56 protein-coding genes, 2 tRNA genes and 1 pseudogene are annotated in these 53,897 nt (G+C 64.0%); 25 read left to right on the plus strand and 34 right to left on the minus strand.

From position 1 onward, the window contains the following. The first annotated feature begins 156 nt into the window (after positions 1 to 156). Together VK792_RS11310 and VK792_RS11315 are read left to right on the plus strand one after the other, a co-directional pair. Positions 157 to 981, plus strand: coding sequence for a DUF4268 domain-containing protein (locus VK792_RS11310; RefSeq protein ID WP_326297599.1), 825 nt, complete (start codon positions 157 to 159; stop codon positions 979 to 981). Positions 982 to 996: 15 nt separating this feature from the next. Further along, positions 997 to 2,415: a recombinase family protein gene (locus VK792_RS11315; RefSeq protein ID WP_326297600.1), complete on the plus strand. Its 1,419-nt coding sequence runs from the start codon at positions 997 to 999 to the stop codon at positions 2,413 to 2,415. A 143-nt stretch (positions 2,416 to 2,558) separates the two neighbouring features. On the opposite strand, the gene VK792_RS11320 is transcribed toward VK792_RS11315, so the two are convergent. The 7 genes from VK792_RS11320 to VK792_RS11350 all read right to left on the minus strand — a co-directional run bounded on the left by VK792_RS11320 (position 2,559) and on the right by VK792_RS11350 (position 8,839). Beyond that, positions 2,559 to 2,633, minus strand: a tRNA-Gln gene (locus VK792_RS11320). 128 nt (positions 2,634 to 2,761) lie between these two features. Beyond that, positions 2,762 to 3,733 (minus strand): diguanylate cyclase domain-containing protein, encoded by a 972-nt coding sequence (locus VK792_RS11325; RefSeq protein ID WP_326297601.1) that lies wholly within the window; start codon positions 3,731 to 3,733, stop codon positions 2,762 to 2,764. Beyond that, on the minus strand, positions 3,730 to 4,338 hold the full coding sequence (locus tag VK792_RS11330) for a heme NO-binding domain-containing protein (RefSeq protein WP_326297602.1): 609 nt from the start codon (positions 4,336 to 4,338) through the stop codon (positions 3,730 to 3,732). The genes VK792_RS11325 and VK792_RS11330 overlap by 4 nt, the downstream gene beginning before the upstream one ends. Positions 4,339 to 4,400: 62 nt before the next feature. Further along, positions 4,401 to 6,122, minus strand: coding sequence for a hypothetical protein (locus tag VK792_RS11335; RefSeq protein WP_326297603.1), 1,722 nt, complete (start codon positions 6,120 to 6,122; stop codon positions 4,401 to 4,403). 69 nt (positions 6,123 to 6,191) lie between these two features. After that, complete coding sequence (locus tag VK792_RS11340; RefSeq protein ID WP_326297604.1) at positions 6,192 to 7,757, minus strand: trimethylamine methyltransferase family protein; 1,566 nt, start codon at positions 7,755 to 7,757, stop codon at positions 6,192 to 6,194. Positions 7,758 to 7,856: 99 nt separating this feature from the next. Continuing rightward, the gene (locus VK792_RS11345; RefSeq protein WP_326297605.1) at positions 7,857 to 8,558 is read right to left on the minus strand and encodes an HAD family hydrolase; all 702 of its coding nucleotides are present in this window, start codon (positions 8,556 to 8,558) and stop codon (positions 7,857 to 7,859) included. Further along, positions 8,555 to 8,839, minus strand: coding sequence for a DUF3572 domain-containing protein (locus VK792_RS11350; protein ID WP_326297606.1), 285 nt, complete (start codon positions 8,837 to 8,839; stop codon positions 8,555 to 8,557). Before VK792_RS11350 ends, VK792_RS11345 begins: the two co-directional genes overlap by 4 nt. A gap of 84 nt (positions 8,840 to 8,923) precedes the next feature. On the opposite strand from VK792_RS11350, the gene VK792_RS11355 reads away from it, so the two are divergent. Beyond that, entirely contained in the window at positions 8,924 to 10,285 is a 1,362-nt protein-coding gene (locus tag VK792_RS11355; protein WP_326297607.1) for a diguanylate cyclase domain-containing protein, read from the plus strand. Positions 10,286 to 10,293: 8 nt separating this feature from the next. Here the strand turns inward: VK792_RS11355 and VK792_RS11360 are convergent, their stop codons facing one another. The 4 genes from VK792_RS11360 to VK792_RS11375 all read right to left on the minus strand — a co-directional run bounded on the left by VK792_RS11360 (position 10,294) and on the right by VK792_RS11375 (position 12,402). After that, complete coding sequence (locus VK792_RS11360; RefSeq protein ID WP_326297608.1) at positions 10,294 to 10,794, minus strand: periplasmic heavy metal sensor; 501 nt, start codon at positions 10,792 to 10,794, stop codon at positions 10,294 to 10,296. A 3-nt stretch (positions 10,795 to 10,797) separates the two neighbouring features. After that, complete coding sequence (locus tag VK792_RS11365; RefSeq protein WP_326297609.1) at positions 10,798 to 11,151, minus strand: hypothetical protein; 354 nt, start codon at positions 11,149 to 11,151, stop codon at positions 10,798 to 10,800. Next, positions 11,144 to 11,728, minus strand: coding sequence for an RNA polymerase sigma factor (locus tag VK792_RS11370; protein ID WP_326297610.1), 585 nt, complete (start codon positions 11,726 to 11,728; stop codon positions 11,144 to 11,146). The genes VK792_RS11365 and VK792_RS11370 overlap by 8 nt, the downstream gene beginning before the upstream one ends. Before the next feature lie 95 nt (positions 11,729 to 11,823). Continuing rightward, positions 11,824 to 12,402 (minus strand): EF-hand domain-containing protein, encoded by a 579-nt coding sequence (locus VK792_RS11375; RefSeq protein ID WP_326297611.1) that lies wholly within the window; start codon positions 12,400 to 12,402, stop codon positions 11,824 to 11,826. Between the two features lie 226 nt (positions 12,403 to 12,628). On the opposite strand from VK792_RS11375, the gene VK792_RS11380 reads away from it, so the two are divergent. Further along, the gene (locus VK792_RS11380) at positions 12,629 to 13,021 is read left to right on the plus strand and encodes a DUF983 domain-containing protein (RefSeq protein ID WP_326297612.1); all 393 of its coding nucleotides are present in this window, start codon (positions 12,629 to 12,631) and stop codon (positions 13,019 to 13,021) included. A gap of 22 nt (positions 13,022 to 13,043) precedes the next feature. Next, entirely contained in the window at positions 13,044 to 13,745 is a 702-nt protein-coding gene (locus tag VK792_RS11385; RefSeq protein WP_326297613.1) for an NUDIX hydrolase, read from the plus strand. 9 nt (positions 13,746 to 13,754) lie between these two features. Here the strand turns inward: VK792_RS11385 and VK792_RS11390 are convergent, their stop codons facing one another. Genes VK792_RS11390 through VK792_RS11400 form a run of 3 tightly spaced genes read right to left on the minus strand, consistent with a single transcriptional unit; the run spans position 13,755 to position 15,777 of the window. After that, on the minus strand, positions 13,755 to 14,660 hold the full coding sequence (locus VK792_RS11390) for a DMT family transporter (RefSeq protein WP_326297614.1): 906 nt from the start codon (positions 14,658 to 14,660) through the stop codon (positions 13,755 to 13,757). Positions 14,661 to 14,681: 21 nt separating this feature from the next. Next, complete coding sequence (locus VK792_RS11395; protein WP_326297615.1) at positions 14,682 to 15,581, minus strand: fatty acid desaturase; 900 nt, start codon at positions 15,579 to 15,581, stop codon at positions 14,682 to 14,684. Beyond that, entirely contained in the window at positions 15,574 to 15,777 is a 204-nt protein-coding gene (locus VK792_RS11400; RefSeq protein WP_326297617.1) for a DUF2061 domain-containing protein, read from the minus strand. The genes VK792_RS11395 and VK792_RS11400 overlap by 8 nt, the downstream gene beginning before the upstream one ends. A 104-nt stretch (positions 15,778 to 15,881) precedes the next feature. Between VK792_RS11400 and VK792_RS11405 the strand changes: the two genes are divergently transcribed. Then, positions 15,882 to 16,742, plus strand: coding sequence for a helix-turn-helix domain-containing protein (locus VK792_RS11405; RefSeq protein WP_326297618.1), 861 nt, complete (start codon positions 15,882 to 15,884; stop codon positions 16,740 to 16,742). On the opposite strand, the gene VK792_RS11410 is transcribed toward VK792_RS11405, so the two are convergent. Then, a complete protein-coding gene (locus VK792_RS11410; RefSeq protein ID WP_326297619.1) occupies positions 16,736 to 17,776 on the minus strand; it encodes an aldo/keto reductase in 1,041 nt (346 codons plus the stop codon). The genes VK792_RS11405 and VK792_RS11410 overlap by 7 nt on opposite strands. A 114-nt stretch (positions 17,777 to 17,890) precedes the next feature. On the opposite strand from VK792_RS11410, the gene VK792_RS11415 reads away from it, so the two are divergent. From VK792_RS11415 to VK792_RS11425, 3 genes are all read left to right on the plus strand, one after another. Beyond that, positions 17,891 to 17,967: transfer RNA gene (locus tag VK792_RS11415), tRNA-Arg, on the plus strand. A 144-nt stretch (positions 17,968 to 18,111) separates the two neighbouring features. Further along, complete coding sequence (locus VK792_RS11420) at positions 18,112 to 18,438, plus strand: hypothetical protein (RefSeq protein WP_326297620.1); 327 nt, start codon at positions 18,112 to 18,114, stop codon at positions 18,436 to 18,438. Positions 18,439 to 18,499: 61 nt separating this feature from the next. Continuing rightward, complete coding sequence (locus VK792_RS11425) at positions 18,500 to 18,883, plus strand: hypothetical protein (protein ID WP_326297621.1); 384 nt, start codon at positions 18,500 to 18,502, stop codon at positions 18,881 to 18,883. A gap of 51 nt (positions 18,884 to 18,934) precedes the next feature. On the opposite strand, the gene VK792_RS11430 is transcribed toward VK792_RS11425, so the two are convergent. After that, on the minus strand, positions 18,935 to 19,198 hold the full coding sequence (locus VK792_RS11430) for a VapE domain-containing protein (RefSeq protein WP_326297622.1): 264 nt from the start codon (positions 19,196 to 19,198) through the stop codon (positions 18,935 to 18,937). Between the two features lie 550 nt (positions 19,199 to 19,748). Between VK792_RS11430 and VK792_RS11435 the strand changes: the two genes are divergently transcribed. After that, the gene (locus VK792_RS11435; RefSeq protein WP_326297623.1) at positions 19,749 to 20,225 is read left to right on the plus strand and encodes a hypothetical protein; all 477 of its coding nucleotides are present in this window, start codon (positions 19,749 to 19,751) and stop codon (positions 20,223 to 20,225) included. An 8-nt stretch (positions 20,226 to 20,233) separates the two neighbouring features. Here VK792_RS11435 and VK792_RS11440 read toward each other — a convergent pair whose 3' ends face one another. The 6 genes from VK792_RS11440 to VK792_RS11465 form a co-directional block, all read right to left on the minus strand. Next, positions 20,234 to 20,722, minus strand: a complete 489-nt coding sequence (locus VK792_RS11440) for a hypothetical protein (RefSeq protein ID WP_326297624.1) — start codon at positions 20,720 to 20,722, stop codon at positions 20,234 to 20,236. 14 nt (positions 20,723 to 20,736) lie between these two features. Then, entirely contained in the window at positions 20,737 to 22,215 is a 1,479-nt protein-coding gene (gene pntB / locus VK792_RS11445) for a Re/Si-specific NAD(P)(+) transhydrogenase subunit beta (protein WP_326297625.1), read from the minus strand. A 17-nt stretch (positions 22,216 to 22,232) separates the two neighbouring features. Continuing rightward, positions 22,233 to 23,804, minus strand: coding sequence for a Re/Si-specific NAD(P)(+) transhydrogenase subunit alpha (locus VK792_RS11450; protein WP_326297626.1), 1,572 nt, complete (start codon positions 23,802 to 23,804; stop codon positions 22,233 to 22,235). Positions 23,805 to 23,934: 130 nt separating this feature from the next. Beyond that, positions 23,935 to 24,387, minus strand: coding sequence for a methyltransferase family protein (locus tag VK792_RS11455; protein ID WP_326297627.1), 453 nt, complete (start codon positions 24,385 to 24,387; stop codon positions 23,935 to 23,937). Next, positions 24,387 to 24,821, minus strand: a complete 435-nt coding sequence (locus VK792_RS11460) for a rhodanese-like domain-containing protein (RefSeq protein WP_326297628.1) — start codon at positions 24,819 to 24,821, stop codon at positions 24,387 to 24,389. The genes VK792_RS11455 and VK792_RS11460 overlap by 1 nt, the downstream gene beginning before the upstream one ends. Next, positions 24,818 to 25,765 (minus strand): MBL fold metallo-hydrolase, encoded by a 948-nt coding sequence (locus VK792_RS11465; RefSeq protein WP_326297655.1) that lies wholly within the window; start codon positions 25,763 to 25,765, stop codon positions 24,818 to 24,820. Before VK792_RS11465 ends, VK792_RS11460 begins: the two co-directional genes overlap by 4 nt. 133 nt (positions 25,766 to 25,898) lie before the next feature. On the opposite strand from VK792_RS11465, the gene VK792_RS11470 reads away from it, so the two are divergent. Further along, positions 25,899 to 26,654, plus strand: coding sequence for an SDR family NAD(P)-dependent oxidoreductase (locus tag VK792_RS11470; RefSeq protein WP_326297629.1), 756 nt, complete (start codon positions 25,899 to 25,901; stop codon positions 26,652 to 26,654). A gap of 141 nt (positions 26,655 to 26,795) precedes the next feature. Here the strand turns inward: VK792_RS11470 and VK792_RS11475 are convergent, their stop codons facing one another. Next, positions 26,796 to 27,377 (minus strand): TetR/AcrR family transcriptional regulator, encoded by a 582-nt coding sequence (locus VK792_RS11475; protein WP_326297630.1) that lies wholly within the window; start codon positions 27,375 to 27,377, stop codon positions 26,796 to 26,798. A gap of 96 nt (positions 27,378 to 27,473) precedes the next feature. Between VK792_RS11475 and VK792_RS11480 the strand changes: the two genes are divergently transcribed. Together VK792_RS11480 and VK792_RS11485 are read left to right on the plus strand one after the other, a co-directional pair. After that, the gene (locus VK792_RS11480; protein ID WP_326297631.1) at positions 27,474 to 27,932 is read left to right on the plus strand and encodes a (2Fe-2S)-binding protein; all 459 of its coding nucleotides are present in this window, start codon (positions 27,474 to 27,476) and stop codon (positions 27,930 to 27,932) included. Between the two features lie 3 nt (positions 27,933 to 27,935). Beyond that, positions 27,936 to 30,167, plus strand: a pseudogene (locus tag VK792_RS11485) (xanthine dehydrogenase family protein molybdopterin-binding subunit); the annotation flags it as partial. A 51-nt stretch (positions 30,168 to 30,218) separates the two neighbouring features. On the opposite strand, the gene VK792_RS11490 reads toward VK792_RS11485, so the two are convergent. The 5 genes from VK792_RS11490 to VK792_RS11510 all read right to left on the minus strand — a co-directional run bounded on the left by VK792_RS11490 (position 30,219) and on the right by VK792_RS11510 (position 35,765). Next, positions 30,219 to 30,758 (minus strand): flavodoxin domain-containing protein, encoded by a 540-nt coding sequence (locus VK792_RS11490; RefSeq protein ID WP_326297632.1) that lies wholly within the window; start codon positions 30,756 to 30,758, stop codon positions 30,219 to 30,221. Positions 30,759 to 30,826: 68 nt separating this feature from the next. Then, the gene (locus VK792_RS11495; protein ID WP_326297656.1) at positions 30,827 to 31,606 is read right to left on the minus strand and encodes a gamma-glutamyl-gamma-aminobutyrate hydrolase family protein; all 780 of its coding nucleotides are present in this window, start codon (positions 31,604 to 31,606) and stop codon (positions 30,827 to 30,829) included. A gap of 225 nt (positions 31,607 to 31,831) precedes the next feature. Beyond that, on the minus strand, positions 31,832 to 33,970 hold the full coding sequence (locus VK792_RS11500; protein WP_326297633.1) for a malate synthase G: 2,139 nt from the start codon (positions 33,968 to 33,970) through the stop codon (positions 31,832 to 31,834). Between the two features lie 155 nt (positions 33,971 to 34,125). Next, positions 34,126 to 34,266, minus strand: a complete 141-nt coding sequence (locus tag VK792_RS11505; RefSeq protein ID WP_326297634.1) for a DUF2256 domain-containing protein — start codon at positions 34,264 to 34,266, stop codon at positions 34,126 to 34,128. After that, positions 34,263 to 35,765: a deoxyribodipyrimidine photo-lyase gene (locus tag VK792_RS11510; protein WP_326297635.1), complete on the minus strand. Its 1,503-nt coding sequence runs from the start codon at positions 35,763 to 35,765 to the stop codon at positions 34,263 to 34,265. The genes VK792_RS11505 and VK792_RS11510 overlap by 4 nt, the downstream gene beginning before the upstream one ends. A 75-nt stretch (positions 35,766 to 35,840) precedes the next feature. Here VK792_RS11510 and pepN point away from each other — a divergent pair, with 75 nt between their 5' ends. From pepN to VK792_RS11525, 3 genes are read left to right on the plus strand one after another with little or no spacing between them, the layout of a single operon-like run. Then, on the plus strand, positions 35,841 to 38,396 hold the full coding sequence (gene pepN, locus VK792_RS11515) for an aminopeptidase N (protein WP_326297636.1): 2,556 nt from the start codon (positions 35,841 to 35,843) through the stop codon (positions 38,394 to 38,396). Between the two features lie 30 nt (positions 38,397 to 38,426). Beyond that, positions 38,427 to 39,173, plus strand: a complete 747-nt coding sequence (locus tag VK792_RS11520; protein ID WP_326297637.1) for an SDR family oxidoreductase — start codon at positions 38,427 to 38,429, stop codon at positions 39,171 to 39,173. Positions 39,174 to 39,217: 44 nt separating this feature from the next. After that, entirely contained in the window at positions 39,218 to 40,072 is an 855-nt protein-coding gene (locus tag VK792_RS11525; protein ID WP_326297638.1) for a 1-acyl-sn-glycerol-3-phosphate acyltransferase, read from the plus strand. Here the strand turns inward: VK792_RS11525 and VK792_RS11530 are convergent. After that, a complete protein-coding gene (locus tag VK792_RS11530) occupies positions 40,062 to 40,739 on the minus strand; it encodes a transglycosylase SLT domain-containing protein (RefSeq protein ID WP_326297639.1) in 678 nt (225 codons plus the stop codon). The genes VK792_RS11525 and VK792_RS11530 overlap by 11 nt on opposite strands. 236 nt (positions 40,740 to 40,975) lie before the next feature. Between VK792_RS11530 and VK792_RS11535 the strand changes: the two genes are divergently transcribed. The 3 genes from VK792_RS11535 to VK792_RS11545 all read left to right on the plus strand — a co-directional run bounded on the left by VK792_RS11535 (position 40,976) and on the right by VK792_RS11545 (position 44,628). Continuing rightward, positions 40,976 to 42,193: a hypothetical protein gene (locus tag VK792_RS11535; RefSeq protein WP_326297640.1), complete on the plus strand. Its 1,218-nt coding sequence runs from the start codon at positions 40,976 to 40,978 to the stop codon at positions 42,191 to 42,193. 62 nt (positions 42,194 to 42,255) lie between these two features. Then, positions 42,256 to 43,770, plus strand: coding sequence for an Asp-tRNA(Asn)/Glu-tRNA(Gln) amidotransferase subunit GatB (gene gatB, locus VK792_RS11540; RefSeq protein WP_326297641.1), 1,515 nt, complete (start codon positions 42,256 to 42,258; stop codon positions 43,768 to 43,770). Positions 43,771 to 44,184: 414 nt separating this feature from the next. Beyond that, positions 44,185 to 44,628 (plus strand): DUF4177 domain-containing protein, encoded by a 444-nt coding sequence (locus VK792_RS11545; RefSeq protein ID WP_326297642.1) that lies wholly within the window; start codon positions 44,185 to 44,187, stop codon positions 44,626 to 44,628. Between the two features lie 3 nt (positions 44,629 to 44,631). Here VK792_RS11545 and VK792_RS11550 read toward each other — a convergent pair whose 3' ends face one another. Continuing rightward, positions 44,632 to 44,889 carry a BolA family protein gene (locus tag VK792_RS11550; RefSeq protein WP_326297643.1) on the minus strand — a complete coding sequence of 86 codons (258 nt, stop codon included), beginning with the start codon at positions 44,887 to 44,889 and terminating at the stop codon, positions 44,632 to 44,634. 73 nt (positions 44,890 to 44,962) lie between these two features. On the opposite strand from VK792_RS11550, the gene VK792_RS11555 reads away from it, so the two are divergent. From VK792_RS11555 to VK792_RS11565, 3 genes are all read left to right on the plus strand, one after another. Continuing rightward, positions 44,963 to 45,598 carry a J domain-containing protein gene (locus VK792_RS11555; protein ID WP_326297644.1) on the plus strand — a complete coding sequence of 212 codons (636 nt, stop codon included), beginning with the start codon at positions 44,963 to 44,965 and terminating at the stop codon, positions 45,596 to 45,598. Between the two features lie 83 nt (positions 45,599 to 45,681). Continuing rightward, positions 45,682 to 46,071, plus strand: coding sequence for a response regulator (locus VK792_RS11560; RefSeq protein ID WP_326297645.1), 390 nt, complete (start codon positions 45,682 to 45,684; stop codon positions 46,069 to 46,071). Next, complete coding sequence (locus tag VK792_RS11565; RefSeq protein ID WP_326297646.1) at positions 46,071 to 47,774, plus strand: sensor histidine kinase; 1,704 nt, start codon at positions 46,071 to 46,073, stop codon at positions 47,772 to 47,774. Before VK792_RS11560 ends, VK792_RS11565 begins: the two co-directional genes overlap by 1 nt. A 58-nt stretch (positions 47,775 to 47,832) precedes the next feature. On the opposite strand, the gene msrB is transcribed toward VK792_RS11565, so the two are convergent. From msrB to VK792_RS11585, 4 genes are all read right to left on the minus strand, one after another. After that, positions 47,833 to 48,291 (minus strand): peptide-methionine (R)-S-oxide reductase MsrB, encoded by a 459-nt coding sequence (gene msrB / locus VK792_RS11570; protein WP_326297647.1) that lies wholly within the window; start codon positions 48,289 to 48,291, stop codon positions 47,833 to 47,835. 109 nt (positions 48,292 to 48,400) lie between these two features. Next, a complete protein-coding gene (locus tag VK792_RS11575) occupies positions 48,401 to 48,949 on the minus strand; it encodes a fasciclin domain-containing protein (protein ID WP_326297648.1) in 549 nt (182 codons plus the stop codon). Positions 48,950 to 49,064: 115 nt separating this feature from the next. Further along, entirely contained in the window at positions 49,065 to 49,751 is a 687-nt protein-coding gene (locus tag VK792_RS11580; RefSeq protein ID WP_326297649.1) for an anti-sigma factor, read from the minus strand. Then, positions 49,748 to 50,290 carry a sigma-70 family RNA polymerase sigma factor gene (locus VK792_RS11585; RefSeq protein ID WP_326297650.1) on the minus strand — a complete coding sequence of 181 codons (543 nt, stop codon included), beginning with the start codon at positions 50,288 to 50,290 and terminating at the stop codon, positions 49,748 to 49,750. The genes VK792_RS11580 and VK792_RS11585 overlap by 4 nt, the downstream gene beginning before the upstream one ends. A 103-nt stretch (positions 50,291 to 50,393) precedes the next feature. On the opposite strand from VK792_RS11585, the gene VK792_RS11590 reads away from it, so the two are divergent. The 3 genes from VK792_RS11590 to cobT all read left to right on the plus strand — a co-directional run bounded on the left by VK792_RS11590 (position 50,394) and on the right by cobT (position 53,867). Continuing rightward, on the plus strand, positions 50,394 to 51,380 hold the full coding sequence (locus VK792_RS11590; RefSeq protein WP_326297652.1) for an AAA family ATPase: 987 nt from the start codon (positions 50,394 to 50,396) through the stop codon (positions 51,378 to 51,380). A 215-nt stretch (positions 51,381 to 51,595) separates the two neighbouring features. Beyond that, positions 51,596 to 51,937: a hypothetical protein gene (locus VK792_RS11595; RefSeq protein ID WP_326297653.1), complete on the plus strand. Its 342-nt coding sequence runs from the start codon at positions 51,596 to 51,598 to the stop codon at positions 51,935 to 51,937. 52 nt (positions 51,938 to 51,989) lie between these two features. Beyond that, positions 51,990 to 53,867, plus strand: coding sequence for a cobaltochelatase subunit CobT (cobT, locus tag VK792_RS11600; protein ID WP_326297654.1), 1,878 nt, complete (start codon positions 51,990 to 51,992; stop codon positions 53,865 to 53,867). Positions 53,868 to 53,897 lie beyond the last annotated feature (30 nt).

Below are 53,897 nucleotides of genomic sequence, written 5' to 3' on the forward strand. Positions count from 1 at the left end.
GCATCAGCATGACTCGCACGGCCAGCACCAAATGGGAATCCCAATTCGGACTCGTTTGTCGCGATCAATCCACTAGCGGTCCTTGGCGAGACTCTCGGGATCGACCTGGAACTGGAAGCGCAGGAGAAATCCGTCGGGCCGTTTCGCGCCGACATCTTGTGCAAGGACATCGGCACGGGCGCCTGGGTGCTTGTTGAAAACCAACTTGAACGGACCGATCACGGACACCTTGGGCAACTCCTGACCTATGCCTCGGGCCTGGAGGCGGTGACCATCATCTGGATTGCCGCCCGGTTCACGGAGGAGCATCGCTCCACGCTGGACTGGCTGAACAAGATTACCGACGAGAGCTTTCGGTTTTTCGGCTTGGAGGTCGAACTCTGGCGGATCGGCGACTCCCCGGCTGCGCCGAAATTCAACGTCGTCTCGAAGCCGAACGACTGGTCCCGCTCGGTCGCCCAAGCTGCCAGGGCGATCGACGAAGCGGACTTGACCGACACGCGCAAGATGCAACTCGACTACTGGACGGCATTTCATGCGGTTCTGAGCAAGGTTGGTGGTCCGGTCTCGGGCAATCGGAAGGCACAGCCGCAATCCTGGATGAACTATTCGATTGGTCGCACTGATTTTGCGCTGGGCACTGCCATGAACGGTTTCAAGCAGTGGCTACGCGCTGAGCTCTACATCAGCGGTGTTCATGCTGATGCTCATTTCAACCTCTTGCACGATCAGAAGGACGCCATCGAACAGGAGCTCGGGTATACTCTCCAATGGGAGCAGTTGCCGTCGCGTCGGGATTGCCGGATCGCCGCTTATCTGGATGACACTGACGCCCAAGATCAAAACGACTGGCCGCGGCAACACAAATGGCTGGCCGCGAAGCTTAACGACATGCACCGGGCCTTCGTCGAGCGTGTCCGAAAGCTCAACGCGGACGAATGGCAACCTTACCCCCAAGCGTTGCCACCGAATGATGTTTAGCCTATACTAAACATCATGCCAGCCAGAACGCTCACCCCCAAGCTCTCCGTCCTGCCGCCCAGCACCCGCGCGGTGATCTACGCCCGCGTCTCCTCCAAGGAGCAGGAGAAGGAGGGCTACTCGATCCCCGCGCAGTTGAAGCTGCTAAAGGACTACGCCGCGGCCGAGGGCTTCACCGTGGCGAAGGAGTATGTGGACGTCGAGACCGCCAAGCAGACCGGCCGCGGCGCCTTTGGCGAGATGGTGAACTGGCTGCGTGCACATCCGGACATGCGGGTGGTCCTGGTCGAGAAGACCGACCGGCTCTATCGCAACCTCAAGGACTGGGTGACGATCGACGAGCTGGATGCCGAGATCCACTTCCCGAAGGAAGGGGTGGTCCTGTCGCGCGACTCGCGCTCGTCCGAGAAGTTCATGCACGGCATCAAGGTGCTGATGGCGAAGAACTACATCGACAACCTGTCGGAAGAAGCCCGCAAGGGGATGCAGGAGAAGGCCGAGCAGGGCATCTGGCCGACCAAGACACCACTCGGCTACCTGAACGTCACCGGCCCAGACGGGCGCAAGGTGATCGCCGTCGATCAGGAGGTCGCGCCGATGATCACCAAGCTCTTCGAGTGGTATGCGACCGGCGAATACGCGCTGAAGGAGGTTGCCAAGAAGGCCCGCGCCGCCGGTCTGGTCTACAAGAAAAGCGGCGCGCCGGTGCCGACCAGCACCGTGCATTCGATCCTTCGCAACCGTCTCTACACCGGCTGGTTCGAGTGGAACGGCAAGCTCTATCAAGGCAAGCACGACGCGCTGGTGCCGGTCGAGTTGTGGGAGCGGGTGCAGGGTGTCATGGACGGCCGGAACGCCAGCAAGCACCGGCGCATGACGCACGACTTCGCCTTCTCGGGCCTGATCGCCTGTGCGCGATGCGGCTGCTCGGTGGTCGGCGAGATCAAGAAACAGAAATATATCTACTATCACTGCACCGGCTACGCCGACAGATGCCGGGCGAGCCTGCCTCGTGCCGTCGGAAGTATGTGCGCGAGGAGGTGTTGGAGCAGCAGTTCACCGCCATGCTTGGCCGGCTTCGCTTCGATGACGAGGTGCTGGAGTGGGTGCGCGAGGCCCTGCACGCCAGCCACGCCGACGAGCGCCGCGAGCATCAGGAGGCGATTGCGCGGCTCCAAGCCGAGCACGCCCGCCTCGGCGAGCGGATCAGCACGATGTATGTCGACAAGCTCGACGGGAAGATCACCGGCGAGTTTTTCGAGGAGATGTCGGGCAAGTGGCGCGAAGAGCAGCGCCGCCTGCAACGGGACATCGAGCGCCACGAGGAAGCCGAGCAGTCCTACATGGAAGAAGGTTTGCGGATTCTCGAACTGGCTCGGAACGCGCAGGCCCTGTTCGAGCTCCAGCCGGCCCGCGAGAAGCGGCGGCTTCTGAATTTCGTGCTATCGAACTGCACCTGGGAGGATGGGGAGGTGGTCGCCACTTTCCGACAACCCTTTGATCTTTTGGCGGAAACTACTGCTATCGCTGCGAGCGCAGCGGCCGAAGATAAGGCGAAATCCGATAAGAATGATATTTGGCTGGGGTGGTAGGATTCGAACCTACGGTACGCGGTACCAAAAACCGTTGCCTTACCACTTGGCTACACCCCAACGTGGCGCAGGTATTACGACGGGAGACCGGGGGGATCAAGCCCCATTTGGCAGAAAAATCCGCGAAGTTCACAGGAAACGTCCGGCGTGGGAAATTGCCTTGGGGTGCTGGCCGGACTCCCGTCGCCTTATGCCGGCCCGCTGGCGGTGTCTGCAAATTCGAAGCGCGCCCGACCAGCCGCTTTCGCGGCATAAAGTGCGGCATCAGCCTGGGAGATAAGCTCTTCTGGTTGAAGAGTTTTCCCGGCGGGCCGCAGGGCAATTCCGATACTGGCCGAAATCTCGCACGGGGTGCGGTGCCACAGGATCGGCTGCTCCAGCGCGGCGATCAGGCCGCTGGCAATTTGCCCGAGTCGCCGGTGTGACGTCAGCCCGTCAAACAACAGGATGAATTCATCCCCGCCCACGCGCGCCACCGTGTCTCCTCGACGCACTGCACCCAGCATGCGGCGTGCGGCCTCTTGCAGGATGTGATCACCGGCGGCGTGGCCCAAACCGTCGTTCACCGCCTTGAATCGGTCCAGATCAAGGTGCATCAGCGCAAGGTCACCGCCCCCTGCCAGCGCCCGCGCCAGCACGTGATCCAGCGCGCGGCGGTTTTTCAAACCGGTCAGCGTGTCGGTAAAAGCCTGTTCTTCCGCCGCGATTCGGGCAACCTGTAGCCGTCGGTTCAGACGACGTGATGCCTCTATCGCGGCGGATTTGGCTTCGAGCAGATAAAGCATTTCGACCGAAAGATCGGTCGGATCGAAATCGGCATTGGTCAAGGCATAGTCGCGCACGGCTTCGACCAGCGAGATTCCGAACGATAGGTTGATGACCGCGCCCCCCCGCCCATCCGGCACCAGCACCCCCTTGAGCGAGGTGCGCGGCACATCGCGGAACCGCAGGTGCAGGCGCTTGCCAGTTGCCCGCAGCAGATCGTCCATCTGTTGCAGGTCGGGCGGGCGGCGCAGGTCGAAGACATCAAGAAATTGTCGCCCCTCCAAAGCGCTGCGCAGCTTTCGAAGGGTCGGCCCGGCCTGGACGATCCGCCCCTCGGCGTCCAGAACCGCGTGCATCGGGCACAAGACCTTCAGCATGGGCATCTGCACCGTCATGGCGCACCTTTTCGCCGGTCTGCCACGCCCGCGGCCAGATCAAAACTGCGCCCTTCGGCATAAGAGGCATGGAAAACGGTGATCGCGATGGTTTCACAGTCCCCCGTCCGGCCCTTGTGCTCCAGACAGACCAGCGCACCATAGTCGTCGGCCATGGCCCGCAACAACCCCACGAACACATGCCCGAACAAGCCGCCAAAGCCCCGGCAGTTCAACGTGAACTGTTGCGGACCATCATCGGTCAGGGCAAGCGCGGGCATGTCGAGATCGGACAGCGCAAGTCGCACGCGGTCCTGCAAGTCGTCCAGAGAATGCAGGAAATCGATGAAATCCGCCCCGCCAAACCGCAAAAGCCGCCGCACCGACTGTGTGTTGGGATGTGACACCAGATAGGTACCCATATCTTCCAGCAAAGTATCTCGCGACTTGCCCAACACCTTTTCAGCCGCGGCAAGCACCCGATGCGCAAGGGCGGCATCGTAGCCCAGCATGGCTTCGAATTCGGCAAAATCCAGCGCGGCGGCATCGACCACGCCAAGCCAGCAATCTGCCCCGTAGGTGTCGGTCAGGAAGTTCTGGAAGCTGCGAAAGATCAAGCCGTGCATGGTGAGAGTCCGCTGGTCTGCGGACACTCTGCGCGGGGGGGCTTAACGCCCGCTGAACGTTTTCAATTGTTGCTAAAGAGAACCATGTCCCCGATGGTCCATGCCTCGACGGTGACAGGGGCCAGCACGCCTACTCCGTTCAGCGTCCGGGTCAGAACCTCTTCAGGCAGGTTGAACCGCGTCCCGCCGGGCAATATCAACAGTTCTGGTCCCTGCTCCAGCCGGTCATCGGTGAACCGTAACGCCTGCGCCGTGACCCGGTTGCCGGTCTGCCGCAACAAGACGATCGCACGGGCGGGCGGGCCGGGCTGAAGCAGCAGCGCACAGCCGGGCTGGCCATCAAACGTGCGGTCACAAGCCTGCAACCACGGGTCCAGCGTCGTCTTGCCCAGAGCGTCAAACGCACCATCCGGCAGGTCGGCGTCCCGCGGAAAGACCGGCATCCGCTGGCGCAGATCGGCCCGTACCGGGGCGGCGTTCTGCACGTCGGTTTCCCTGCGGAACCGCCAAAGGCTGCTTGCGTCTTTGGCTTTGGCGATATCACCAGAAAGCTGAGGGTAATCGGCCTCCAGCGATTCGAGGCCCCGCTTACCCGCAACGCCCCAATCGTGCACCATTTCGTACAAGGGCAGTTCAACAAACGCCCCGCCGGAATTGCGGTAAAGCCGCAGGTGGTCATTGGTGCTGATCGCTTCGGGGCGGAACAGGGGGGTCAGCCAGGCCACCGCAACCGCGACGGTCACCAGCGCCATGCCGATATTGGCTTGCCGGATCTCGCTCATCCATGTGCGTCCCCACAGCACGGCATAAGTGTAGATCAAACCATAGGCCATAATCACGAAGGCAAAGGTCATTGCCAGCAACCGGTCCGGGGTCCAGCCGTGATCGGCCACGCGGATGAAGATCGCCGTGATCGACAATCCGCCCAGCACAGCGACCAGCACCGCCAGCAGCCGTACCGCATGCTGCATCCAGCGCAGACTGATCGCCTCTTCCGCGTCGCGGTCGACGGAAACGGTCACCAGCAAGATCGCGGCAGAGGCCGCGGACATCAGCGTCAGCGCCGGGGAAAACGACCCGACCAGCCCCGACAGCCCCCGGAACGGCAAGGCGATGACAAAGATGACAATGACCACCAGAACCGGCGGCACCAGAAGGCGCAGCAGGCGCAGCACCAGGAAAGGAGAGATATAGTCGCGCAGTTCATGCACCACGCCCATGGCCAGGCCAAGGACAGACCCGCTGAGGATGTAGGGCACCGCGTCGATGTCCAGAAGATCGTCGATGATCGTTACACCGACGATCTTCAGCAACGCATCCGACAACATTACCAGCGCCCAGAATATCCCCGAGAACAGCGCGGCAGAGATATAGCGCACCATGATCGTCCAGGTCAGGTCGAACAGGGTGCCGTAGTCGCGCCATTTGCCTTGCAGCCCCGCCCCAAGGAAGGGCACGGCTATCAGGATCAGCGTCACAACCGCAAGCGGCCCATAGCCAACGTCCAGAAACTGGCCGACCTTGGCGTGACGCCCGGAAGCCCAGACCAGCAACAGCCCGATCCCCGCCCCAAGCCCTAACGACGGCAACAGAGTCTTTTGCATCGGGCTTGGCCCGCTGAGTGCCAGAACTGCGGTGAAAAAGGAAAACGCCAACGCCGAAAGGAACAGCCACATCCGGCCCCGTTCAAGGACATCCGGCGACAGGTCGAACAACGCCCAGCAAGCCAGCCCGGCGATACCGCCGACCAGCAACATCAAAAGGCGAAACCGTGCATCTGTCATGGTCCGCTCCTCCCTGCTTTCCGTGCGGGCAGCATGGGGTGGTTTCGGGGCCAAGTGCAAGCGCGGCCGTCAGAAATCGGTGGGTGCGCCGCCTTCCTCCTTGCGTTTTGCGACAAAGGCCTGAAGCTCTTCGTGGATCGCGTCGTCCATCGGCGGGGCCTCGAATTCGTTCACGATCGCCTTGTACATGTGATGCGCGCGCTCCACCGTCCAGACGCCGCCCGCCGCCTCCCACGCCTCGTAGTTCTTCCAGTCCGACAGGAACGGTTGATAGAATGCGGTGGTATAGCGATCCTGCGTGTGCTGGCAGCCGAAGAAATGGCCGTTCGGGCCGACCTCGGCAATCGTGTCAATGGCCAGCGCGTCGTCCGAGGTGTCCCAAATGTCGGGGTCCATGTAGCGGATCAACTGGTTCAGAACCTCGCAATCCATGATGAATTTTTCCGGGCTGGCGATCAGCCCGCCCTCAAGCCAGCCGGCGGCATGGTAGACCATGTTGGTGCCCGACTGGATCGCCGCCCACAGGCTGTGCTCGGTTTCCCACATTGCCTGTCCGTCCGGAACGTTGGCGGCACAGACGCCCGAAGACCGCACCGGCAGGCCATAGAACCGCGCCATCTGGCCGGTCATCTGCGTGGCACGCATGTATTCCGGCGTGCCAAAGGCCGGTGCGCCCGACTTCATGTCGACGTTCGACGTGAAGGTACCGATGACGCAGGGCGCGCCCGGATTGATGATCTGCGCCAGCACCACCGCCGCCAAGCCTTCGGCCAGCGACTGCGCCACCGCGCCTGCCATGGTCACCGGGGCCATCGCCCCCGCCAGTGTGAACGGGGTCACCACCAACCCCTGCCCGCGCCGCGCCATCCGCATCCAGCCATCCAGCATCGGCCAATCATGTTTCAGCGGAGAGGTCGAGTTGATGTTGGTGTACATCCGAGGACTGGCGTCGAATTCCTCGTGTGTCAGCCCACTGGCGATGCGCACCATTTCCATCACGTCCTCGACCCGTTCGGGGCCAAGACTGTAGGCGTGCATCACCTTGTCGGTCAGCGTCAGCTTGTCATAAAGCACGTCCAGGTGCCGGACAGAGGCGTGGATATCCACCGGCTCTACCGGATAGCCGCCAGCGAAGTGGATGCAGTTGAAATACTGTGTCAGCTTCAACAGGTTCCGGCACTGTTCGCGCGTGCCCGACACCTTGCGGCCAATCTCCAGGTCCCAGTAGTTCGGGGGCGAGGACACGTTGCCGAACAGGATATGCCCGCCACCGATGGTAATCTGCCGGTCGGGGTTGCGCGGGGTCAGGGTAAACTGATCCGGTGCCTTGGCCACCAGTTCCATCACCATGTCGCGCCCCATGCGGACGTTTTCGCCCGATACGGTACAACCGGCGGCCTTGAGGATGTCCAGCGCCTCGGGGTTGAGGAACTCGATCCCGATCTCTTCGAGGATGCGCATGGCGGCATTGTGCATCCGCGCGACGCCCTCCTCGGACATCGGTTCGGTTGGGCGGTCGCGGTTGATCGGCAAGGTCCAGGGCGCCTGCTCGATCAGGGCACTGCCCCGCCGTCCGGCGTGTCCGGCGCGGCCGCCGCTGCGTTTGCGTTTCTGGGGGGACGACAGTTCGGCCATGGGGCTACTCCGATCGGGTTTGGCCCAGAAAACACCCGGCTCGCCCGGCAATCCTGCCGGTTTCCGACGCAAACTGTCGCTTTCCGCATGCCGCAGGTGTCAGGCAGTGCCCAGCCAGCCTGGCAGATGCCCGATATCGGGCAGGACCACATCGGCCAGCGGCGCCAGATCGGCCTGTGTCGCGGGGCCGGTCAGAACGCCCACCGTGCGCATTCCCGCCGCGCGCCCGGCAATCAGGTCATGGGCGCTGTCGCCAACCATTGCCACACGGGCCGGGTCGCGCCCCACCGCATCGGCAAAGGCCAGCAAAGGCGAAGGCGATGGTTTCGCGCCGTGCCCGCTGTCGAACCCGGCGATGAAATCGAACCGGTCCAGCACCCCCGCAGACCTGAGATGCGCGCGGGCCGCGACCTCGGTGTCATTGGTCATCACGCCCAAGGCCAGCCCAGCCCGCGCCAGCGCATCCAGCAATGGCGCCAGAGGCACGGCCGGGGCCAGTGGCGCGTTGACGGCCAGGTCGATCAGCACCGCCTCGATTTCTTCCACCGTGCGGTCCGGCAATGCCGAGGCGAGCGCTTCTGCCGCTTCGCGGTTGGTGCCTGCGATGACTACGCTGGTGGGATGAAACCGCCGCGCCGCGATGTCATAGTCCGCCGCATCGGCCAGCGCCTGCATCAGCACCGCATCCCCCGACGACAGCCGCTCCAGCGCTGACAAGGCCCAGACATCCCAGGTTGACGAGAAATCGAACAGCGTGCCGTCCTTGTCGAACAGCACCGCGTCCACCCCCGCGCCGGTCATGTCCAGTGTACCTGCTCACCGCCGGGCAATGCCGCGCGCGCCTGCGCCAGATCCTCGTATCGGATCTGCACATGATCGCAGAACGCGGTGACCCAGGCGTCGTCCATCAGCAGGAAATCCAGTACAGCGCCCTGCATCGCCGGATCGGTGACGCCCGCCCTCAAATCGTCCAGTCCGGCACCGGTCGCCCCAAGAAAGACCGGCAACAGGTCGTCATGCGCAACAAGCCACGAAATGGCCTGTAGCCCAAGGGTTTCGGCAGCATCCTGCGACATCGACATGGAGAGAACTTTCGGCAACGCTTTCTTAACCAAGATAACTAAAGACTGACCCTACCGAACATGCAAGCGCCAAGGAGGGGACCCATGGCCGGCAGGGTAATGATCGTGGATGCCATCGCACCGAACCGGATCGTGTTGCGGTCGCTGCTGTCATCTGCACAACACACCGTGGTTCAGGCCACCACCGGCGAAGAGGCGCTGACGCTGGCGCGGCAATTGCCGCCCGACGTCATCATCTCGGCGGTGGACCTGCCCGACATGACGGCGCAGGCTTTGTTTTCCAAGTTGCGCGGCTCGGCCCAGTTCGGGGCGATCCCGATCCTTGCGGTCACGATCGACACGCTTTCGGCGCGGATTTCCGCGTTCGAAGCTGGCGCCGATGACGTGATATCGCGCCCGCTGGATCAGGCGTTGTTGCTGGCACGGGTGCGCGGGCTCTTGCGCCTTGCGCGGCCCGACAATGCCGTGCCCCTGCCCCGCCTTCCCAAAGGCCTGGCCGAACCCGGCGCGGCCTTTGTCCGGCGTCCGCGAATTGCGCTGTTGTCCGACGACGCCGGTCAGGCCCGCGAACTGGCGGAGCCGTTGTGTGCGCTTGTGCCGGGCGACTATGCCACCGCGACCCCCGCAGAGTTCCTGCGCGGCGCCCTGAGCGGCCCGCCACACAGCGCGGTCGTGCTGATCCCCGGTGACGGCACCGACGGCTCTGCCCTGGCTCTGCTGGCGGAACTCGTCACCCCCCGTATCCGCGGCCAAGAGCCGCTGGTCATGCTGGCACCGCCAAGGCCCGACACCGGACTGGCCGCAAGCGCGCTTGATATCGGGGCGGGGGATGCGTTGTGTCACGGGCTACAGGTCGAGGAACTGGCGCACAGGCTCAGGCGTTTGATCGCCCTTGGTCCGCGCAGTGCGCGACAGGGGCAGACCACTGATCTTGATCCTGATACCGGGCTGCTCTGCCGGCAGGCAGGGCTGTCGCGATTGACCGAACTGGCGCGACGCCCGGTGCCGGACCAGGGGCCCTTCGCGGTTCTCTTGCTGCGGCTGGCGGGGGTCGATGTGGTTCTGCAACGCTACGGCTTTGCCTGCGCGGATACCGCGCTGGCCACAGTTGCGGTGCGGCTCCGGGCCGGGTTGCGGCCGGGGGACCTGCTGTCACGCTTTGGAGATCAGTCATTTCTTGCAGTTCTGCCCAAAACCGGCAGCGCGGAAACCCGGCGCACCGCATTGCGGCTGTGCCATATCGTCGGCGAACAGCCCTTCGCCTGTCCAGGCCGGCAATCCAGCGCAAGCCTGAGCCTGGGTGCCGGTGTCGCCCTGTCTCACACGGTTGCAGCCCTTCCGGCCGAAGCCCGTGCCGACGCCCTGTTGCGGCTGGCAGACGCCGCGCTGGCCGAGGTGGCCTTTCGCGACGCGGACCCGGTGCGTTTCTCGCGCCCCGCCGCCTGATCGCCGGATCAATCGCGCAGCGGGTGAGCGCGCGCTTCGAACCGTGTGATTTCCTGTTCCAGCCGGTCGGCATAGGCCGCCCGCTGCGACGGGCTCATCGTCGCGAGGTAGTCAGCCAGAACCTTCTGACCGGTCGTCAGCCGGGCCTGCGCGTTCCGCGACTGCGCGTCCAGGTTGGCGCGCAGGGCATCCGGGTCAAAAGGCTCAGCCCGGAGCAGTTCGACCGACCGGCGATACGCGCGCGCCAGATCGCCCCGGTCGCGCGGTGCGCCGGCAAAGGCCTCGCGCAGTTGACGACGCAGCGCACGCTGGTCATCGCGTTCCAGCGCCCGGGTATAGGGCATGGTCTGGTCGCGTGATTGCGGCGCTTCACGATGATCGGGCAGACCGCGCCAGATCATCCCCGCCGCCAACCCGACAACCATCAGGTTCAGCGCCAGCGACACGAACAAAAGCACCCGGACCCATCGCCGGGTGCCGCGCGGCTGGGCGGTTTCGGTTGTCGCCATGGCTCAGCCCTCCAGCAAGACGAAATCAAAGCTGCTTTGCGGATCGACCGTGAGCGTGCCATCGCCGTAAAGCGCCGTGCTCAGGCTGTCGCTCAGCCCCGCCGGCTGTACCGCGCCCAGCCAGACCCCCAGCACCGTGGCCGCGGTCAGCCCGGTGACCGCAGGCCAGCCGCCGACGGCGGCGAACAGTTGCCGCAGGATTCCGGGCGCGCGTTCGGTGACCACCGCGCTGCGCACCGGCTGCAGCGCCAGCGCGTCGGCCTGGACGCGGGCCAGAAGGTCCGCCGACGGCTCTGCCGCCTGGGCCTTGGCCGCGTCGAAGAAGCTTTGCAGTTCGTCCATGCCGTGATCAGTCATCGGTATACCCCAGTTCGTCCTTGCGCCCGGCCAGTATCTCGGTCAGGGCCCGCTTGCCCCGCGCGGTCAGGCTTTCCACCGCGCGCGGGCTGATCTCCATGATGGCGGCGATCTCGGGGTTTCCCAACCCTTCGATGTGACGCAGCACCACCGCTTCTCTTTGCCGGTCGGGCAACTGCATCAGGGCGGCCTGCAACGCGTCTGCCCGCGCCTGCTGCTGCATCCCTTCCGCCGCCCCCACAGCGCCGTCTTCCACTTCTGGCACCGCGTCCAGATCGACCGACGGGCGACGCCGCAGCCGGTCGGTACACAGGTTCGCCACCACCCGGTAAAGCCAGGTCGTGACCTTGGCTTCGCCTTCGCGCCAGTCCGGAGCGATGCGCCACAGCCGGATCAAGGCGTCCTGCGTCACGTCCTCGGCCTCCGCATGGTTGCCCAGCAGCCGCATGGCGTGGCCAAAGACCCGGGGCGTCAAGCGCAAGGTCAGGATGCGCGCCGCCGCCGCATCGCCAGAGGCATAGCGGGCCAGCAACGCTTCGTCACTCAGATCGTCCTGGGCGTCATAGGGCATGGTCATTTGCCTGCGTGGCCTAGTCGGTCTTACCAAGTCCCGCAATCCAATTGGAGTCCCGGGCGGCGGGGGACGATCCGCCGCCCGGGACCTTCAGGCCGTTATTCCCACCAGCGCGGGCCGTGGCCATCGCGACCTTTGTGTTCGCCGCGCGGGCCATGATCGCCGCCGCGCTTGCCGAATTTCTCGTGACCGCCGTGCTCACCGAACTTGCCGCCGGCGCGGTCTTTCATGCGCTCTTGCAACTGGGCGAACTCTTCCTCGGACACCGCACCGTCATCGTTGCTGTCAAAGCGAGAGATCATGCGTGCGCCCATGTCACCACGAGGGGACTGCAACTCGTCCATCGACAGGGTGCCGTCGCCGTTTTTGTCCATCCGCTTGATCATCTGCGCGGTGCGGTCCTCGATCCGCTCGGCGTCGCGCGCCTGGGCGGCGGCGGTCAGCTCCTCGGCGCTCAACTGGCCGTCGCCGTTGGTATCGGCCTTGGCAAAGCGTTCGGATTTCTTGGCCTGCAAATCCTCGATGGTCAGCTGACCGTCAGCGTTTGCATCCAGTTCCGCAAAGGTCGGCATCTGGCGCGGGCCGCGTTCTGTCTGCGGGCCAGTGGCGTCCTGTGCCATGGCCGATGCGGCCAGTCCCAGGGCAATTGCACTCGAAAGGATCAATGCGCGTTTCATGTCTCGGTTCTCCTTCAGGTCTTTTTCAGGTCTCAGACGTTTTGGGGAAGCGGCTTTTCCATCCGCTTTCCGACAAGTCATACGGGCGGGGCCAGAAGTTCCGTCGCGGAGTCTAGATTTTTTCTCTCTCCGCCGTGACGCGCGACACGCCGACGCAAGGACACATTGCACACTTTTTATTCCCGCCCGTTTGGATCACCCTCTGCCCTGGAGAGAGAGGACAACCATGTTTGACGATTCCAGCATCGAGGTCGAACGGCCTCTGGCCCCTGCCTTGTGGAAGGGGTGGCGTCGCCGTTGCCCCAAGTGCGGCAACGGCCCGCTTCTGAACGGTTACCTCAAGGTGCGCGACACCTGCCCGGTCTGCCGCGAGGAATTTCATCACCATCGCGCAGACGATGGCCCGGCTTACGTGACGATCTTGATCGTCGGCCACGTCATGGCGCCCCTGTTGCTTTGGGCCTTCGTGAAATGGCGGCCTGAACCACTGGTGTTGTTCACCATATTCGCGGTTGGCTGTGTCGGCCTGTCGCTTTATCTTCTGCCCCGATTGAAAGGGGCGTTGATCGCATTCCAGTGGTCGCGACACATGCACGGGTTCGGAGCACCGCCCGCATGAGCCCCAGGGGCAAGAGGGGCGCATGACCGATACAATCGACAAGACAGCCATCCGCGACGCGGCCACCGTGATCGTGATGCGCGACCGGTTGACAGAGCCGCGCATCCTGATGGGACAGCGTGGCGCCCAGGCCGCGTTCATGCCAAACAAGTTCGTCTTTCCAGGCGGCGCGGTGGATCGCAGCGATGCGCAGGTGCCCCTGGCCGCGCCGCTGACCGACCTGTGCCGGAATCGGCTGCAGGAAGACAGCGATCACGACCACAGCCACGCGCTGGCCGTCGCCGCCATCCGCGAGCTTTGGGAAGAAACCGGCCTGCTGCTGGGCCAGCCGGGTCAATGGCCCGGCGCCGTGCCCGGCGACTGGGCTCGCTTTGCCGCCACCGGCCACGTCCCGTCGGCCCGGGCGCTGCAGTTCGTGTTCCGTGCCATCACCCCGCCGGGGCGGCCGCGCCGGTTTGACGCGCGGTTCTTCTTTCTGGATGCCGACGAGGTCGCAAGCGATCTTGACGATTTTTCCGGGGCCGAGGACGAACTGAGCCACCTGCAGTGGATCCCGCTGAGCGAGGTGCGCCGCTTCGACCTGCCTTTCATCACCGAGGTGGTTCTGGCCGAGGTCGCCGCCCGCGCGACCGACATGTCGCCACCGGTGTCGGTGCCGTTCTTCCGCAACGACGACGAGGAAAGCCTGTTCCTGCGCCTGCGCGGACACCCGATGACGGACTGACGTCGCGGCTCAGATTGTCAGGACAAGCAACAGGATGCTGCCGGTCAGGATCGCGATGCCGACGATTTCACGCCGGGTGATCGTTTCGTGGAAGAACAGAACCGACGCGAGGATACCGAAGATCAATTCGATCTGGCCGACAACCTTCACATAGGCGGCGTTCTGCAGGGTGAAGGCCCAGAACCAGCCGAAGGATCCGCCGATGCTGGTCAGCCCGACGAAAATCCCCGTCCGCCGCGCGGCCCAGACGCGGCCAAGCTGGTCGCGGTCGCGCCAGAACAGCCAGATCGTCATGATGCACAGCTGGAAGCCGGTGACAAACGCCAGCGTCACCGCCGCGCGCAACGGGGCGTCGGGACTGTCCACCGACAAAGTCGCCGCGCGGTACAGCACCGCCGAGATCGCGAACAGAACCCCCGAAGACAACCCCAGAAGCGAGGCTTGCGAGCTCAGGTCGCGCCACCAGCGCGTGGCCACATCCCCCGGTTTGCGTGACAGAAGGATGACTCCGGCCACCCCCAAAACGATGGCCAAGGAGCCATAGGCCGACACTGCGTCACCCAGGATCAGCCAGCCGAACATCGCGCTCTGGATCACTTCTGTCTTGGCAAAGGTCAGCCCGACGGCAAAGTTGCGTTGCTTGAACAGGGCGACGACACAGATCGTGGCCAGGATCTGCCCAATCCCGCCCACCATACCGGCAATCCAGAAAATCCCGCCGATCGCCGGCATCGGCCGACCGCTGAAATGCAGGTAGAAAAACAGCGCAAGGATCACCAGGGGCGCAGAATAGAAGAAGCGGGAAAACGTGGCTCCAGTGGCCGACAGCCGTACCGTCGCCAGCACCTTCTGCAACATGAAGCGCACGGTCTGAAACAGCGCCGCCGCCAAAGATACCGCGATCCAAAGGCTCATGCCGCCTTCTATGGCCCCAGATCAGCGCTTTGGCCAGAGCGGATGCGGCACAGGGTCCTTCGCCCGCAGGAAATAGCGGCGGAAAACCTCGGCGTAGGAACGGTAGCGATAGCCGTCGTTGCACGACAGGTAGCGATCCCTGTTCTGCCAATAAAGCTGCGGCAGCTGGAACCAAGGCACGCGCGGGTGCATGTGATGCACAACGTGCAGATTGTTGTTCAGAAAGATCAGCGCCAGCGGGCCACGATCCTCGATGATCACAGTGCGGCCCCGCGCTTTTTCATGGGCCTGGTGTTCCAGGAACGTCCGGATTTTCAAGATCGACACCGCCGCATAGCTGGACAGCAGGAACGCCCAGACCGGCATCTGCCCGATCGCCACCACCCACCACAGCACGAGCGCCACCGCCGGCAGATGCCACAGCCATCCCAGCAGAACGCGCCGGTCGCCGCCACGGATCGACCGCCAGTCCCCCACCATGAAACTGACCTGCCCAACCAGCGGCCCGATCAGCAGCCGCCCGATCAACAGGTTGTTGGCACGCAGAACCCGTTGTTTCCAACGTGGCAGCGCCGCCCAGACCGCCGGGTCAAGATAATTGCTTTCGGGATCGTCGTAGGGGTCGGTCAGCAGACTGTCGCGATGATGCGCCAGGTGCGTGTCGCGAAACCGCATGTAGGGGATCAGCAGCGACAGCGCCGGAAACACCAGCGCTGCATTCAGGTGACGATTGCGGAACGGATGGCCATGCAGCATTTCGTGGCACAGCGACGAATGCAGCGCGGCCGCAAAGGTCACCAGCACCATACCCAGCGGCAACCACAGCGCCGCCGCCCAGGTGGTTCCCAGTGCCCAAAGAACGTAGCACAACGCCAACAGCGCCAGAGTTGGCCATTCGCGCGCGATCGACCGGTCAGACATCCCGACCCCACGCGATGTTGGCCCAAAGCCGTTCGTAAAGCAGGTAGGACACGAAACCGATGCCCGCGTTGATCAGCGCCATCGCCCCGCCGGTCCGAAGCGATCCGGTAAAGACAAAGCCGATCAGCGCCATGACGCAAATCCCCAGCACCGTCCAAAGCACCGATTTCACCAAGCTGCGTGTCCGCGTTTCCATCTTGTCCCCTGCCAAGTTCACAGCACCGTGATATCGCGAACGGTACCCGTCGGGGATTCTGAATATGGTTAACAAAAATCTGCATTGGTGATATTCGTCACAACATGCTCAATAAAATCGACAAACGCCGCCGCGCGCATCTGTTCCGCTCTCGCCTGCTGCGCGCGATGGAACAGACCGGCACATCGCAAAGTGCGCTGGCGCGGCGCACGGGCGTCGACCGATCGACCATTTCGCAACTGACCACGGATGACGGCGCGCGCTTGCCAAATGCCCATATCGCGGCATCTTGTGCATCGGCCCTTGGCGTTTCGGCGGATTGGTTACTGGGCTTGTCAGAACGGCCCGAAAGCGCGGCTGACCTGCTGAGCACGTCCCTGTCCCTGACCGCAGCGCCGCGGGCGCTGGTGGACGAACAGATCTTCGGCTGGCACCAAGAGGCGGCGGGCTACAAGATTCGCCATGTGCCCGCAGGTCTGCCCGACATGCTGAAAACCCGTGCCATCCTGGAATGGGAATACGCGCCGCACCTTGGCCGGACCACGGAACAGGCGATCAACGCCTCTCAGGACCGGCTGGACTGGATGCGCAACAGCGCATCGGACTATGAAATCGCCTTTCCGCTGCACGAACTGCACAGCTTTGCCTCTGGCGAAGGTTATTATAACGGGTTGTCACCGGGTCTGCGCCGGTCGCAACTGGACCACCTGCGTAGCCTGACCGAGCAACTCTACCCGCGGCTGCGGCTGTATCTGTTCGACGCGCGCCGAGTCTATTCCGCCCCGGTGACGATCTTTGGCCCGCGTCTTGCGGTGATCTATCTGGGTCGCAATTACGTCAGCTTTCGAGATACCGAACGGGTCCAGGCGATCACCACGCATTTCGACCACCTGGTCCGAGAGGCGACGGTAGGCGCACGCAGCACCACCGCCCACCTGTCGGAACTGACCGCGCTGGCTCAGTAAGGCATCGGGTGGGCCTTGTGGGCATCATCCAGTGCCACCAGCAGATCGTCCGTCAGAACGACGTCGACGGCGCCAAACGCATGTTCCAGTTGGGCCATCGTGGTCGCGCCAAAAATCGAAGACGCCACAAAAGGCCGCCGCGCCGACCACGCCAGCGCCATATGCACCGGATCCAGTCCGAAATCGGCTGCGATCTTCAGATAGGCCTGCACCGCGCCGAACACACGGTCGGACCGGCGTCCGCCCATCGTGTCGTTGATCGACATGCGCGAACCGTGCGGCACCGCGCCATTCTGGTATTTGCCCGACAGGAATCCCGCGCCCAAAGGTGAAAATGGCAACAGGCCCACGTCCTCGTTCACCATCAGTTCGGCCAGATCGGTGTCGGCCATACGGCACAGCAGCGAATATTCATTCTGGATCGACGCAACCCGCGGCCCCCCCTGTTCGTCGGCAGTCCGCAACCACATCGCCGTGCCCCAGGCGCTTTCGTTGGACAGGCCAAAGGCACGGATCGTGCCGCGCTCGACCTCGCGTTGAAGCGCGCCCAGCGCGTCTGCCATGTGCTGTACCGTCTCTTCGCGGTTCTGACCCGACGGGTCATAGCGCCAGTTCTTGCGGAACATGTAGCTGCCCCGGTTCGGCCAATGAAACTGGTAAAGGTCGATATAGTCGGTCTTCAGCCGCCGCAGCGATCCTTCGATGGCCTCGGGGATGGACTGCGCAGAAATCGGGGCCCCACCCCGCGCGTGCGACCCTTCGCCGGAATGCTTGGTCGCCAGGATCCAATCGGCCCGACGCCCGGTCCGGGCGAACCAATCCCCCAGAATTTGCTCGGTGATGCCGATGGTCTCGGCGCGCACCGGGTTTACCGGGTACATTTCCGCCGTATCCATGAAGTTGATCCCGGCATCATGGGCCCGTTCGATCTGGGCGTGGCCTTCGTCCTGTGTGGTCTGGGTGCCAAAGGTCATTGTGCCAAGGCAAAACTCGGACACCTCGATGCCGCTGCGGCCAAGGGGGTTCATTTTCATCGTGCACGGTCCCTCATTTTTTGCACATGCTAACGCTCCGCTGCGCGACGGCAAGGGCCGGACGGGAAAACACCTTGCGTTCAGGCAGAATTTCTGTCCTTTCTCTGGCGCGCTGGCCCCGTAGCTCAACTGGATAGAGCAAGCGCCTTCTAAGCGCTAGGTTCCGGGTTCAAGTCCTGGCGGGGTCGCCAACTCCCTTCCTCTCAGAATGGGCAGTTTTGCCGCAAAGGCCCTTGAGATTCAAGGTTTTCTGTCGACCCGGGCGTGTGGATCGGGTAGAACAGAGATTGATTTGTTCGTCAAATGTTCTTATCTAGGCGGACAGGAGGTAGGCATTGGGCAAAATCGGCGCGGCGATACTCGGGGCAATCATCGGCGGGTTTGCTGCCGTCGCCGCAATCGTGTTTTGGTTCGGCTGGGGCCTCCCGGGTCAAGGTCAAGCTGCCTACATGGACCCCACAAGGGCAGACACCGTGTATCTCGCCTGCGAGAACTGCGACACAACCATCGAACTGGGCGACATCAGCGGCCTGCCTTTTGATTTGCAGGTCCGAATTGAGGAAGCCGTCCAAGAGGTGAACTGGGCGCTGAGCCGGAATAACCCGCTCATCGTCCGTCCCTCCAAGTCGGGCCGCTTGCAGCTCGTTGTGCCGGGCTGCTGACGCCCCGCGCCGCCTGGCGCGGTGTCGGGCGGCGCTCCTTCTACATCACAGGAGATTCATCATGGCGACCTACTGGCGCAGCGGCGAAGGCCGCAAGATCATCGACACCACGGCCCACTGGGTCCTCGCGGTCGCGGCCCTGCGGGGCCTCACCGTGTGGGACTACATCGAAGGGCGCTGCTCACTGGCAGAGCTTGGCGTCACGGCGGAGGAGGCGGCGCGGACGCTCAAGCCCCTGATGCCCGATGCCCACCTGCACTACAATGAGCACGGTGGGAGCAAGGAGAAGTATCAGACCTGGGAGGCGTGGTTCAGCAAGCGGCTGCGCAACCGGGTGTTCTACTTCTTCCACCGGCACGGCCCGGAGCGCGGCTTGGTCCGCTGCCTTGCCGAATGGCCGCTGGCGGAGCCTGTGCGCCCGGCCTTCGCCGTGGCTGCCGAGTAGTGCGCCACCCCGAAAACGCCGCGCCGGGTCGCACCGGCGCGGCCCACCTTCTCAGGCGTCCGGGGGCGGCACCACCGGCCAGAACCGGCAGTTGCCGGTCGTGTCGCGCAGGTATCGGCTGTCATTGGTGGTGCCGACGATCACGCACTGGCGGGGCACCTCGCGCTCGCGCCGGTCGTATGACATCCGGGCCTTGTCGTGGGTCCGGGACAGGAAGCCCTTGAGGTGGTCGGTCCCGGCCTTGCGGTTGCCCTTCAGCTCGCCCGCCTCCACGATCCACTTGCCTGACAGCGCCTCGATCACGCGCTTGTGCATATCGTTGGGGCTTGGTCATCGAGGTTTTCATACGGGCAGTAAGAGCCTGTCGGGCTGCCGGTCGATCTGAGCTGACACCAGAGGATTTCAGTGTTGGTTATGCAGAGCATTTTGGAGTGCCACAGGGGTTCACTCCTTTTACCGTCGAGGATTATTTGGACGGGCCTGATCCTAAGTTGTTGGTTCAGAAGCTGGATAAACAGCGTTCCTAATTCTCAACGCCTCAACCATCGAACGGCCCGCAACAAGCGGGCCTTTTTTGCGCGGATCAGTCCGGTAGTGCAAAATGCACGCTTATGCTTCTGAAATGCACGCTTATGCTATGCGCCCATTTGAGAAGGCCGGTAAGTATCTGAAAGTATATCATTATTCTCGGGTCACCTCTGATTCGAATTTTTGGGAACTGCATACTTATGCCTATTCCGCACCGGTTCAAGACCTGATTTTGCTGTCTATGCAAAGGGTTCGGATCGTTGGATCATGGTGCTACAGTCATGGTCCGGCATCAGATTTGCGGTGCCACAGACCCACTCTACAAGGACAAGAGACAGTGAAATTCCTTTCTTGCATCGCACTGTGCATTTTCGGGGCCAACGCCGCATCTGCAGGCCAGTTTTGCGAAATCGACGGGTCGGAAATGTTTGCGTGCACCTTCAAGGGTGGGGCCAAGGCAGTTGAGCTTTGCGATGCCTTCTGGCTGGACGGCAACATGGCGAGCTATGGGTTTTTCAATCGCAATGGTGTGGTGGAAAAGGGAATCGTGATCGACAAGGCCGCGCTGATCGCGCGGCCTTGGTCGGGTATGGGCCGCTACATCAGTGAATCCATCACTTTCCCAGTGGCCGGCGGCTATGCCTACGAAGTGTTCTGGTCCGTGGATCGCAACACCAACGCCGAGATCGAAGGTGGGATCCTTGTACTGAAGGACGGCAATGAAATCGCCACGCTGACCTGCGACCCCGGGTCGGTGACCCAGAACATGACCGCGCTGATCGACATGATCGACATTGCGCAGACGTCGCGCTGATCGGGCTGTCAGCCAAACAGACCCAGCGTCGCGTGCACGTGGTTCAACGCGAAATGCAGGCGACTGACAGCGTGCTCTGAAAACCGGCTGCGCAGCAGGAACGCATAGCTCTCCGCATCGTTGCGCAGCCGTGCACGGACCAGGGCGGTCAACCACTCTTCGTCAAAGCTGCGCACTTGGCTACCGCATGCGGCAAAGTGCAATGGGCCATCCTGCAATTTTGCGATTTCGTCCAGCAAATGCGCCAAAGGGTGATCCAGCCGATCGTCCGGGTGGGCTTGCCGTTGGCGCGCCAGCAGGCGCAATGTGGCCAGCAACGGCTCCGCCATCTGTTCTGCCATGTCCGGCAGAAGGTTGCTCCAATGGTGCGAAGTCTGCATGGCGGCCCCTTTTCCTACCAAAAAGGTAGGAAATAAATGCGCCACTTGCAACCGGCCCCAGACCCAACCAAATTGAAAAGGCCCCGCCGAACCCGGCGGGGCCTTCCCGTGCTTCATTGTCCCGACTTGGATCAGGCGCTGATCTTGGTCAGCAGCTCGTCCAGGCTCTTTTTCGCGTCGCCATAGAACATCCGGGTGTTCTCTTTGTAGAACAGCGGGTTCTCGATGCCCGAATAGCCGGTGCCCTGACCACGCTTCGACACGAAGACCTGCTTGGCCTTCCAGCATTCCAGAACCGGCATACCGGCGATGGGGCTGTTCGGGTCTTCCTGCGCGGCGGGGTTCACGATGTCGTTCGAGCCGATCACGATCGCCACATCGGTGTCCGGGAAGTCATCGTTGATCTCGTCCATTTCCAGAACGATGTCATACGGCACCTTCGCTTCGGCCAGCAGCACGTTCATGTGGCCCGGCAGACGGCCGGCGACCGGATGGATCGCGAAACGCACTTCCTTGCCCTTGGCGCGCAGCCGCTTGGTCAGTTCGGAAACCGATTGCTGTGCCTGTGCCACGGCCATGCCGTACCCCGGGATGATGATGACGCTGTCCGCGTCTTCCAGAGCCTGCGCAACGCCATCGGCGTCAATCGCGATCTGTTCGCCTTCGACTTCCATCGCCGGACCGGTGGTGCCACCGAAACCGCCCAGGATCACGCTGATGAACGACCGGTTCATGGCCTTACACATGATGTAAGACAGGATCGCACCGGACGAACCGACAAGAGCACCGGTGACGATCAGCAGGTCATTGCCCAGCGTAAAGCCGATGGCAGCCGCCGCCCAGCCCGAATAGGAGTTCAGCATCGACACGACGACCGGCATGTCGGCGCCGCCGATGCCCATGATCAGGTGGTAACCGATGAAGAACGCCAGCAGGGTCATGATGATCAGCGTCCAGATGCCCGCGCCGTTCAGGAACAGGATCATCAGGATCAGCGACAGGATCGCGGCAGAGGCGTTCAGCACGTGACCGCCCGGCAGCTTCTTTGCCTTGCCGTCAACCTTGCCAGCCAGTTTGCCAAAGGCGATGACCGACCCGGTGAAGGTCACGGCGCCGATGAAGACACCCAGGAACACTTCGACCTTCAGGATGGCCTGCTCGACGCCGTCCTTGTGCGCCAGAACGGCGGCAAAGCCCTTGACGCCCATGTCATGCAGCGCCGCTTCGATGCCGGTCGCGTTCAGGGTCGGCGACAGGGTCGCCTTCAGTTCCAGCACGCGGACCAGTTCGATATAGGCGTTATAGCCGATAAACACCGCTGCCAGACCGACGAAGCTGTGCAGCGCCGCGACCAGCTGGGGCATTTCCGTCATTTCGACGCGCTTGGCGACAAGCTGACCGATGCCGGCCCCCGCCAGGATCATGACCAGCAAGATGACGTAGTTGCCGACGCCCGGGCCAAAGATCGTGGCGACCATGGCCAGCGCCATGCCGACGATGCCGTACCAGACGGCGCGCTTTGCGCTCTCCTGGCCGGACAGACCGCCAAGGGAGAGGATGAAGAGGACTGCAGCCGCGATATAGGCTGCGGTAACGATACCGATGCTCATTGTCTCTGCTCCCTAACTTACGATTTCTGGAACATGGCGAGCATACGGCGCGTCACCATGAAGCCGCCGACGATGTTGATCGTTGCGATCAGCACCGAGATCGACGCCAGCGTGACGACCAGCCAGTTGCCCGAGCCAACCTGAAGCAGCGCGCCGACGATGACGATGCCGGAAATGGCGTTCGTCACAGCCATCAGCGGCGTGTGCAGAGAGTGGCTGACGTTCCAGATCACCTGGAAGCCGACAAAGCAGGCCAGCACGAAGACGATGAAGTGCGCCATAAAGCTTGCCGGGGCAAAGGCACCGACCAGCATCATCAGCGCCGCGCCCACCGCCAGCAGGGTCACCTGGCTGCGGGTCTGCGCCTTGAATGCGGCAACTTCCTGCGCGCGCTTTTCTTCCGGCGTCAGTTCCTTTGGCTTTTCCTTCTTCTGCGCGGCAATCGCCTGCACTTTCGGCGGCGGCGGCGGGAAGGTGATTTCGCCCTGGAAGGTGACGGTGGCGCCACGGATCACGTCGTCTTCCATGTTGTGCACGATCTGACCGTCCTTGTTCGGGGTCAGGTCGGTCATCATGTGACGGATGTTGGTGGCATACAGCGTGGACGACTGCGACGCCATCCGGCTGGGGAAGTCGGTGTAGCCAATGATGGTCACGCCGTTGTCGGTGACAACTTTCTCGTCCATCACGGTGCCTTCGACGTTACCACCCTTCTCGGCAGCAAGGTCGACGATGACCGACCCCGGCTTCATCGCGGCGACCATGTCGGCCAGCCACAGCTTCGGCGCTTCGCGGTTCGGGATCAGCGCGGTCGTGATGACGATGTCGATTTCCGGAGCCAGTTCGCGGAACTTGGCAAGTTGCGCTTCACGGAACTCGGGCGACGAGACAGAAGCGTAGCCACCGGTTGCCGCACCGTCCTGCTGTTCTTCTTCGAAGTCCAGATAGACGAATTCGGCGCCCATGGATTCGACCTGCTCGGCCACTTCGGGACGCACGTCGAACGCATAGGTGATCGCGCCCAGACTGGTCGAGGTACCGATGGCGGCCAGACCGGCCACACCGGCGCCGACAACCAGAACCTTGGCCGGGGGAACCTTGCCCGCTGCGGTGATCTGACCGGTGAAGAAGCGGCCAAAATTGTTGCCCGCTTCAATTACGGCGCGATAGCCCGCGATGTTGGCCATGGACGACAGCGCGTCCATCTTCTGCGCACGCGAGATACGCGGGACCATTTCCATCGCGATGACGTTGGCGCCCTTGGACTTCGCCAGCTCCAGACCCTCGGTATTGCCACCGGGATTGAAGAAGGTGATCAGGGTCTTTTCTGGGGTCAGGCGCTTCAGTTCGGTGTCGGTCGGGATACGCACCTTGGCGATGATATCCACATCCTTCCACAGCGCTGCGGCGGTCTTGATGATTTCGACACCGGCTTCTTCGTATGTGGCGTCGCTGAACCCAGCAGCGGCACCGGCCCCGGTTTCGATGGCGCACTCATATCCCAGCTTTTGCAGCTGGCGCGCCGAGTCGGGGGTCATGGCAACGCGTGCCTCACCCTCCATCACCTCTTTTGGCGTTCCGATTTTCACGTTTCGCGTCCTCTCTTGCGTCAGACTTGCATGGATTAAGGGTGCTCCCCCCCTTGGATGTTGGGCCTATCCGGGGAAGCAATGCCTGACAATCAGGCAAAGGGTACAACGACGACAGGTCGCACGAAGGTCACACCCATCTTCGCGTTTGTTGCGCATATCTGGCGAACTGCGCAAGAAACTTTCGCCGCAATCTCTCTTCTTCAGGGAAAATGAAACGGCGTTCAATTACCCAGAAAAACACTGGGATAAGTGGTAGCGCCAACACCGAATCCCAATACAGAATCATCCCTGTCAGGATCAGCGAATCACCCAGATAGATCGGGTTGCGCGACCGTTTGTAGATGCCGCTTGTGACAAGTGTACTTGCCTCCAGATGCGGTACGATGGTGGTATGGTGACGGCGCATTTCGTAAAAGGCCAGCGCGATCAGAACAAGACCGCCGCCCACAAGCAGACCGCCCAAAAGATCGGCAACCACGGGCCCGAACGTCAGGCCATAGCTGTAATGGGTCTTTTGCACCCAAGCCAGCGCCAGCGCGCCCGCAAGCCAGACCGGCGGGATATCGATCCACTTGAACATCAGGGCTTGTACGCCGAGTCTTGGTGCCAGCCGTTGATGCCGGATTGCAGAACCACCACGTTTTCGCGCCCCATCAGCCGGGCGGCAAAGGTGGCCTGCGCCGACAGGCTGCCAGTGTTGCAGAACAGGATGACAAGGCCACTGTCGGGGATTTCGTCCAGCCGGCCGGGGATTTCACGCCATTCGATATTGACCGCCCCCGGGATCGTGTCCTTGCCGAACTGTTCCGCGTCGCGGGTGTCGATAAAGGTCGCCGCGTCGAACACTGTCTGGTCGATCTGGTTCGGCAGGATGATCCCGGCCTCGTAGGTGGCGAAATCCATGTAGTCGATCACCGCCTCGGCAACGGCATCGTCCTGCGCCAATACCGGCGCCGCGGCCAGACTGGCCGCGACCAGAACACCGGCGAGGGCGATCTTGGGTGCTGGGATCATTCCCACTCCATTTCCTCGTAAACGCGTCCGGCATTCTTGGTGGCCAATTCCTCGAACGTGTCAAGATAGCTCCACCGCGACTGGTCGACGTAGTAGGCCTCGGCCATGTCGCCGCCGTCTTCGATATGGGCACCGATCTTTTCGCGCAAGTCGCGCAGGTATCCGGTGGTTTCCAGCGTCACCATCGCCATGTTGGTGGGGTGCCCGTGGCCCGGAATGACAAAAGTCGCACCGAGATCGGTAAACGGGCCTTCGAAGGTTTCGATCCAGCAACTGGTGCAGGTGCCCTCGAAAATCGGCGGCATACGTTCGTGGAACGCGATGTCACCGGCAATGACGATGTCCCAGTCCGGGATCCAGACCTGAACGTCGCCCGGATCATGTGCCGGACCAAGGTGCAGCGCCTCGACGGTGATGTCGCCCATCTCGATCACATACTTGTCGCTGAACGACAGGTTCGGGATCGCAACAGTGGTGCCTTCGGCCTTGTCCTGATTGTAACGCTGCATCCCCATCAGGATGAAGTCGCCATTTTCCTCGACTTCGGCAATCGCGTCTTCATGCGCCAGGATGTCAACGCCCAACTCCGCCCAATAGGAATTGCCCAGCATCGCGTGGCCCTGGCCGTTTTCATTGATCACCAGCTTCACCGGTTGATCGGTGACCTGCTTGATCTCGTCATGGAGCGCCTTGGCAAGACGTACGCTTGCCCCGCCATTGATGACGATCACGCCATCCCCGGTGACGATGAAGGACAGGTTGTTGTTGTGGCCGGAATTTTCATAGGTCGGCGGCGCCGTGGCCCCGATGGCCGAATAGACACCGGGAATGACCTGTACCGGCTTGTTGTACAATTCGGACTGCGGATACTGATCCGCGATGTCCTCGTGCGCAGATACCATCTGCGCGGTCACAGCGGCCACCGCCGCCAGAGCCAGTTTCATCATGCCACCCTCCCTTGGCTATCGCGGCATCAAATTCACCTATGCGAATTTATAAATCAACCGAGAAACGACATGGCTTGCGACTTCTCCCGCGAAACGCCACTTTTGCGTCGGGACGAGAGGGAGACAAGACATGACGCTCAAGGGAAAACACGCGCTGGTCACCGGCGGCGGCACCGGGATCGGGCTGGCCATCGCCCGGGCGCTGGCGGACCAAGGGGCCAAGGTGACCATCACCGGACGCCGGATCGACGTGCTGGAAGAGGCCGCCAAAGGCCACGCCATGACGCCGCTGGCCATGGACGTGGCGGATGAAGCATCTGTCCGCGACGGCGTGGCCGATGCGGTGGCACGGCATGGACCGGTGCAGATCTGCGTCGCCAACGCAGGCATCGCCGAAGGCCGCGCGCTGCACAACACCGACATGGAATTCTGGCGCCGGATGATGGCGATCAACCTCGATGGTGCCTTCCTGACGATCCGCGAATGCCTGTCGTCCATGGTTCAGACCGACTGGGGCCGGGTGATCGGGGTCAGCTCGATCGCCGGGATCAAGGGGCTGAAGGGGGCGCCCTGCTATACCGCGACGAAACACGGGCTGATCGGGCTGATCCGGGGCCTGGCGGCGGATTACGCCACCAAACCCTATACGTTCAACGCGCTGTGTCCGGCCTATGTCGACACCGAGATCGTGTCCTCGAATGTCACCCGGATCATGGCCCGCACCGGAATGAGCGAAGAGGCCGCCCGACAGGTCATGGTCGGGACCAATCCGCACGGTCGGCTGATCGCGCCGGACGAGGTGGCCGAGGCGGCGCTGTGGCTGTGTTCCGAGCATTCCGGCAGCGTGAACGGCCAGGCGATCCAAATCGCAGGCGGCGAGGTTTGAGAGAGCCGGATTGCGCCGAGTATTTCACGCCACCAGCGGGCGCGGGGCAGGCCCCGCGCAAGGGGGCGCCGCCCCCTCTGCCGCCTTCGGCGTCATTCACCCCCGAGGTATTTGGAAAACCAAAGACAGGCAGGGAAGGTGTCAGGAGGGGCGCAGGCCCCGGCCGAACAGGCGGGCAAGCTGTTCGACGCTGGCGATGTAATCCGCGTAAGGCGGGGTCTTGATGCCCTTGAGCGCCGCCATGAACAGCCGGGCGGTCCCGTGCGTGTCGGGGAGCGGTGCGATCAGGCCGGACCGGGCCTGCTGCCGCAGCCAGTTGGCATAGAGCCCGGCCAGCCGCGCTTCGCCGGCGGCAACGATGTCGGCGCTTGTGGCGTTGCCGGTGTCGAGCAGCTCCGCCCCGTGCGGCGAGGTCAGAAGCGCCTCTCCGATCTGGCCGGACTGGGCGCGGAAGGCGTTTTGCAGCACGGCTTCGGGGGGGGCCGGTTCGGACAGCGCCTGTGCCACCATGCGGATCGCATCGTCGTAGTAGACTTGGACCAGCGACCGGAAGATGTCGGTCTTGTTGCGGAAATGCAGGTAGAGCGCCGGGCGTGACATGCCCGCCGCGGCTGCAATGTCCTCCATCGAGGTGCGGCGGAACCCATATTGCGAAAAGCAGGTGAAGGCGGCCTTGAGGATCGCCTTCTGCTTGCCGCCGCCTTCGTCGTCTTGCGCTGTCATGATCCGGTCGTGACAAAAATTCACCAAACTGTCAATTGACGCGATGACAAAATGTGCTATTTTTGTCAAGATGTCATTGCGCGTGAGGAGAGTTTCATGCCTGTCGATCTGACCGTGAACGGCACCGTCCACAGGGTGGACCTGCCCGAGGACGTGCCGCTGCTGTGGGTGCTGCGCGATGCGCTGAACCTAACCGGCACGAAATACGGTTGCGGCGTCGCCAGTTGCGGCGCCTGTACCGTACAGATCGACGGCGAGGCCGTACGGTCCTGCCAGGTGGCGCTGGGCGACGTCTGGGGCGCCGTGATCACGATCGAGGGGCACGGCACACCCGACGCCCTGTCGGCGCTGCAGCAGGCCTGGATCGACCACCAGGTGGCGCAATGCGGCTATTGCCAGTCGGGCCAGATCCTGCAGGCGGCAGCGCTGCTGGCGGAAAACCCCAGGCCCACCGACGCAGAGATCGACAGTGCCATGGCCGGGAACCTGTGCCGCTGCGGCACCTATCCGCGGATTCGCGCGGCGATCAAATCCGCCGCCGGGATGGAGGGCTGAGACATGGCAAGCATTGGCAAGATCGCGCGCCGCACTTTCCTGTTTGGCTCTACCGCGATTGTCGGCGGCGTGGCCTTCGGCATCTGGCAGGTCAAGAAGACCCCGCCGAACCCGCTGTCTGACCCCGACGGGGGCGCGGCGCTGAATGCCTTTGTCGTGATCGACGGCGATGGTGTGACCCTGATCGCGCCGCGCGCCGAGATGGGGCAAGGCACCCGCACCACCTGGGCCGCGCTGCTGGCCGAGGAGATGGACCTGGACTGGCGCGACGTGCGGGTGATCCATGGCCCGCCCGCCAAGGCCTATTACAATTCGGCCCTGCTGGAAGAGGTCGTGCCGGGCAAGGGCTATGACCGGTCCGAGTTCATGCACTGGCTGGGTACGCAGATCGGCGATGCCGGCAAGCTGCTGGATATGCAGGTGACCGGCGGGTCGACCGCGATGAAGGACGGCTATGACCGGATGCGCGTTGCCGGTGCCGCCGCGCGCGAGATGCTGAAAGGCGCGGCAGCCAAGCGGCTGGGCATCGGGGCCGGCCAGCTGCGCACCGAGAACGGGCAGGTCATCGCGCCCGATGGCACCGCGATCCCCTATACCGACCTGGCGGTCGAGGCCGCCGCGATCAAACCCGCCAGTGTCGACCTGCGCCCGCGTGAGGCCTGGAAGCTGCTGGGCACGTCGTTGCCGCGCGTGGACATGGTGGAAAAAGCCACCGGCACTGCACAATACGCCATCGACGTGCGCCTGCCCGGGATGAAATTCGCCACGCTGCGCATGTCGCCGCGCCGTGCCGGGATGCTGTCCTTCGATGCCAGCGCGGCAGAGGCCATGCCGGGGGTGGAAAAGATCGTCGACCTGGGCGACGGCGTGGCGGTCATCGCCAGCAACACCTGGCTGGCGATCCAGGCGGCCAACGCAATCACCCTCGACTGGGCCCCGGCCCCCTACCCGCCCGAAACCGACGCGATCTTTGCGACGATCGAGGCCGGGTTCGACCTGACGCCGGATTCCACGATGCGCGACGATGGCAATGTGGATACGCCGGTCGCAGGCAGCACGTCGGTTGAAGCGGCGTATAAGATGCCCTTCCTCGCCCATGCCACGATGGAGCCGATGAGCGCGCTGGCCTGGATCAAACCTGACGGGCTGGAGGTCTGGACCGGCGGGCAGGCCCCCACCTTTGTACGGGCGCATTGCGCCGACGAGGCCGGGCTGAGCGAGGAGCAGGTCACGGTGCACACCACCTATCTTGGCGGCGGCTTCGGTCGGCGCGGAGAGGTCGATTTCGCCATCCTCGCCACCCGCGTAGCCAAGGCGCTGCCCGGGATCCCGGTGCTGACCACCTGGAGCCGCGAGGAAGACATGACCCATGACTTCTATCGCCCTGGCGCGCTGGCGCGGATGCGCGGCGCGGTCAAGGATGGCAAGGCGGTGGCGCTGGATGCGCAGGTGTCAAGCCCGGCGATTTCCCCGCAGGCGATGAACCGCTGGCTAGGCTTCGCGCCCTCGGGCCCGGACAAGAGCATCGTCGACGGCCTGTTCAACCAGCCCTACGCGATCCCGAATTACCGCGTGCGCGGCTATGCCCCCGATCCGGCGGTGCCCATCGGGTTCTGGCGGTCCGTGGGCGCCTCGATCAACGGCTTCTTCCACGAAAGTTTCATCGACGAACTGGCCGTGGCGGCGGGCACCGACCCGCTGGCCTTCCGGCTGGACATGGCGGAACGGACCTGGGAACCCGCCGCCGCCGTGCTGCGCGCAGTCAAGGAGATGTCGGGCTGGACCGGGACAACCCCGGATGGGGTGGGGCGTGGCGTGGCCATGGTCTATAGTTTCGGCACCCCGGTCGCCACGGTGATCGAGGTCCGCGACGACGGCGGCCGGATCCGGATGACCGATGCCTGGATCGCCTGTGACGTGGGCGTTGCGCTCGACCCCTCGATCGTCGAGGCGCAGATGTCCGGAGGCATGGTCTATGGGTTGTCGGCGGCGATCGGCGGGGAAATCACCTTTGCCGACGGCATGGTCGAACAGCGGAATTTCCCCGACTACGACGGGCTGCGCATCAGCGCGATGCCCCGGGTGACGGTGACCGTGCTGGAAGTGCAGAAACACCTGAACGGCGCGGGCGAACCCGGCACACCGCCCGCCGCCCCGGCGCTGGCCAACGCGCTGTACGACCTGACGGGCAAACGCGCGCGGGAACTGCCGTTGTCAAAGACGTTCGATTTCGTCAGCTGGGGCACGGGAACACCTGCCAGCGCCCCGGGTCCCGTCCAGGGCGCTTTAGCTTGGGGGGGCCTCGGAACGCCACTCGTCCAGCAGCGCCCGCAACCCGTCCCAGTCGGTGTATTCCTTGTCGCCGCCGGGATCGACCTCTTCGCCCTTCTGATGCGCGATCCAGCGCATCGCGAGCGTGCGAAAGAAATCATACTGTGTGAACCGGAACGCCCCGGCGATCTGCGCGGTCCGTCCCGGGGTCCAGCCGATCTCGGCCGCGACACCGTCCGCGATGCGCGCCAGTTCGGCCCATTCCTGCGGGTCATGTCCCGCAGCGGACAGCGACACCTGCAGGTACAGCGTTTTCATCCGTGACAGCGCCGCGCCATGGTCTCGGGCAAAGGCAAGCAACGCGGGCTGCACCTTGCCTGCGTGAACGGATCCGGCCAGGATCGCCGCATCGAACCTGTGCGCATCCATCCCTTCCGCATCCTCGACACTCAGCAATTCAACCGACTGCCCCAGCTCCACAAGGTGGTCAGCGGCAAAGCGGCAGATTTTTCGGGTCTGCCCTTCGGTGGTGGCATAGGCGATCAATGTGGTCATGGCACAACCCTCCGTTTTTGGTGAGTCTGCCACGAAAACGGCTCGTGCGCCTTGCGCAGGCGCAAGGGTCAGGCGTGTTCAACCTGCCGCACCGGCACCCGCCCGTCCGCCCAGGCACGGACCGCATCCCCGAAGGCGGTGAACAGCGGGCGCGAGACCGGATCGTTCGCCGCATCCCATTCCGGGTGCCATTGCACCGACAGGGTAAAGCCCTCGGCACCCTCGACAAAAATCGCCTCTGGCGTGCCGTCCGGGGCAAGCCCGTCGATCACGATGCGCTTGCCGGGGGTCTTGATCCCCTGCCCGTGCAGCGTGTTGGTCATCACTTCCTGCGCGCCCATCAGGCGGTGGAACGGCCCGCCCTCGGCAAAGCGCACGACGTGACGCAGGGCGAATTTCTCTTCCAGCGTGCCATCGGGCGGCATCCGGTGGTTCATCCGCCCCGGCAGGTCGCGGATCTCGGGGTAAAGCGAACCGCCCATCGCCACGTTGACCTCCTGAAACCCGCGACAGATGCCCAGGAAGGGCTGGCCGCGTTCGACACAGGCCCGCACCAGCGGCAGCGTGATCGCATCGCGTGCCCGGTCAAAGGCACCATGCGCCTCGGTCGCCTCTTCGCCGTATTCCTCGGGGTGAACGTTGGGCCGCCCGCCGGTCAACAGGAATCCATCGCAGGTCGCCAGAAGTTCCGGCACCGAAACGAACCGGGGGTCCGCCGGGATCAGCAGCGGCATGCAGCCCGCCACGCAGGCCACCGCTTCGGAATTCATCGACCCGCCGGCATGGGCCGGGTACTGGTCGTTGATCAGATGCTGGTTACCGATGATACCGACGATGGGGCGCGACATGGGTGTCCTCTGGCTGCTGATGGCAGTTACGTAAGCCATTCCAGCGCCGTGGAAAAGCTTTCCCATCCGCGCAAATGCCCACAGGCGGTGCAAACGCCCGCAAAAACGCCACGCCCCCCATCATCTTGCCCGAAATATCCTCGGGGGAGCCCGAGGGGGCAGACAGCCCCCTCGTGTCTGGCGCCCGCCACCCGCGAACAAGGGCTAGGGACAGGGCAGACGGCCTCAGACCGCCTTCAGCTCCAGCCGCCGCGCATGCAGTACCGGCTCGGTATAGCCCGACGGCTGCACCCGTCCCTCGAACACCAGGTCGCAGGCGGCCTTGAAGGCAATCCCGTCGAACTCCGGTGCCATGGCCGTATAGAACGGATCGCCGGCATTCTGCCGGTCCACCACCGCGGCCATCCGCTTCATGATCTCCATCACCTCGTCGCGGCTGACCACGCCATGATGCAGCCAGTTGGCAATGTGCTGCGACGAAATCCGACAGGTCGCGCGGTCCTCCATCAACCCGACGTCGTGAATATCCGGCACCTTGGAACAGCCGACACCCTGGTTGATCCAGCGCACGACATATCCCAGGATGCCCTGCGCGTTGTTTTCCACCTCGGCGCGGATCTGCGCCTGTGTCCAGCGGCGATAGGTGGCCAGCGGAATATCCAGCAGCCCGTCGACATGCGCCCGCGGCCCGCCCGCGCGCAGCCCGGCCTGGACGGCGAAGACGTCGACCTTGTGATAATGCAGCGCATGCAGCGTGGCGGCCGTGGGCGACGGCACCCAGGCACAGTTCGCCCCGGCCTTGGGATGTTCGATCTTCGATTCCAGCATGGCGGCCATCCGGTCGGGCATCGCCCACATGCCCTTGCCGATCTGCGCCTTGCCCGAAAGCCCGCAGGCCAGCCCGATATCGACATTGCGGTTCTCATAGGCCCCGATCCAGCCCTTGCGCTTGATGAAATCCTTGCGGCTGAAAGGCCCCGCTTCCATGCTGGTGTGAATTTCGTCGCCGGTCCGGTCCAGGAACCCGGTATTGATGAAACAGACCCGGTGCTTTGCCGCGCGGATACATTCGCGCAGGTTCACGCTGGTCCGGCGCTCCTCGTCCATGATGCCCAGCTTCACGGTATGGCGCGGCAGGCCCAGCGCCTGTTCGACATGGCTGAACACGTCATCGGCAAAGGCCACCTCTTCCGGCCCGTGCATCTTGGGCTTCACCACGTAGACAGATCCGTGCAGCGAATTTCCGCCCTGCCGCTTGAGGTCATGGATGGCGACCAACGTGGTCACCATGGCGTCCATCAGCCCCTCGAAAATCTCGCTGCCGTCGCGCAGCAGGATCGCGGGGTTGGTCATCAGATGGCCGACGTTGCGCACCAGCATCAGTGCCCGGCCCTTCAGGGTCATCCCCTGCCCGTCCGGCGCGGTATAGACCCGGTCGGCGTTCAGTTGCCGGGTCAAGGTCTTGCCGCCCTTCTCGAAACGCTCCTGCAAATCGCCCACCATCAGCCCCAGCCAGTTGCCATAGGCCTGGACCTTGTCCGCGGCATCGACGCAGGCGACTGAATCCTCGCAGTCCATGATCGCCGAAATCGCGCTTTCGATCTGCACATCCGCCAGCCCGGCCTGGTCGCGCGCCCCGATCGGGTGGGTCCGGTCAAAGACAAGTTCGACATGCAGCCCGTTGTTGCGCAGCAAGACGCCGTCGGGCGCCTTCGGATGCCCGCGATAGCCGATGAATTTCGACGGATCGACCAGCGGCAGGTCGTTGACCATCAACTGCCCGTCCCGGACGTGATAACGCCGCGCATCGGCATGGCTGGTGCCCGCAACCGGAAACGCCTCGTCCAGGAACACCCGCACCCGTGCCACCACACGCGCGCCACGGCCGCGCTCGAACGGGCCCTTGGGCGGCAGCGCCCCCATCGCATCGGTGCCGTAGAACGCATCATACAGGCTGCCCCATCGCGCGTTGGCCGCGTTCAAGGCGTAGCGCGCGTTGGTGATCGGCACCACCAACTGCGGCCCGGGCACCGACGCGATCTCGGGATCGACATTTGCGGTCTCGATCTCGAAATCCGGCCCCTCGGGCAACAGGTACCCGATGTCCTGCAGGAACGTCTTGTAGGCGCTGTGGTTGTGCGGGTGGTCCCGATGGGTGATGTGCCAGTCGTCGATCTGCCGTTGCAGGTCTGCCCGCCGCGCCAGCAAGGCGGCATTGCGCGGCCCGAAGTCATGCGCCAGCGCCGACAACCCCGTCCAGAACGCGTCTGCCGAGACATCCGTTCCAGGCAACGCCCGCTCCTCGATGAACGTCGCCACAAGGCTGTCCACCTGCAACCCGCACCGCTCGACCCGCTTGCCCATCTTCTCGCTCCTCAGCCTGCGCCCGTATACCACGGTGTGCAAACTAGGGCCGAAGTTTTCGATAGGCAACAATCCGAAACACGCGGACCCGCAAAAAGACCCTTCCGATTTTCCGAACAATCCCTTTCATCTTTCTGAAAATACTCAAAAAGCCGTCAGGTCCGCCCGCGCGCGCGCCGGCACCGCTCCGAACAATACCGCACCTCGTCCCAGACCCGCGCCCATTTCCTGCGCCAGGTGAACGGCCGCCCACAGGTGGCGCAGGTCTTGACCGGGAGGTCGGATTTCTTCCTCACAGGTCGAACCTCAACTGAAGCGAACGGGCCTTGCGCCGCGGGGCGCGGTCGTTGACGAAATGCCCGGAACTGTCCTTTCGGCTGGCATGCTTCTTCACCACCCCCTGTGCTTCGCAGGCAAATCCCGGCGCGCGCCGCACCGCCCAGATCGCGTCCCGCGCGTGGCGGGCGGCCTCGCTGGGGTCGACAATCGGGCGGGGATAGAGATGCCCCAGCACCTGCCCCGCCCCCTGCCAGCGCCAGGGCGCCTGCAAATGCGCATCGGGCACTCGGGCCAGTTCGGGCAGCCAGCGCCGGGTGAAAACGCCGGTCGGGTCCTGGTCTTGCCCCTGTTTCACCGGGTTGTATATGCGCGGCGTGTTGATGCCCGTCGTGTTCGACTGCATCTGCACCTGGGACCAGTGAATGCCCGGCTCGTAATCGGTGAACATCCGTGCCAGGTGTTCGCCCGGCCCGCGCCAGTCCAGCCACAGGTGATAGGCGGCGACGCTCATCAGCATGGCGCGCATGCGGAAATTCAGCCAGCCGGTGGCGTTCAGCGACCGCATGCAGGCATCGACGAAAGGCAGACCGGTTTCGCCCCGGCACCACGCCTGCAACCGCGCGTCGTCGCTGCCCCGCAGCCCGTCATAGGCGCGGTGCATGTTGCGGCGCTCGATCTCCGGTTCGTCCTCCAGTTTCTGGATGAAATGGTCTCGCCAGGCCAGCCGCGACTGAAACGACGTCAGGCTGCCGCCCCAGCCTGTGCGCGTGCCACGCACCTGCCGCTGGCGGGCGGCAGTGGCAGCGACCGCCTCGCGCACCGAAAGGGTGCCAAAGGCCAGGTGCGGCGACAGGCGGGAACAGGCCTCGGCACCGTCCAGCGGCGACGACATCGCCCTGCGATAGCTCTGCCCCCGGTCGGTCAGAAAACTGTCCAGCAACTGCTGCGCCCGCTCCCGCCCGCCACGTTGCCGCAATGGCGCCGGGTCGGGCAGGTCCAGCGCGGGGATCGGGTGCGACCGAACGGTCATCGTCGGAATGCGCGCCGGTGCCGGCAGCGGAGTGGCAAAGACGAACCGGTTGCGGGCGGCGGCCCACCCGTCGCGGTCCCGCAGCCGCCGCACCACCCCGCATTGCGACAGTTCCCGCCAGGGCACCCCCTGCCCCCGGCACCAGGCCGCCACCGCCTTGTCACGCTGATAGGTCCACTGGTTGCCGGTCTCCTCATGACTGACCAGGTGATCGAACCGCACCTCTTCGCGCAACCGGCCCAGCACCTCCACCGCCGCCCCCGCGCGCAGCACCAGATCGGCCCCCTTGGCGCGCAGATCATCGCGCAACGACCCAAGGCTTTCGCACAGGAACCCGTAGTGCCGGGCCGAGGCGTCAGGCAGCCGCCACAAATCCGGTTCTACGATATACAGCGGCACCACCGGCGCGCCCTGTTCCAGCGCAAAGGCCAGCGCCGGGTGATCGCCCAGCCGCAGATCGCGTTTGAACCATAAAACCGTGACCATGGCTTGCAGCCCCTTTCCATTCGGCACACAGTTAGGCCCAAGCCAATCGGCATCAACGCCCCACCGGAGAGAGTGATGAAAGACGCTGCACCCCAGACGATTTACCTGAAAGATTACAAACCCTTCGGCTGGATCGTGAAAGATGTGTCGCTGCGCTTTGTGCTGCACCCGACGGAAACGCGGGTGTTCAGCACCATCACCTTCTCGCCCAACCCCGACCCGGCGGCGGAACGGCGGTTCTTCCTGCATGGCGAACACCTGAAACTGAAATCCGCCAAGATCGACGGCAACCCGGTCAGCGTCGATATCACCCCCGAAGGCCTGACCTGCGACGTACCGGGATGCGACTTTACCTGGGAAGCCGAGGTCGAAATCGCCCCGGCCGAAAACACCGCGCTGGAAGGGCTGTACATGTCGAACGGCATGTATTGCACCCAGTGCGAGGCCGAAGGCTTCCGCAAGATCACCTATTACCCCGACCGTCCCGACGTGATGAGCACCTTTACCGTGCGGATCGAGGGGGACGAACCCGTCAAGCTGTCCAACGGCAACCCGGCGGGCCAGGGCGATGGCTGGGCCGAATGGCACGATCCCTGGCCGAAACCGGCCTACCTGTTCGCGCTGGTGGCGGGCGACCTGGTCAACCACCCCGACCGCTTCACCACGAAATCCGGCAAAGACGTAGAGCTGAACATCTGGGTCCGCCCGGGGGACGAGGGCAAATGCGCCTTCGGCATGGACGCGCTGAAAGCGTCGATGAAATGGGACGAGGATGTCTATGGCCGGGAATACGACCTGGACATCTTCAACATCGTGGCCGTCGACGATTTCAACATGGGCGCGATGGAAAACAAGGGGCTGAACATCTTCAATTCGTCCTGCGTCCTGGCCAGCCCGGAAACCTCGACCGATGCCAATTTCGAACGGATCGAGGCGATCATCGCGCATGAATACTTCCACAACTGGACCGGCAACCGCATCACCTGCCGCGACTGGTTCCAGCTGTGCCTGAAAGAAGGGTTGACGGTTTACCGCGACAGCCAGTTCACCTCGGACCTGCGCTCGGCCCCGGTGAAACGCATCAGCGACGTGATCGACCTGCGCGGCCGCCAGTTCCCCGAGGATCAGGGCCCGCTGTCGCATCCCGTCCGCCCCGAAAGCTTTCAGGAGATCAACAACTTCTACACCGCCACCGTCTATGAAAAGGGCGCCGAGGTGATCGGGATGCTCAACCGGCTGGTGGGCGACGACGCCTATGCAAAAGCGCTGGACCTGTATTTCGACCGTCACGATGGCGACGCCGCGACGATCGAAGACTGGCTCAAGGTGTTCGAGGACACCACCGGCCGCGACCTGACCCAGTTCAAGCGTTGGTATTCCCAATCCGGCACGCCCCGGCTGAAGGTGGCCGAGGATTGGGCCGACGGGACCTATACCCTGACCTTCACGCAGGACACGCCGCCCACGCCCGGCCAGCCCGACAAGGCCCCGCAGGTGATCCCGATCGCCGTGGGCCTGCTGAACCCCAACGGGGACGAGGTGCTGCCGACCACCGTTCTGGAAATGACCGAAGCCACGCAGAGCTTTACCTTCGACGGGCTGGCATCGCGCCCCGTTGCGTCGATCCTGCGCGAATTCTCCGCGCCCGTGGTGCTGGAACGCGATCAAAGTCCGCAGGAACGTGCGTTTCTGTTGGCCCATGACACCGATCCGTTCTGCCGCTGGGATGCCAGCCGTGAACTGGCCCGCGCCAGCATTCTGGCGATGATCCGTGACGGTGCCGCGCCCGACACCGCATGGCTTGACGGGCTGGAACGGGTGGTCTTTGACGACACGCTCGACCCGTCATTCCGCGAACTGATGCTGGCGGTGCCGACGCAATCGGAACTGGCACAGAACCTGTTCGAAATGGGTGAAACCCCGGATCCCGACGCGATCCACCGCGCCGTCGAAACCCTGCGGCAGGCGATGGCGGAACGCTGGGCCGACAGGCTGCCGCGTCTGGCCAAGGACACTTGGGTGACGGCCTCCTACGCCCCCAATGCGGACCAATCCGGCAAGCGCGCGCTTGGTGCGGCGGTGCTGTCGCTGACCACCCGTCTGGATGGCGGCGCGGCGGCACAGGCGCAGTATGACGCGGCCGACAACATGACGTTGCAACTGTCTGCCCTGGGCAACCTGATCCGCGCGGGCAAGGGCGACTTGGCGGTGAAGTCTTTCTACAACCAGTGGAAAGAGGATCGGCTGGTCATGGACAAGTGGTTCGGCCTGCAGGTCGGCGCGGCAGAGCCCGACCAGGCGGTCGAGGTCGCGCGCGCCCTTACCCGGCACCCCGATTTCGACTGGAAGAACCCCAACCGGTTCCGCGCGGTCTTTGGCGCTTTGGCGATGCATCACGCGGGGTTCCACCGCGCCGACGGCGCGGGCTACGCCCTGCTGGCGGACTGGCTGATCACGCTGGACGACAAGAACCCGCAGACCACCGCGCGCATGTGTTCCGCCTTCCAGACCTGGAAACGCTATGACGCCGGCCGCCAAGCCCATGCCAGGGCCGCGCTAAAGCGGATCATGGCCAAGCCGGGCCTGTCGCGTGACACATCGGAAATGGTGTCGCGCATACTCGAAGGCTGACAGGCCGCACACACCACGGGAGGGACATCCATGCAAACCACCGCCACGCTTCTGGTCACCGGCGGCAGCGCCGGAATCGGGGCGGCCACCGCCCGCATGGGGGCCGCGCGCGGCTATCCGCGCGTGGTGATCACCTACAACAGCGACCGCGCCGGGGCCGACCGTGTCGCAGCCGACATCCGCAACGCCGGGTCAGAAGTGCTGGTGATGCAGGTCGATGTGTCCCTGCCCGAAGACGTCACGCGCCTTTTCGCTGCGCTCAACGACCTGCCCCCGGCCCCGCTGCACCTTGTCAATAACGCCGGCATCGTCAGCCCGAGGGGCAGCATCGAGGACCTGACCCCCGAGCGCGTCCGCAAGGTGTTCGACGTCAACGTGCTTGGCGCGTTCGAGGTCGCCCGGCAGGCCGTGATCCACATGCGCACGCATCAGGGCGGGCATATCGTCAACGTCTCATCCGCCGCCGCGCGCTTGGGCAGCCCGAACCAGTATATCGACTATGCCGCCACCAAGGGCGCGATTGAAACCCTGACCACGGGGATGGCGCTGGAACTGGGGCCGGAAGGCATTCGGGTCAACGCCTTGCGCCCGGGCATCATCACCACAGAGATCCACGCCAAGGGCGGCGAACCCGACCGTGTGCAGCAACTGGGGCATACCCCGCCCCTGCGCCGCCCAGGCACGGCCGAGGAAGTGGCCGAGGGGCTGTTGTGGCTGTTGTCGGACGCGGCCAGCTATGTCACCGGGGCATTTCTGGATGTGACCGGCGGACGTTGACGCGCTGTCACGGCGTTGTTGCACGGATGTGTCATTGCGGTTGCATGAGAGACCGCATCGACCCCTTGATTGCAGACCGTGCGCCGTGGCTGTTCCGGCCCGAGGCCGCGTCGCGCCATGCCCGCCGCGTCCTGGACCGGTTGCTGGGCTATGAACGGACGGTTGCGCTGGCCGGGAAGTTCGAACACCTGCCCGCCCGCCAGATCATGGACGAGATGGGCCGCCTTGTGGCCCGCCGGGTCGAGGCCGAGGGCCTGCACCACATCCCCTTGCACGGCCCCGCGCTGGTGGTCTGCAACCATCCCACCGGCATTGCCGACGGGGTGATCCTGCACCACCTGCTGGCGCCCATGCGTCCAGACCTCTTTTTCTTTGCCAACAACGATATCCTGCGCGTGTTGCCGCAGATGGCCGACCTGATCGCCCCGGTGGAATGGCGGCAGGACCGGCGTAGCCACGCCAAGGCGCGCGAGACCATGGCCTATACCCGGCGCGCGGTCGACAAGGGGCGTCTGGGCATCATCTTTCCGTCTGGCCGGCTGGCCTTTCGCCAAGGTCTGCACCTGAACGAGCGCCCGTGGATGGGCTCTGCCGCGATGCTGGCGCGCAAGTTCGACCTGCCTGTGATCCCGATCCACATCACCGCGCGCAATTCCCTGATGTTCTACCTGTTCGACCGGATCCATCCGACGTTGCGCGATATCACGCTGTTCCACGAAACGCTGAACAAGGCGCGTCAGCCGTTTTGCATTCGCGTTGGTGCACCGATCGCGCCCGACAGCCTGCCCCGGCAATCCGAATTTGCAACCGCGATGCTGCGTGACACCGTCATGGCGCTTGGCGAACCGCGGCCAAAGGGCTTGCGCGCCTTGCCACGTCAGCACCGGGTCAGGGCCTGACCGGCCCCTGCAAGTCCCGCCGCGCCACCGGGCGCAATGACCGGCCCAGCGCCGTGCAATAGCTTTGGCTGCGGGTCCAGCGCATCATGTCCTCGCGTTTGGTGCGGCTGTGGAACGGGCCCCAGTCGGCCGCCACCCCGCGCATGTCACGGCTCACAACCCCGTCGCGTGGCACCGTCACCGCCATGATCCTCAGGCCGCAGGACAGGTTATCGACCGGGTTCTTCAACGCCTCGCCGCTGCGTGCGCGGCAGTTGTAGCGCCGCGCGGTGTCAGGCAGGATTTGCAAAAGGCCATACCACAGCCCGCCGCCGCCCACGGCGGTCGGGCGCCAGGTGCTTTCATGCTTCGCCAGGGCCGAGATCGGGCCGATCCAGAACGCCTCTCTCTGCTGGATCGTTCCGGTCGGATAGGCCGGACACCAATCCGCGATATCGCGCGGCGTCAGTTGCGGCAAGGCGCGGGCATGGCCGCGCAACGCCCGCAGTGCCGCGCGGGTCCAAGCCGGGCTGCCGGGGCGATGGTCCCAGCGCGCGGTCAGGGAAACCTCGGTCCGGGCCACAGGCCGCAACGATGTCAGCGGCGCAACCTCGGCCGCGCCGGCATGTTCGACACTCAACAAGACCCCAATCGCCAAGGGCACCACGCGGCGTAAAACAACAGACATGCCTGAAAAAATGCGCCGATTCTGCCTGATGTGACAAGCCCTTGGCGGATCCGCACCCGGGAGGATGCTGCACTGCAGCCTCTTTCAAACTCCTTGGGAATGACCCGCGAACTCCCCGATGCCGCCCCAAATGCGCCCAAATGCAGCGGCAGTTTGGGATCAACGAAAGCCCGAGGTCACTGTCGTAAATGCCCACACTGCCTGCCAAATTGTCGCCCTTTCTCAATGGATTGCGCTTGATCCGCCCGCCCCGGGTGCCGCATCTTCGCCTGATCCAGAAAGCGCGCGAGGACAGGTTCGCAGACGAGCATATCCCACCGCTGATGCCCCGGCTTGTGATCCCCATGTGCGACCGGACAGAGGACGTGCGCGCCCACAACCGGTACTTTGAACAGGGGCAATTCCTGTCGCGACAGGAAGCCTGGGCCGAGCTGGGAGAGCTGATCCGCAGCTTTGACCAGCGCCGCGTGACCACCCCTGGCGGCACACCTGTTGCCGCCGTGTTGGCCGCCGGGGCCCGCGCCGACGCGGTCGAAGCCGCCGCGGCCGCGGTTCGCCGGTTCGACGAAACCGGGGCCCGCGACACGCTGCTGGCGCTGGAAGACATCCTTGAAGACAATTCCGAAGACCATGGCGTCGCCCTTGTCGTGGCCCTGGCCCATATCGACATCGGTTGGGCCTGGCGCGGCGAAAGCTGGGGATTGGAACTGCCGACCCTGAACAAGGGCGGATTCCACAGCCACTTCAACGCCGCGGCCCGCATCATCGACCGTTTCGACCCATTCGAACTGGACGCCCCCACCCTTGCCGCGGCGCGCTGCGCCCTGCTCGCTGCAGAGCGCCGCCCCGACCAGCGCGTGGCAGATGACTATGAAGACCTGATCGACCTGGACCCGGCCAGCCCCGGGCACATGCGGGCGATGGGGGTACATCTGCTGCCGCGCTGGTTCGGGAGCTATGAACAGCTGGAACTGCAAGCCCGCCGCACCGCCGCCCGCACCATCGACCTGTGGGGCGCTGGCGGCTATACTTGGGTTTACCTTGATGCGCTTGCCATGGACGACGGCGCGTTCGAGCGGCTGGACCCGGAATTCTTTATCGAAGGCATGTGCGATATCCTTGCCTTGCAGCCTGAACAGCACACGGTGAACCTGTTCGCCGCCTTCACGGGACAGACCCTGTCGGGCTGGTCGGAGCCGGGCAGCAATCGGGCGCGTGTGGCCGAATGCTTCGACTGGATCGCCCGCGATTTTCTGCGCGAAGTCCACCCGGTGGTCTGGATGCAGGACGTGACACCGGTGCTGCACCCTGCGCCCCTGCCCACGACACGCGACACCCAGCGCAAGGGCCGCGTGCGGGCGCTGTCGGCACTGGCGGAACACTTTGCCCCGCAAATCCGCGCCGGAAACCGTGTGATCTTTGACGCCGACGGCGTGTCGGTCGTTCCCGCCTGAGGGGCCTTGCCCCGCCCCCGTCCCTGACTTAGAACCGCTGCGTTATTCCAAGGAAGGACGCCATGCTGGATCTGAGCTTTACCCCCCCCAAACCCAAGGTCATCGCCGGGGCGAAACACGACTGGGAACTGGTGATCGGGATGGAAGTGCACGCCCAGGTCGCCAGCCAGGCGAAACTGTTCTCGGGTGCGTCGACGAAGTTCGGGTCCGAGCCCAATTCGAACGTGTCTTTCGTCGATGCGGCCATGCCCGGTATGCTGCCGGTGATCAACGAATTCTGCGTCGAACAGGCGGTGCGCACCGGTCTGGGCCTGAAGGCGCAGATCAACCTGAAATCGGCGTTTGACCGCAAGAACTATTTCTATCCCGACCTGCCGCAGGGCTATCAGATTTCCCAGCTTTATGAACCGATTGTCGGCGAAGGCGAAGTGATCGTCGACATGGAACCGGGCGTGGCGCGGCTGGTGCGGATCGAACGCATCCACATCGAACAGGATGCGGGCAAGTCGATTCACGACATGGACCCGGCAATGTCGTTCGTCGATTTGAACCGGACCGGCGTCGCGCTGATGGAAATCGTCAGCCGCCCCGACATCCGCGGCCCGGAAGAGGCCGCCGCCTATGTCGGGAAGCTGCGCCAGATCCTGCGCTATCTGGGAACCTGCGACGGCAACATGCAGAACGGCAACCTGCGCGCCGATGTGAACGTGTCGGTCTGCCGCCCCGGTCAGTACGAGAAATACCAGGAAACGCAGGATTTTTCGCATCTGGGCACGCGCTGCGAGATCAAGAACATGAACTCGATGCGGTTCATCCAGGCCGCCATCGACTACGAGGCGCGGCGCCAGATCGCCATCCTTGAAGCGGGTGGCAAGATCGACCAGGAAACCCGCCTGTATGATCCGGACAAGGGCGAAACCCGGTCGATGCGGTCCAAGGAAGAGGCGCACGATTATCGCTATTTCCCCGATCCCGACCTGCTGCCGCTGGAAATCGAGCAGGCCTGGGTCGATGACATCGCGGCCAGCCTTCCAGAACTGCCGGACGCCAAGAAAGCCCGCTTTGTCAATGACTTCGGCCTTTCGGAATACGATGCATCAGTGCTGACCGCCGAGGTCGCCAACGCCGCCTATTTCGAAGCGGTGGCAGCGGAATGCGGCGATGGCAAGCTGGCGGCGAACTGGGTCATCAACGAACTGTTCGGACGCCTTAAGAAAGAGGATCACGCGATCGACGAAACCCCGGTCAGCCCGGAACAACTGGCCGGGATCATCAAGCTGATCAAGGCCGGCGACATCAGCGGCAAGATCGCCAAGGACGTGTTCGAAATCGTCTATACCGAAGGCGGCGATCCGGCTGAAATCGTTGAGAAAAAAGGCCTGAAACAGGTCACCGACACCGGCGAGATCGAAGCCGCGGTGGACGCGGTCATCGCCGCCAACCCGGCGCAGGTCGAAAAGGCCAAGCAGAACCCGAAACTGGCGGGCTGGTTCGTCGGACAGGTGATGAAAGCCACCGGTGGCAAGGCCAACCCGGCCGCCGTCAACCAGATCGTGACGGCGAAACTGGGGCTCTAGGCCCCGCCCGAACGGGCAATGCACATCCGATGCACATGGCATGCACAGTCCATGCGCACGACCAATGCACCAAACAGGCCGCCCGTCCGGGGCGGTCTTTTTGCTTTTTGGGGCCGTGCCGACCGAACCGGGACACGGCGCAAGAGGCCGTCCCGGCGGATCGCCTCATATGCGCCTTCCCAAACGTAAGGTATTCCTGACTGTGCCCGGTCAAGGGGAAACGGCACAGTGTTTTCACCGGCACGCGCATCAGCCGGTGGCCTCAGGGTTGATCGGGGCCAGACAATGACAAATGTTGCTAGATATTGTTGCTGCTATTGAAACAATCACAACCCGGGCCGTGCAAAAGCGCTGGTCCGGGTTTATTCTATGGTCCAGACTGGTGGCCAGTCAGGCCAAAAGCCGAGGGGGTCTATGACCGTTTACGAATACAAGGTGGTGCCCGCCCCCGCCAAGGGCGAGAAAGCCCGCGGTGTGAAGGGGGCCGAGGCGCGGTTTGCCTATGCGCTGGAACGCGTGATGAACGAGATGGCGGAAGGGGGCTGGGAATTCCAGCGCTCGGAAACCCTGCCGGCCGAGGAACGGACCGGCCTGACCCAGACCACAACGCAGTGGCGCAACCTGCTGGTGTTCCGCCGCGCGCGGCAGGACGACATCAGCGATTTCCGTCCGCGGCTTCTGGAAAAACCCGCCACTCCGCCCGCGTCGCTGGCACCGATGCCCGACATTTCGGACCCGGCAGACGACGGCCCGGCAGAGGCGCCGCAGGACGTGACCGCGATCAGCCCGGTGCTGAAGGCTCGGGCCAGCCAGGTGAACCGCAAGCCCGACCCCCCGGACGACGTGGCGGCAGAATAGGTTCTAGCCGTCGATATCCAGCGACAGCGCATGGATCTGGCAGACAAGGTCCTTGCCCAGCGCATCGTGCACCGCGCGGTGACGGGCAAGACGGTTCTGGCCGCCAAAAGCTTCGGCGCGAATCCGGACGTGGAAATGGCTTTCCCCGCCCTCTTGATAGCCGCCATGGTGACGGTGGCGTTCACTGTCATCGCGAATTAAAAGTTCACTTGGTGCAAATGCTTGCCGCAAGCGGGATTCGATCTGCTCGGCCCTGGTCATTTTTTCCGGTCAACCCCTGTAAGTTTCTGAAAGTTAGTCTAGTATCCGGCGTCCGAGTCGAAAAGGTGTCCTAATGAGCAAATCTGATCCCTTCGGTTTCGACATGTCGGTGAAGTCGGCCAAGAAGAAGAATCCGCGTGGCCGGCGTGGCATGACAGGCGAATCTGAAACCTCGACCCGTGTCTGCGAGCACGAGGGCTGCAACGAGGCCGGCAAGTTCCGCGCGCCCAAGGCGCCGGACGTGCTGGATGACTTCTATTGGTTCTGCAAGGACCATGTCCGAGAATACAACAACCAGTGGAATTTCTTCCAGGGCAAGACCGAGGCCGAAATGAACGCGCAGGCCAGCAAGGACAAGGTCTGGGAACGCGAGACCAAGGATTTCCGCGACCCCGAGGCCCGCGCCTGGGCCCGGCTGGGCATCGAGGACCCGCACCAGGTTCTGGGCGACAAGGCGACGCGCAACCCGGGTCGCAAGGCCGCCGGAACCTCGGCCCATACCCGCCGTCTGCCGCCGACCGAACGCCGCGCGATCGAGATCCTGGAAATCCGGGACACCGCGACCAAGGCCGAGGTGCGCAAGGCGTACAAGGCGCTGATCAAGGTGCTGCATCCCGACATCAACGGCGGCGACCGCAGCCAGGAAGAACAGCTGCAAGAGGTGGTATGGGCCTGGGACCAGATCAAGGACAGCCGGAATTTCCAGTAGCGGCCCGCGAAACCGCAATCTATTAATCTTCGCTTAATCTATCGCCCCGACACTGCCCCTGCCCTGAGAGACACGAGGCAGCGATGCGGTGCTTGGTTGTAGAAGACGATGATATCCTTGCGGGAGTTCTGTCGGATTACCTGACGGGGCTGGGTCATGACGTGACGCGGGCCGCGACAATCGCGGCCGCGTTACACTGCCTGCGGACAACGAAATTCGACCTGCTGTTGCTGGACTACCGGCTGCCCGATGGCATCAGTCTGCCGGTGTCGGAATATGCCGCTGCGACCTGCCCAAACCTGCGCACCATCCTGCTGACCGGGTCGGGCGTCTTTCCGCACGGGGAAGCGGCGACCATCGCGCCCGGCATCGATTGGGTCCTGCGCAAACCCGTGGCGCTGGCCGATCTTGGAGCGATCGTCGACTATGCCGCGCTGGATGCACAGTTGCACCCCGTGGATTGCGTTTCGTGATGCGACGGATGGTGCTGACCGGGCTGGTCGCGCTTGTTCTGGCGGCGGCGTGGTCGGTCTGGGCGCTGCTGACAGACCGGCAGCAGACGATTCTGTCCGGCGCCGCCCTAGCCGAGGCAGATGCGCAGCTGAGCCGGATCGAACGCGATATCGCGATAAGGCTGCTTGAACTCGAAATGCTGAGCCGTGGGTTCGACAGTTCGCCCGACGCCGGCAGTCTGCTCCTGATCGAACGGGAATTGCAGACCGTCTTGCAGGGCATTCGCGCAGTGGGCTTTGCCGATACGGGTTTCGTTCTGCGCGGCATGACACCGCTTCGCGATCCTGCGGTCATCGGGACCAACCTTGCCACGCTCAGCCCCGAACGCGCGACCGCGTTCCAGACCGCGCGCGACACCCGCAGCGTGACCATGACCCCGCCGCTGCCACTGAATCGCGATGGGCAACTGGGGTTCCTTGCGGTGCTGCCGGTGATCGAAAACAACCGCGTCGCGGGGTATTTCGTGATCGGGTTCGAAGCCAAGCAATGGATCGACTACTTGCTGCCCGGCAACGATCCCCAGGCGCAATCCCACCGCTATGCCAAACGGATCAGTTTTGCCGGCAAGGTGGTCTATGAAACCGACGATTTCGCGTTTCTCGACACTGCGGTCGCCCAGTCGCGCAGCCAGGGGGTGCTGAACAACGATTTCCAGGTCGCGCTCCGGCTGCGCCCGGCGCAGATGCAATTCGATGATCTGTTGCCGGAACTGGCGGCGCTGTTCATTGGCGGGCTGTCGCTTCTCAGCCTTTTCGCCGTCACACAGGCCGCGCGCGCCCGCTCTGCAGAGGCGCGCAGCGCGCGCAGCGCCAAACGGCAGAAGCGGCTGAACGACCGTCTGCTGGCCGAGGTCGAAACCCGCCGGTCGGCAGAAGCCGCGGTGCGCAGCGCGCACCTGTCCACCGCGCGGTTCCTGGCCACGATGAGCCACGAGGTGCGCACACCGTTGAACGCGATCATGGGCATGTTCGAACTGATCGAGGCCAGCACGGTGCCAGACCGGGTCAAACGCCAGGCCCACGCTGGCCAGACCGCCGCGCAGCGGTTGTTTTCCCAGCTGACCAACGTGCTGGATGCCAGCACGCTGGACGCGGCGGCGGTTCAGGCCAACCCCGCCTCGCTGCCCTTGGCGATGCTTGTAGAAACCTGGCGCGACACGCTGACAAGCGCGGTCGAGCGCAGCAAGAAACCGCTGGACGTGCGGGTCGAGGTTGCGCCGGGCCTGCCGGAAACCATCATGCTGGATGGCGACCGGGTCAGCCAGATCGTCGCCAACCTTGTCGATAACGCTGTCAAGTTCACCGGATCGGGCACGATCACCCTGTCGGTCCGGGCGCAGGGCGAGATCCTGGAACTGTCCATCGCCGACACCGGCGTCGGCATTCCAAAGGCACTCCGCGGCAAGGTGTTCCAGCGGTTCTTTCAGGTCGAAAACGGGCTGCGGCGGCCCTATGACGGCGCCGGGCTGGGCCTGTCGAATTGCCGTGAATTGGCCGACGTGCTGGGGGCAGACCTGACGGTAGAGGAAGGACCTCGAAACGCCGATGGCGGGCACGGCAGCCGGTTCACCCTGCGTCTGCGGGCAGTGGCCGCCGAAAACAGCGGACACGGGGCGGACACGACGCCCGCCTGCCCCCGCGCCATGGCAGCGACGGGGACATAGGCCACCGGGACGATCAGGGGCGCAGGACGCGCCTGACGGTGCGGCGCCACCCGCCCGGTCAGGCCGGACGGAATTTCAGTGACACACCATTGATGCAGTGGCGCTTGCCCGTCGGCGGCGGACCGTCGTCGAAGATATGGCCAAGGTGGCTGCCGCAACGGCGGCAATGGCATTCGGTACGCACGGCAAACAGCGTGCGGTCGGGCTTGGTGTCGACCGCCCCCGGCAGGGCCTGCCAAAAGGACGGCCAACCGGTGCCGCTGTCGAACTTGGTGTCCGACGCGTAAAGCGGCAGGTCGCAGCCGCGGCACAGGAACGTGCCCGCGCGTTTTTCCTTGTTGAGCGGCGAGGTGAAGGCACGTTCCGTACCTTCGCGGCGCATGACCTTGTATTCCAGATCGCTGAGCATCGCGCGCCATTCGGCGTCGGTGCGTGTCACCTCGAACGCCGGGGCGGCGCTGGCGCGGCTGGCGAACAAGGCGGCGGCCCCGGTCATGATGAAATTGCGGCGCAACATGGTGTCCTCCTTCTATGTGGTTCAGGGTGGGCCCCCTGCCCCCCATGAGACAAGGGCAGAGGGCTGCACTTTTGCGTGACCATGCGCGTTGGGTGCGCCTGGGGAAGGCTCACATGGCGGGCAAAAGCACGTGGTCGATGACGTGGATCACACCGTTGGACTGTTCGACATCGGCAATGGTGACACGTGCCACGCGGCCGCGTTCGTCGGTCAGGGTGATCATGCCATCGGTCATCTTGGCCTGAAGCGTGCAGCCCCCCAGCGTCGGCACCGGGTGCATGCCGCCATCATCGGCGATCATGCCCTGGATCGCGTCCGACATCGCCTTGGCGCCAACCACATGGCAGGTCAGCACCTTGGTCAGGGCGGCCTTGTTTTCCGGCTTCAACAGGGTGTCGACGGTGCCGGCAGCCAGGTCGGCAAAGGCTTCGTTCGTCGGGGCAAACACGGTGAACGGCCCGTCAGAGGCCAGCGTGTCCACCAGGCCCGCGGCCTTGACCGCGGCGACAAGCGTGGTGTGATCGGCCGAATTCACGGCGTTCTCGACGATATTCTTGTTGGCATACATCGGCGCGCCCCCAACCATCGGATTGGCGGCCAGTGCTGCGGTGCCAACAAAAGCCGCGACAGCTGCGGTTGCGAAATGGAACTTGGTCATCTTCTTTCCTCCTGAATTGCCCAACATCCGCGTTGGGTTGCCCGAAGCCACGCAGGCGCGCGGCGGGAAGTTTCAGAAAGATGCAGAAAATGCGTTCACGAGCGCGTGAGCAGGATCACGACCGGACGCCCAGCAAACCGGTGGCAAGGATCGGACCGGTCGGCGCACCGGTGGGCGACCCGCCCTGCGGCTCCAGCGACAGCGCCACGGTGGTGCCCGGTGTCATCGCCGGAACCAGCGCGTCCGGCACCGGGATTTGCGTCAGCCCCGCGGCCTGCATCAACCCGACAGAGATCGGGGCGGCCGCCCCTGGCGGAATGACCCAGATTTCGATCGACGAGTCCTGCGGAAAGCCGCCTTCGTCCCGGCGCAGCATGAAGGTACCGCTGTCCGGCGCCCAATGCGCCAGCAGAACATAGCCCGAGTCGCGCGCGTCGAGATCGGCGTAAAGATGGGGGTCTGCCGGTTCCAGCACCCCCGTGATCATCACGCCCCAGGCAATGCCGGCCGCGACGACACCGCCCGCCAGATAGGGCAGAAGCTGTCGCCACAGCGGACGCCGCTGACCGAAAAGCTGTGCCTCGATCGCCTGCTGAACCCGGGGGGGCGGGGCCACCTCTGGCAGGTCGTCGGCCAACGTGGCAAAGCGGGTCTGCCAATCGGCCACCACTGCGCGCAGCGCCGGATCGGTAGCCAGACGCGCCTCGAACCGGGCGCGTTCCGCGGGCGTCAGCAGGCCCAGCGCGTATTCCGCGGCCTCGGCCTCGGGGCCGCCGGGCAGGGTTTCATCAGGTCCGGTCATTGCTCCAGACACTCCTTGAGCGCCGCCAGGCCGCGACGCAGCCAGGTGCGGATCGTGTTCAGCCTGGCACCGGTTTCCGACGCCAGCGTGGCATAGCTTGCCCCGTCGAGATAGACCCGGCGCAGCATGTCGCCCTTCCCGTCGGGCAGACCGTCGAGGCAGGCGTTGAGCGCCACCACATCGGAGCGCGCCACCGCCTGCGCCTCTGGTCCCGGGGCGGAATCGGCCACGACCTCGGCCGCGTCGAGCCCGCCCGCCGGGTCGCGCCGCGCGCGGCGTCGGTCCACCGACAGGTTGCGCGCGATCGTAATGAGCCACGTCATCGGCGACAAACCGTTGACCTGGTACATCCCGGCCTTGTCCCAGACCCGCAGGAATACTTCCTGCAAGGCTTCCTCGGCCTCGGCCCGATCATTCAAGACACGCAGGCAGACCCCGAAAAGTTTCGCCGAGGTGCGCTGATAAAGGTCGCGGAACGCGGAACGGTCGCCCAGGGCGACCTGTGCGATCAGCGCCTCTATTTCCTGCTGCGGTGTCATAGTTGATCGGCCCGCGTCATTTCCCTGCACCCTTCCTCTTGCCCCTTCTTACGATTTGTTGCACCACGTGCAAACGTAAAGGCCCTGGACGAAGGACAAGACCATGACGGACGGCATGCTGGACGTAAACGCAAAACCGACCGAGGAAATTTCGGTCCGCGAGGTGTTCGGCATCGACACCGACATGATCGTGCATGGTTTCCCCGAGCGCACCGCGCGGGTTCCGGACGAAGACAGCACCTATAAATTCGACCCAGACACCACGCTGGCGATCCTTGCGGGGTTCCGCAACAACCGCCGCGTGATGATCCAGGGCTACCACGGCACCGGCAAATCGACCCATATCGAACAGGTCGCGGCGCGGCTGAACTGGCCGGCCGTGCGCGTCAACCTTGACAGCCACATCAGCCGGATCGACCTGATCGGCAAGGATGCGATCAAGCTGATCGACGGCAAGCAGGTGACCCAGTTCCAGGAAGGAATCCTGCCCTGGGCGCTGCGCAACCCGACCGCCATCGTGTTCGATGAATATGACGCCGGCCGCGCCGACGTGATGTTCGTGATCCAGCGGGTTCTGGAAACCGACGGCAAGCTGACCCTGCTGGACCAGAACGAAGTCATCACTCCGCACAAGTATTTCCGCATTTTCGCGACCGCCAACACCGTCGGCCTGGGCGATACCACCGGGCTTTACCACGGCACCCAGCAGATCAACCAGGGCCAGATGGACCGCTGGTCGCTGGTGGCGACGCTGAACTATCTGTCGATCGACGCGGAAACCCAGATCATCCTGTCGAAGGCACCGCACTACAACACCGAAAAGGGCCGCAAGACGGTGCGCCAGATGGTGACCGTGGCCGATTTCACCCGCCGCGCCTTCATGAACGGCGAACTGTCGACGGTGATGAGCCCGCGGACCGTGATCGCCTGGGCGCAGAATGCCGAGATCTTCCGCAACATGGGCTATGCTTTCCGGGTGTCGTTCCTGAACAAGTGCGACGAGCTGGAACGCCAGACCGTGGCCGAGTTCTATCAGCGCTGCTTTGACGAGGAACTGCCGGAAAGCGCCGCCAGCATCAGCATCGCCTGATCGCCCCGCAGCAACGGTTTATGACATGAGACAAGGTGGCGCCGAAAAGCGCCACCTTGTTGCTGTTTGACAACAGCTTTCCTGCGTTTTCAATTCGCCTGAATTTGAACACCTTTCGTTTTCAAGATGGTGAAATGATAGGCAGCATGAAAATCTCAGGTATGGTGCCGGCTTGGATCGTTGCGTCGCTGTCTATGTGCCTGGCCGGAAATTCAATGGCCCTGCCCCGCTCACCCTCTGAGCGGGTGCAGGTGCTGGCCGCCTGTACCGGGCGGCTATCGGCCCGGATGGAACACCAGTGGCTGACCGATGGCCCCGCATCCGAACACACCCGCGCCCTGCGCGACCACCTGGCCGAGGTGCTGGACCTGATCCTGCCCGGAACGGAGATCGACACGCGCCACGCGTTCGCCCTGCGGGTACAGGCGAAACAGGCCTACGCTGCTCTGCTGCGCCGGGCCACGTTCGGCACCGATCCTCGGGAACGGCGCACCGCCTTGCGTGTTGCCGTGCGGCTGGAACAGGAATGCCGCGGGCTGCTGCTGGGACAGGGCTGAGCGCCGCAGATTGCGCTTGCCAATCGCCGTGACAGGGTTGAAAACCTGAGCCATGGCTCAGAAATCCGACAACCCCGCCGATCCGTTCAAGAAGGCCCTGGCCGAGGCGACCAAGGTCATGGCCGACGACCCGGATCTTTCCGTCAGCTATACCGTCGACCCGTCGGGCGTGTCAGGCGATGCGATGCGCCTGCCGCAGGTCAGCCGCCGGATGACCCGGGACGAGGTGCTGCTGGCGCGCGGCACCGCCGACGCGCTGGCGCTGCACCGCCGCTATCACGATGGCGCGACGCATGCGCGCTATGCCCCACAGGGCGAAATGGCGCGCGAGCTGTACGAGGCGATGGAAACCGCCCGCTGCGAGGCGATGGGCGCACGCGACATGCCCGGCACCGCGGGCAATATCGACGCCAAGATCGGCCATGACGCCGACCGCCGCGGCTTTGGCCAGATCAAGGAAGCGTCCGAGGCACCGTTGGCCACCGCTGCCGGTTACTTGATCCGACACCTGGCCACCGGGCGCGACCTGCCGCCCGCGGCGCAGAACGTGATGGACCTGTGGCGCGGCTTTATCGAGGAACAGGCCGGCGGCACTCTGGAAGACCTGGGCGACCGGCTGTCCGACCAGGCGGATTTCGCACGGTTTGCCCGGCAGATCATTTCCGACCTGGGGTATGGCGACCAGCTGGGCGACGATCCCGACCAGATGGACGACGAGTCCGACGATCAGGCCGAGGACAGCGACGACGCGCAGGAAGAACCGGATTCGACCGGCCAGCAGGACGACGAGAATTCCGACACCGACGCCAGCCCCGAGCAAAGCCAGGAAGAGACCCAGGACCCGAGCCAGGCCCAGGTGTCCGCCGATGACATGGCCGACGAGGAGATGGGTGAGGAAACCGAGATGCCCGAGGGCGACGCGCCAATGGAGCCGCCGCCCCCTGCCCCGGTGTCCGAGGCCGACCCGAATTATTCGGTCTATTCCGCCGAATTCGACGAGGTCATCCCGGCCGAGGAACTGGCCGAAGCGGCGGAACTGGAACGGCTGCGCGCCTACCTGGACCAGCAGCTGGAACCGCTGAAAGGCGCAGTCAGCCGGCTGGCCAACAAGTTGCAGCGTCGGTTGCAGGCCCAGCAGAACCGCAGTTGGGAATTCGACCGCGAGGAAGGCATCCTGGATGCAGGCCGGTTGGCGCGCGTGGTGGCCAACCCGACGACGCCGCTGTCGTTCAAGGTCGAAAAGGACACCGAGTTCCGCGACACCGTGGTGACGCTGTTGCTGGACAACTCGGGCTCGATGCGGGGACGGCCGATTTCGATCGCAGCGATCTGCGCCGACGTTCTGGCCCGCACCCTGGAACGCTGCAACGTCAAGGTCGAGATCCTGGGCTTTACCACCCGTGCCTGGAAGGGCGGGCAGGCCCGGGAACAGTGGCTGAATGCCGGCCGCGAACAGCAGCCGGGGCGCCTGAACGACCTGCGCCACATCATCTACAAGGGCGCCGATGCACCGTGGCGGCGCACCCGCGACAATCTTGGGCTGATGATGAAAGAGGGGCTGCTGAAGGAAAACATCGACGGCGAGGCGCTGGAATGGGCGCACAAGCGTCTGACCGGGCGGCTTGAGGCGCGCAAGATCCTGATGGTGATTTCCGACGGCGCCCCGGTCGACGACAGCACCCTGTCCGTCAACCCGGCCAATTTCCTGGAAAAGCACTTGCGCGACGTGATTGCCATGGTGGAGCGGAAAAAGCAGGTGGAACTGCTGGCCATCGGGATCGGGCACGATGTCACGCGCTACTATGAACGCGCTGTGACGATCACCGATGTCGACCAGCTGGCCGGTGCGATGACCGAGCAACTGGCGTCGCTGTTCGACAGCGATCCGCGCGCCCGCGCGCGGGTCATGGGGATCAAGCGCGTCGCCTGATGCGCCGGAGTTTCGGACCAGGCTGCGCCT

This window comes from Mesobacterium hydrothermale (genome assembly GCF_035818635.1).
In the GTDB taxonomy this organism is placed as follows: domain Bacteria; phylum Pseudomonadota; class Alphaproteobacteria; order Rhodobacterales; family Rhodobacteraceae; genus Mesobacterium_A; species Mesobacterium_A hydrothermale.

What these genes read in the sequence shown, in the direction of transcription:
- VK792_RS11315 (WP_326297600.1), top strand. Translation starts at nt 997, where the DNA reads ATGCCAGCCAGAACGCTCACCCCCAAGCTCTCCGTCCTGCCGCCCAGC.
- VK792_RS11325 (WP_326297601.1), bottom strand. Translation starts at nt 3,733, where the DNA reads ATGACGGTGCAGATGCCCATGCTGAAGGTCTTGTGCCCGATGCACGCG.
- VK792_RS11330 (WP_326297602.1), bottom strand. Translation starts at nt 4,338, where the DNA reads ATGCACGGCTTGATCTTTCGCAGCTTCCAGAACTTCCTGACCGACACC.
- VK792_RS11335 (WP_326297603.1), bottom strand. Translation starts at nt 6,122, where the DNA reads ATGACAGATGCACGGTTTCGCCTTTTGATGTTGCTGGTCGGCGGTATC.
- VK792_RS11340 (WP_326297604.1), bottom strand. Translation starts at nt 7,757, where the DNA reads ATGGCCGAACTGTCGTCCCCCCAGAAACGCAAACGCAGCGGCGGCCGC.
- VK792_RS11345 (WP_326297605.1), bottom strand. Translation starts at nt 8,558, where the DNA reads ATGACCGGCGCGGGGGTGGACGCGGTGCTGTTCGACAAGGACGGCACG.
- VK792_RS11350 (WP_326297606.1), bottom strand. Translation starts at nt 8,839, where the DNA reads ATGTCGATGTCGCAGGATGCTGCCGAAACCCTTGGGCTACAGGCCATT.
- VK792_RS11355 (WP_326297607.1), top strand. Translation starts at nt 8,924, where the DNA reads ATGGCCGGCAGGGTAATGATCGTGGATGCCATCGCACCGAACCGGATC.
- VK792_RS11360 (WP_326297608.1), bottom strand. Translation starts at nt 10,794, where the DNA reads ATGGCGACAACCGAAACCGCCCAGCCGCGCGGCACCCGGCGATGGGTC.
- VK792_RS11365 (WP_326297609.1), bottom strand. Translation starts at nt 11,151, where the DNA reads ATGACTGATCACGGCATGGACGAACTGCAAAGCTTCTTCGACGCGGCC.
- VK792_RS11370 (WP_326297610.1), bottom strand. Translation starts at nt 11,728, where the DNA reads ATGACCATGCCCTATGACGCCCAGGACGATCTGAGTGACGAAGCGTTG.
- VK792_RS11375 (WP_326297611.1), bottom strand. Translation starts at nt 12,402, where the DNA reads ATGAAACGCGCATTGATCCTTTCGAGTGCAATTGCCCTGGGACTGGCC.
- VK792_RS11380 (WP_326297612.1), top strand. Translation starts at nt 12,629, where the DNA reads ATGTTTGACGATTCCAGCATCGAGGTCGAACGGCCTCTGGCCCCTGCC.
- VK792_RS11385 (WP_326297613.1), top strand. Translation starts at nt 13,044, where the DNA reads ATGACCGATACAATCGACAAGACAGCCATCCGCGACGCGGCCACCGTG.
- VK792_RS11390 (WP_326297614.1), bottom strand. Translation starts at nt 14,660, where the DNA reads ATGAGCCTTTGGATCGCGGTATCTTTGGCGGCGGCGCTGTTTCAGACC.
- VK792_RS11395 (WP_326297615.1), bottom strand. Translation starts at nt 15,581, where the DNA reads ATGTCTGACCGGTCGATCGCGCGCGAATGGCCAACTCTGGCGCTGTTG.
- VK792_RS11400 (WP_326297617.1), bottom strand. Translation starts at nt 15,777, where the DNA reads ATGGAAACGCGGACACGCAGCTTGGTGAAATCGGTGCTTTGGACGGTG.
- VK792_RS11405 (WP_326297618.1), top strand. Translation starts at nt 15,882, where the DNA reads ATGCTCAATAAAATCGACAAACGCCGCCGCGCGCATCTGTTCCGCTCT.
- VK792_RS11410 (WP_326297619.1), bottom strand. Translation starts at nt 17,776, where the DNA reads ATGAAAATGAACCCCCTTGGCCGCAGCGGCATCGAGGTGTCCGAGTTT.
- VK792_RS11425 (WP_326297621.1), top strand. Translation starts at nt 18,500, where the DNA reads ATGGCGACCTACTGGCGCAGCGGCGAAGGCCGCAAGATCATCGACACC.
- VK792_RS11430 (WP_326297622.1), bottom strand. Translation starts at nt 19,198, where the DNA reads ATGCACAAGCGCGTGATCGAGGCGCTGTCAGGCAAGTGGATCGTGGAG.
- VK792_RS11440 (WP_326297624.1), bottom strand. Translation starts at nt 20,722, where the DNA reads ATGAAGCACGGGAAGGCCCCGCCGGGTTCGGCGGGGCCTTTTCAATTT.
- pntB (WP_326297625.1), bottom strand. Translation starts at nt 22,215, where the DNA reads ATGAGCATCGGTATCGTTACCGCAGCCTATATCGCGGCTGCAGTCCTC.
- VK792_RS11455 (WP_326297627.1), bottom strand. Translation starts at nt 24,387, where the DNA reads ATGTTCAAGTGGATCGATATCCCGCCGGTCTGGCTTGCGGGCGCGCTG.
- VK792_RS11460 (WP_326297628.1), bottom strand. Translation starts at nt 24,821, where the DNA reads ATGATCCCAGCACCCAAGATCGCCCTCGCCGGTGTTCTGGTCGCGGCC.
- VK792_RS11465 (WP_326297655.1), bottom strand. Translation starts at nt 25,765, where the DNA reads ATGAAACTGGCTCTGGCGGCGGTGGCCGCTGTGACCGCGCAGATGGTA.
- VK792_RS11470 (WP_326297629.1), top strand. Translation starts at nt 25,899, where the DNA reads ATGACGCTCAAGGGAAAACACGCGCTGGTCACCGGCGGCGGCACCGGG.
- VK792_RS11475 (WP_326297630.1), bottom strand. Translation starts at nt 27,377, where the DNA reads ATGACAGCGCAAGACGACGAAGGCGGCGGCAAGCAGAAGGCGATCCTC.
- VK792_RS11480 (WP_326297631.1), top strand. Translation starts at nt 27,474, where the DNA reads ATGCCTGTCGATCTGACCGTGAACGGCACCGTCCACAGGGTGGACCTG.
- VK792_RS11490 (WP_326297632.1), bottom strand. Translation starts at nt 30,758, where the DNA reads ATGACCACATTGATCGCCTATGCCACCACCGAAGGGCAGACCCGAAAA.
- VK792_RS11495 (WP_326297656.1), bottom strand. Translation starts at nt 31,606, where the DNA reads ATGTCGCGCCCCATCGTCGGTATCATCGGTAACCAGCATCTGATCAAC.
- VK792_RS11500 (WP_326297633.1), bottom strand. Translation starts at nt 33,970, where the DNA reads ATGGGCAAGCGGGTCGAGCGGTGCGGGTTGCAGGTGGACAGCCTTGTG.
- VK792_RS11510 (WP_326297635.1), bottom strand. Translation starts at nt 35,765, where the DNA reads ATGGTCACGGTTTTATGGTTCAAACGCGATCTGCGGCTGGGCGATCAC.
- pepN (WP_326297636.1), top strand. Translation starts at nt 35,841, where the DNA reads ATGAAAGACGCTGCACCCCAGACGATTTACCTGAAAGATTACAAACCC.
- VK792_RS11520 (WP_326297637.1), top strand. Translation starts at nt 38,427, where the DNA reads ATGCAAACCACCGCCACGCTTCTGGTCACCGGCGGCAGCGCCGGAATC.
- VK792_RS11525 (WP_326297638.1), top strand. Translation starts at nt 39,218, where the DNA reads ATGAGAGACCGCATCGACCCCTTGATTGCAGACCGTGCGCCGTGGCTG.
- VK792_RS11530 (WP_326297639.1), bottom strand. Translation starts at nt 40,739, where the DNA reads ATGTCTGTTGTTTTACGCCGCGTGGTGCCCTTGGCGATTGGGGTCTTG.
- gatB (WP_326297641.1), top strand. Translation starts at nt 42,256, where the DNA reads ATGCTGGATCTGAGCTTTACCCCCCCCAAACCCAAGGTCATCGCCGGG.
- VK792_RS11545 (WP_326297642.1), top strand. Translation starts at nt 44,185, where the DNA reads ATGACCGTTTACGAATACAAGGTGGTGCCCGCCCCCGCCAAGGGCGAG.
- VK792_RS11550 (WP_326297643.1), bottom strand. Translation starts at nt 44,889, where the DNA reads ATGACCAGGGCCGAGCAGATCGAATCCCGCTTGCGGCAAGCATTTGCA.
- VK792_RS11555 (WP_326297644.1), top strand. Translation starts at nt 44,963, where the DNA reads ATGAGCAAATCTGATCCCTTCGGTTTCGACATGTCGGTGAAGTCGGCC.
- VK792_RS11560 (WP_326297645.1), top strand. Translation starts at nt 45,682, where the DNA reads ATGCGGTGCTTGGTTGTAGAAGACGATGATATCCTTGCGGGAGTTCTG.
- VK792_RS11565 (WP_326297646.1), top strand. Translation starts at nt 46,071, where the DNA reads ATGCGACGGATGGTGCTGACCGGGCTGGTCGCGCTTGTTCTGGCGGCG.
- msrB (WP_326297647.1), bottom strand. Translation starts at nt 48,291, where the DNA reads ATGTTGCGCCGCAATTTCATCATGACCGGGGCCGCCGCCTTGTTCGCC.
- VK792_RS11575 (WP_326297648.1), bottom strand. Translation starts at nt 48,949, where the DNA reads ATGACCAAGTTCCATTTCGCAACCGCAGCTGTCGCGGCTTTTGTTGGC.
- VK792_RS11580 (WP_326297649.1), bottom strand. Translation starts at nt 49,751, where the DNA reads ATGACCGGACCTGATGAAACCCTGCCCGGCGGCCCCGAGGCCGAGGCC.
- VK792_RS11585 (WP_326297650.1), bottom strand. Translation starts at nt 50,290, where the DNA reads ATGACACCGCAGCAGGAAATAGAGGCGCTGATCGCACAGGTCGCCCTG.
- VK792_RS11590 (WP_326297652.1), top strand. Translation starts at nt 50,394, where the DNA reads ATGACGGACGGCATGCTGGACGTAAACGCAAAACCGACCGAGGAAATT.
- VK792_RS11595 (WP_326297653.1), top strand. Translation starts at nt 51,596, where the DNA reads ATGGCCCTGCCCCGCTCACCCTCTGAGCGGGTGCAGGTGCTGGCCGCC.
- cobT (WP_326297654.1), top strand. Translation starts at nt 51,990, where the DNA reads ATGGCTCAGAAATCCGACAACCCCGCCGATCCGTTCAAGAAGGCCCTG.